The following is a 57,671-nucleotide window of genomic DNA, read 5'->3' as shown; positions in this document are numbered from 1 at the left end:
AAGCTGACCGAAGTGCTTTGCAAAGAAATTGAAACACGCTTTGCCCAGTTGCGCGGCCAGCGGGCCGGCAGCCTGGTCGACGAACTTGAAGCGGGCGTGCAACTGGCCCAGACGGACCTGGCGGCCACGACCGTCAAGCTCAAACAACTCGAAGCGAGCGTCGGCAGCGATCTATCCGAGTTGCGCCACTTGCACCAGGGTGGCGGCGGCAGCGAAAGCGACCTGCGACGCCGCTCGCTCGAACTGGAAAACGAATTGCGCCAGGCCGTCATCATCGAAGCCAATCGCAAGGTGTTGCTGGCCGCGCTCGAAGAAGCCCAAACGGGCCGCGGCGGCTTGCAGACCATTCCCAACGGCCTGCTCGAAACGCAGCCAACGCTCAAGAAGCTGATCGAAGGTCTGATCGACGCCCAGGTGCGCACATCGCAGTTGCTGGGCACCATGTCGACCGAGCATCCGCTGGTTCGCGCCGCCAAAATCTCGGAACAAGAGATCAGCGACCATCTTCACGCGGAGTTGGCGACGGCCATTCGCGGCTTGCGCATCGACATCCAGTTGGCCCACGACCGGGTCGATTCGCTAAATGAGCAGCGTGACGAATCGCGTGAGCGGTTGGTGCGACTGGCCGGACTACGAGCCGAGTACACCAACCTGATCGCCGAAAGCGAACAGCGCAGCAAATACCTGAGCGAGATGGAACGGAAGCTGGTCGAAGCCAAAGCGGTCCAGGCCAGCACCGTGAAGACCAGCTTGATCAGCCGGGTCGACGGCCCCGAAACCGGTCCCAAGCCGGTCGGGCCCGGGCGAACCACGCTGTTGGCGGCGAGCCTGGCCGGCGGACTTGCCGTCGGCGTCGGCGTGCTGCTGCTCACCGCGCCCGCCGGGTTCGGCGCGCGACCTGCCAACCAAACCGTGATCGAATCAGCGTCGACCGAAACCAACGCCCCGGCCAAGCGGCTGTCGCTGAAACAAGCGCTGGCCCGCGTGACCCATCCCGCCGCCTAGACTTCGCACGACGGATTCACCATGACGACCACTCTGCCTATTGGCCAGGCGATCGATCAAGCGTCGGCCAGCGTTCACACCATCGCCACGCCGGTGCGTGTCTTGCACGTGATCAACGGCCAGCATTTCGCCGGCGCCGAGCGTGTGCAGGATTTGCTGGCCATGCGGCTGGGCGAGTTCGGCTTTGAGGTCGAGTTCGCTTGCTTGAAGCCTGATCAGTTCCCGCGCATGCGCCGCAGCCAGCAGAATGCGCTCCATTTGCTGCCCATGCGGGGCAAGTTCGACCTGCGTCCGGTACGCGACCTGGCCCGGCTGGCGCGCGAGCGGAACGCCGCGATCATCCACACCCACACGGCCCGTTCGGCCTTGCTGGGGGCGCTGGCCGCTCGGTGGGCCGGCGTTCCGCTGGTTCATCATGTCCATAGCCCCGCCGCCGCCGACACCACGCAGCGTTTGCGCAACTGGGCAAATGCCAAGGTCGAGACGTTCAGCGTCCGCCAAGCCAGCGAAGTGATCGCCGTTTCGGCGGCACTGGCCAATTATGTGGCCCAGCGCAAGCTGACTCGGGGAGCGGCACACGTGGTCTGCAATGGCGTGCCGTGCGTCGGCGACTTGACCGAGCGCGCGATACCTGGCCCGACTTGGACGGTGGGCGTGATGGCGTTGTTCCGTCCGCGCAAAGGCTTGGAAATGCTGCTCGACGCCGTCGCGGCCCGCGTGGCGACGGGGGACGACCTGCGAATTCACGCCGTCGGCGCTTTTGAAACCCCCGACTACGAAGCCGAAATCATGCGCCGCGTGGCGCGGCTGGGACTGGCGTCGCGGATCGAATGGCGCGGCTTCCGGCAAGACATCGCCGCCGAGTTGGCGATGATGGATCTGTTCGTGTTGCCCAGTTTGTTCGGTGAAGGGCTGCCGATGGTCATCCTGGAAGCGATGGCCGCAGGTGTCCCCGTCGTGGCCACCCGAGTGGCCGGCGCGCCCGAGGCCATTCGCGACGGCGTCGATGGCTTGCTGGCCGAGCCGGGTGATGCTGTCTCGCTGGCCGATTCGATCGGGCAGTTCGTGAACGGCAATTTCGATTGGCGGCAAGTTCGACAAAGCGCCCACCGCCGGCAAGCCGAGCGGTTCTCCGATCGCAGCATGGCGGCCGGCGTGGCCGCGGTCTATCGCGAGGTACTGGGAACATGAGTGTCGACCAGGTCGATGAACTGGTGTCCAAGGAACCGTCGGCGTCCGTGAAGTCGATCGATTGGCCGGCGGCGGAAGTTGCCATCGACGAGGAGGTCAATCAATCACAGGCCCAGGCTTCGAGCCAGGCGTACGAGATTTTGGGCGTGCGGCTGTTGGACGTCACCTTCGACGGGGCCGTGGCGTTGCTCGAATCGCTGCTAATCGACGAGCCGGGCGAGCCCATGACGCTGTACTCGGTGAACAGCCAGGCTTTGAATCTGGCCGCGCGCGATCTCGATTTTCGCCGCGTACTGAACGAAGGGGACTACGTCTTTGCCGAAGGGGCCGCGGTTCGCTGGGCGGCACGACTACAGGGCAAACGACTGCGGGCCAACTTGAACGGCGAAGAGTTGATTCCCGCCTTGCTCCATGCGACCGCCGACCAAGGCTATCGCTACTACATGCTCGGCGGCAGCCCCGAATCGGTTCGCCGCACGGCGCAATTGGCTACCCAGATGTTCCCCGGCTGGGAGCTGGCCGGCTTTCATCATGGCTACCTGCACGCCGGCAACCGTGCCGCGGCCTTGCGCGACATCAATCGTCATCGCCCGCATTTGTTGCTCGTCGGCATGGGGAGCCCCGTCCAGGAGCGTTGGATTCACGATCACCGCGATTTGCTCGACACGCGAGTTTGCGCCGCGGTGGGAACGATGTTCGGCTATCGCGCCGGCGAAAAGCCATGTGGCGACACCTGGATTCGCCGCGCCGGCTATGGATCGCTGCCAGCCTTCGTGCAACAGCCCGAGAAGCTGCGGCGGCAGATCGCCTCGAACTCGGCGTTGTTAAGCCGAATTGCTTGGGCTCATTGCGTGGCCAAGTGTCGTCGGCGGTTCTCGCGCCGCGGCCACTCGCGCGGCTAGTCGTCACCAGCGCGCCATACGAGGGCAGGGGAGCGCTTCCCCGACGCGTCACCTCGCTTTCACCAGCGCTTCGGTAGACCTTCACACGATGTGGTCGGCATGCTATCGGCATCCCCTGCGCCTCGTTTTGGGCCAGCGCGGGACAACTGCCACAGGATGCCGGCACGATGGTTCGCTTGCGCCGATTAGGCCCGGGCTGGGTTCGCGACCTACCCGACACGCGCGATTTTCGCCCCGACAGCGACGCTCTGCGCTCGCTGTTTGGCGCGTTGCCTCGATCGCGTTCCGCGCGCACCGCTCGCCCGTCGAAAGTTGATTGGCGCGAATACCTGATCGAGCCGAACGAGTCGCTGGCGCTGCCCGCCTGTCTGTCACCGGCGCGGGCGTGTGTCGCCATGGCCCAATACTTCGAGCGCCGGGCCAGCGGGCAGTTGATCGATCTTTCCCCCTGGTTTCTGCAGGCGGTCACTCAACGGGTCACGGGGCGACCGCTCGATGAACCAGCAGGCTTGCGCGACACGCTGAAGAGTTTGTCGCGGTTTGGCGCGCCACCGGCCGAACTGTGGAAAACCGCGGAAAACAGCCCGTTTTCTGCAATAAATGACCCGGTTTTGTTCGGTTATGCGCGCGAGTGGCGCGAGCTGCGCTACGTGCGACTTGACGCCCCCGAAGCTACCGGCGCGTTGTCGCTGCGCGTGGTCAAAGCGTTTCTCGCCGCGGGTTTCGTGGCCGTATTTGGCGGCGTGCTCCCCGAGTTATTGGCCGCCAACGGCGAGATCGGCTTTCCGACGCGACACGAAGCGGCCACGTCGGCTCAAGCGCTGTTGGTGGTGGGCTACGACGATCAACATCGTTGGCGTTCACACCGCGGAGCGCTGCGCGTGCGCGCGTTCTTTGACTCGGACTGGGGTGAAGCGGGCTGCGGCTGGCTGCCTTATCGCTATGTCGAAGAGCGCCTGGCCGGCGACTTCTGGACGTTGGCGCGCCCTGACTGGTTCGCGAGCGGCGAGTTTCAATCGTTGCCGCGTGAATGACGAGCTTTACCGGTTATTCGCATTCACCAGCGCGCCACCTGGCCGCCACCAGGGCTTGTGTATCGCGCCCCCGAGGCGTTCGCGAAAGTGGCGAATGTCGTCGCGACCAGATGGTGGCACACCATCGGATCGCGCGCGACGAGCCCACCCGACTACCCCGTGGAGAGACCATCATGAGATTGCTTTTGCGGCGCCTGTGGCGCGAACAGTTTGGATTCCTGGCTGCGAGCGAGTTGGTGCTGGCCGGCTCGATGGTCGTCGTCGGCGGCGTCGTCGGCTGGACGGCCTTGCGCGACACGGTCGTCGAAGAGATGGCCGACATCAGCACCGCCATCGGTAACTTGGACCAAAGCTACGCCTATAGCGGCGTGGTCGGTCACAGCTCGTTCACCGCCGGCAGTTCGTTCATCGATCGCGCCGACTCGGTCGATCGTGGCCTGGTGGCGCACGCGCCGGGCAAGATTCTGGTCTGTGCCGATGTGTTCGGCAGCACGCCGATGGCGCAAGCTCCCGCGGTCGCGCCACCCACTCCGCCTGTTCTACCGCCACCAGCAGTCGTTCCACAGCCAGAAGTGGCTGCCGCGCCGCCAGTCGTTATTCCCGCGCCGGCTCCAGTCGCGACCGCGACGGTGACGGCAACGGCGGTTCAGACCTCGCAGCCTTGCGTCACGGTCACAACCAAGTCCGGCGTGATTACCGTGACGGTTTCCACGACGGCCACGATTGTGCCTCCCGCGGCACCATGCCCACCGCCGGCTCCTCCATGCCCGCCTCCGGCTGTCGCGCCGGTCTGCCCGCCGGTCGTTCCGAACTGTGCCGCGTTGCGGGGACTGATCGCAGCCAATTCGGGTTGTGTCCATGCCCCAGGCTTTGGGTACGGCTGTCTGCATTGCCTCGGCGGGGGGCTGCCCGAAGGATACAACGCTGGCCCGCGCGTGATGTTCACGCCTCCGCCAATTCACCCGGCACCAGCGGTCGTGGTGCGCGCCCAACAGGCCCAAGGGATCGATATGCGGTTCAACGTGGTCGGCAACGAGCAACTCAAGCAGTTGTCAACGATGCCGGGGGTGCGCGTGTTGCAGATTGCCGGCAGCGGCGTGACCGACGCCGGGTTGATCTACCTGAAAAAGCTCGGCGAGTTGGAAGAGCTGCACCTGGTCGGCAGCGAGATCACCGACGCCGGACTGGCCGAGTTGGCCGAGATTGGCACGCTGAAGCGGTTGTTCATCGTCAGCGGTGGCATCTCGGACAAGGGAGTCGACGCGCTCCTAAAAATGAAAAACTTGCAGATGTTGTCGCTTCCCTGGGCGCAAATCTCGGCCGAGGGTTGGGCCAGGCTCGAAAAGGGACTACCCCACCTGACCGTGATCCGTTGAACCAAAGACAGTCGGGCCGCGTGTCACGGGTGTCACCAACGAGGACAACAGCTTCATTCATCAATAGATTCAGCGGAAGAAAAACTTCTCTCTCCTTCGACCGCCGATTCGATGACGTGAAATGTCGCCCCTCGCACCCGTGGCCGGGCTCGACTTAGGGATCAGCAAGTCTTGCCTGGCAAAGAGTCACGGTGGAAAAACAAAGAAAGCCAGGTTCGAGGCATGCTCGAACCTGGCTTTTCATTTGGCTGTGGGTCTGCATCATGCGACCCAACAATCCGGTCGATCGACCAAGTAACGACTACGGCGAGGTACTGCCGTCGAAATTGGCCGCGCCGGGGATATGCACGCTGACGCACAGTTGCACACACTTCGACTGCTGGAAGTTGGTCGTGGTGACCGAACTATCGCAGAAGTCCGGCAAGTCGACGAACTGACCGCCAGCAGTAACGGCGCAGTGGCCGAAGGTACCGCTGATCGAGTAGCTCTGGTCCAAGTTGGCAATGGCCTGAGCCACGTCAGCCAATTCGGTGACCACCGCTTCGCGGACGGCGCCGAAACCAGCGATCACGCCGAGCACCGCAATGCTCGCGTACAAGACGGCCTCCGCCGACAACAAGAAACCTTCCTGTTCACTCCACAGACGCTGAACAACCTTCATTTTCTCTCTCCAAAAAATGAAGCACTAACGAGATTTCGCGCTGCCCACGCTGGACTGCGCTTCAAATTGTGTTGACGCATGCTGCGTCGGCTCGCGATCGTCCTCCGGTAAGCTTTGGGGGAAATACCAGCCAGCCGAGCGAGGGCAGCCAAGAAAGTCACCACACTCTCAAAGCCACTCATTCACTCAACACATCCGATACTATTTAGTCGATTTATTCGTGTCAAGCTATTTTATCTATTTAAATCATCTATTTTATTTATTCATCCAGATCGTTTTCTTTGGAACACCTCGACTGGAAACGAAAAAGGGCGGCCCACCCATAGGTTGGCCGCCCTTTTTCTTTGTCTTGTCGGCTCGATCGCAGGCCCGATTCTTCACCGGTTCTGCGGTCGAGCCGTTCGTTGATGGCTCGATAAAAAGCCTGTGTTTTACGGGCTATTTGCTCCGTCGGTGTTCGCGCCCAATGGGTGGACGAACCCTCCTACAACCACGCACTTGGATTGCTGGACATTGGTGCCAGTGGCGTTCGACCGGTCACAGAAGTCGGCTCGGTCGATGAACTCGCTCCCGGCCGAGGCGGTCGCGTGACCTGCCACTCCGCTGAACCCAAAGCTCTGATTCAGGTTGGCAATCGCCTGGGCGACGTCGGCCATTTCGGTCACGATAGCGTCGCGAATCGAGGTCACACCGACACAAACACCAATGACCAAAACAGTTAGGATGATGATCAATTCGGCCGAAATGATGGCGGCGTCGGTCTCAATACACAGGTTCGAAAGGCAGCGAGACATATTCTTGGGCTCTCCGGTGAAGAATCATCACAGTTCTTCACACTAATCAAATTACCCATTTTATCAAGTTCTTTACATCGGGTTTTCTCGATAGTGGTAAACATCAGCAGGGGCAGGAGTTAAAGCGGCAACCGCCTGATCCGGTTGCTGGCTAAAGGTGTCCCTATCGGGAGCCACCGAAAAGCAAACAGGGAGTTCGGACCTGGTGCCCGAACTCCCTGTGAGTTGGCTCGTTTTTTCGACGGGCAGCGCCGATCCAAGCGACGCTAGTTCGTTACGTTAAACGTGCGGAAGAAGTTCCGCAGTTCAAGGATGGCCGGGCCCCACAATATGATCATCGCTGCGGGGGCCAAACAAAGCACCATCGGAAACAACAGCTTGATACCGGCCTTGTTGGCGCGCTCGTCGGCGTTTTGGCGATGCATCAAGCGGACGCCGTCGGCGTATTCGCGCACCGCGGCCACCATGTTCGTGCCCAGCCGTTCGCTCTGCGAAACCAGCCCCGCCATCGAAACCACCTCGGGCGTGTCGATGCGCTTGGCAAAGTTCTCGAACGCGCGTCCCATCGTATTCATGTCAGCGTGACGGCGCACGATTTCAAGCTCGACCGCCATGTCGGGATGGGCGAACACCACTTCGCGCGAAACGTGCCCCAGCGCGTCGTTGAATGCTAGACCGCCCGTCATACACATGGTCAACATATCAAACGCGTCGGGCATGCTGCGCTGGATCATGTGCAACCGCCGCTTGGCCTGCATCCGCAAGACAATCCACGGCAAGACATAGACCAACGCGCTGATCGCCATCCCCCAGATCAAGATTGGCGCCGTCAAGTCGCGGCGCTCGGGACCGACCATTACGGCATAGATACCGGTCATGACAATGCAAAAGATCGCCAAGGCGTTACGCAGCGCCAGGAATTCGCTGCGAGCGGTTGGCTTGTAGTAGCCAGCGCGCTGCAAGTCGCGGGTCAGATCGTCAGTCGAGCCCATCAGCGACGGAAGTTGGGACGCCAAAGCCTCGGTCCATTCACCAAACAACGGGCCGCGAGTCGGAGCCTCGCTAGCTTCATTGGCGATTTGTTCCTGGATCCCGCCGCGCCAGCCGCGCACCAGCGATCGCAGAAAGAAGACCAGGCCCACGATTCCGAAGAACGCCGCCAGGGTCACAAGTTCGATTAACATGCTCGTCGGCTCCCCGCGTCAAGCGCGGTCGTATCAGCAAGAGTCAGTTTAGTAGTCGTTGCGCAGCAGCCCGGCCACCCAGACCAGCCCCACGAATTGCAGCACGCAGGCCAGCCCCAATAGCAACTGCCCGCCCGGCACCACAAAGAATTGCCCGACATACTCGGGCTCGAACATCATCATGTACGTGAACACGGTCGGGCCGGCTAGCGAAACGACCAGGGTGGCGATTCTGCTGGCGCCGGTGGCCGCCATGAACTGTCGCTGGTAGCTGATGCGGTCGCGAATGACGCCGGCTAGACGATCGAGCGTGATGGCCAGATTACCACCGCTGCGACGTTGCACGTTGAACGTGGCGGCCAGAATTCGCACCTCGGTCAACGGCGCGCGAGCGATCAAGGCCCGCATGGTCGCCGGCAGCGACAAGCCCATGTCGAGTTGTCGGGCACAGCGGCGAAACTCAATTCCCAGTGGGACCGGCATCGACACGCCCACCTGGCCGATCGCCTGATCCAGCGTCTCGCCGGCGCGCACGGCCCGCGACATCAGGTCCATCACCTCGGGCAACTGAGCGCGAATGGCCGCCAAGCGCCGGCCACGACGGAACGTGAAGAACGCCACCGGCGCGGCCAGTCCGACCAGCGATGCCATCACCGCTTCGAGGATGTCGTCGCGGGCGACGAATACCGTCCCCCCCACGGCCAGGCCGCAAAGGATAATTAACAGAAACGCCGGTTCGGCGGTAATGTCGAGCCCGGTCTGGTAGACCAAACGACGAAACCGCCAGTCGATCCGATCGGTGAACTGACCTTTGAACGCGTCAGCCACCGGCGGCGGCAACAGGCGAATGCTTTCTTCCACAGCGGCGCCGCTGTTGCCGGCCGCGTTCAGGTCGCGCACCATTAGCACCACCGTGGCGCCGACCAGCACCACCAGCAAGCTCGCGTACAGCAGCAGTGTCGTATCCATGATGTCTCATTCCCTCTGGGCTCAAGCTGTCGGCCATTGCTGGTCGCGGCAGCCGGAGGTTTCAGCTTAGTTTCCGGCCGACCGCGGCGTGCCAACGGCCAGGCGGCGTTTGACAAACAGTTCGGCGGGCAGATTGCCACCGGCCGCTTGAATCCGCGTCAGGCACTTGGGCTGGTAACCGGTGAAGAAGAACTCGCCGACCGCCACGCCATTGGCGTCGACGCCGGTCTGCTCAAATCCGCATACGTCTTCGATCTCGAACTGGCCGTTGCGAACCCCGAGGATTTCCGACACCTGCATGATCCGGCGCGGGCCACCCTTCAAGCGCGATGCATGCACCACCAGCGTGATACCCGAGGCGATGTACTGTCGCACGACGTCGATCGGCAGTTCAAAGCCCGTCATGGCCGACATCATCTCCAAGCGAGTCAGGGCGTCGCGCGTGGTGTTGGCGTGGATTGTGGTCAGCGAACCTTCGTGACCGGTGTTCATGGCTTGCAACATGTCCCACACTTCGGCGCCGCGGACTTCGCCCACGACAATGCGGTCGGGCCGCATACGCAAGCTGTTTCGCACCAGATCGCGTTGCGTGACCTGGCCCAGTCCCTCGGTGTTGGGCATGCGCGTTTCCATGCGTACCCGGTGCTTGTGTTGCAGAATCAGTTCGGCCGAGTCCTCGATGGTGATGATCCGCTCTTCGGCCGGGATGAACCGGCTCAGAACATTCAACAGCGTCGTCTTACCGGCGCCGGTGCCCCCCGAGATCAACATGCTCACCCGGGCGTCGACCGCGGCCCGCAAGAACTTGACCATGTCGGGCAAAATCGATTGCTTGGCCAGCAAGTCGTCGATTGTCAACGGGTGATGGCCGAAACGACGAATCGACAGGGTCGGGCCTTCCAGCGACAACGGCGGAATCACGGCGTTCACACGGCTGCCGTCGGCCAGACGGGCATCGACCATCGGGTTCGACTCGTCAATGCGCCGGCCCAGCTTGGCGACGATCCGCTGCATGATCCGCAACAGGTGCGCGTCGTCGGCAAACACAATGTCGGTCTGCTCCAGCCGGCCGTTCCGTTCGACGTACACCGCCCCGGGACCGTTGACCAGAATATCGGAGACGGTCTCGTCGGCCATCAGCCGCTCCAAGGGACCGAGGCCGAAGATTTCGTCCATCAGCTCGTTGACCAGGCGTTCGTGGTCGACGCCGCGCAGCTCCTTGCGCGAGTCGCAGGCCGCCTTGGCCATGCCATGCACTTCGTTGCGCAGCACCTTGACGTCGATCTTGCCCACGCGCGACAAGTCGAACGACTCGACCAACTGTTCATGAATTCGGGCTTTGACGCGCTGGAATTCATGCTCGGCGTTCAAGGCTTCGCTCGCCGGTGTCGCAGTCATGTTGATCATGATCGGTTCCTCGGGTTCGTTACTCGTCGCGTTCGTCTGCTTCGTCGGTCGGCCCCACGCGGTGGCGCCGGCCGCCAGGGTTATCGAGACAACATCAACTTGGCCAACCAGGGGTTGGCCGGGTATCCAGGAGCCGCCAACGCGCTGCTCGTGGCCAGCGGCGTCGGTTGCAAAGTCACCAACAAGCGGGGAGGCTGCGACACGGTGTCGAGTTCCACATCGACCACCGTGGCCGCCATGAAATCGACCAACGTCACTTGCGAGGCCACGGCGCCGGTGGCTGAGGTGGCCAACTGGGCCAACGGCCACGCCCGCGGCTGACCGCGCACGCTTAGCAACAAGCTAGTCAACTCCGCCGGCACAAAGTTGTAGACCGGGGCGGGGCAGCCTCCCGTCGGGATCAGCAGCGCGCCTTGCCAGGCACGCAGATCGCGAGCCGTCAGGCCTTGGCTGACTTGTCGACTCAATTCGGTGTCGTTGCCCTGCGCGTCGTCACTGAGCGCCAGTCGGCACAGCGTGGCTGGCGTCGCGTTCGGGTCGGCGCTCATGGCCGCCGCGTTCAAATAGGCCGAGACGGTGATCTCGGCCACGCCGTCGCCGCCGAGAAGGACCTGGGAATGTCGAACGTCGACGGTAAAGCGATCCGTCACCGACTGGTTGCTGGTGGCCATGTTCCAGGCCGAGCGATCCACGACCAGCGGCATCACTGGGCAGGTAGCCACCCCTTTGGGACGGAAGCCGTAGACGCGTCGATCGATCGTGGCCTGGGCATGGGCGCTGACGTCGGCGGTCATCACGCCGGCCATCTGGCCCAGCCGCACCCCCAACGGGTTGCCGCGGCCATGGTTGCGGTGAGCCACGATGCGAATCGTGTTCACATCGCCGGTCCCTTGCCAAGGCTGCATCGGCGCGCCGACTTGTGTCGGTTCGGCAATCAGGCCGGCAACCACATCGCCGGTCGGCAGATTCTTGGGGTTGTCCAGCAGCGCGATGCGTTGACCAGCGCCATGATGAAACGTGGCAATCGACAGCGCCGCTTGCCGCGCGTTGAGAATCGCTTGCGAACGATCGCTGCCCCCCAGCGGGTTGGCCAACTGTGCCGCGCCGGCCAAAGCGGCTGACTCGCACGCGGTCTGTAGTTCGCTATGCGTATGCCGCAGCCAGGCCACGTTCCACGCCACGGCCGCGAACATCAACACCACCACCAACACGACGATCATCGCAATCGTGACGTTGCCGCGGCGGCTGGCGGCCCGGACCTTGGCGTCGCAAGGGCGCGCTGGACCGGCGCTCGCTCGCCGAGGCAGGCGCGAACCGCTCGTCTTGATGATCGATTGGCGATACATGTTCGTCAGGGGCTGGGTTTGCAGGCGGGATGGCAGGCAGGTCGTTTGTGCAACGAGCCCAGGGGTAGGTGGCCCCAGGGCTCGTTAACAGGGTTCACTGAGCACTGAAGCGTGTGGCGGTTAGTTGCCGTAGCCAGGCGGGTAGGAAGGGGTGCCCGGGTAACCCACCGGATACTGCGTGGTTCCGTAGGGGAATCCGCCACCATAGCCGCCCCCCATGCCGTTCGTCGGCCGGAAGCGGGACCAATTCCAGTTGTTCATGTTGTTCGAGCTCGAATCGTTGTTGTTCGGCTTGGCGTCGTTGGCCTTGGGATCGGCAATGGTGGCCTTCGAGGCGTCGGCCGGCACGCCGCCAAACCGCTCTTCGACGAGCTGGCTGTCTTCAAAGATCAGCGTCTGGCGTCCGCCGCCACGATAGATCTCGGTTGTCAACGGCTCCGGCGGCGCCTTGATGCCGAGCATCTGCTCCAGCGTGGTCGGCTCGATGGCGTGGGCCGGCGGCTGGCTGGTCGAACTCATCATCAAGTACAAGTCACCGTGCCCCATCGCGGTTCGCAGCATGTGAGCCTGTTCGGGCGTCACGGCCAGCGTCACCGAACGGAAGGCGTTCGTATTTGGCATCTGGTTGGCCATTCGCACGTCAACCGCGCCGTTCGGATTGCGGCTGGTCGGCTCGTTGCGATTGATGGCAATGATCTCGGCCGCCTGCACCAAGGTGACCGTGGCTTCGGGGATCGGCAGCTTGCGCTTGGCCCGATCGCCGTCAACCGGCTTGACGCGGAACAGCACATCGACAATCGAACCCACGGCGGTCGACGCGCCGACCGAGCTTAGATCGTCGATCGGAATCGTGATTGCCCGCAGGCCCGGCTTGAGCTTCTTGGACAGATCGGGACCGGTTCCATCGGGATAGAAGTTCGTGGTCAGGAAGGGCTCGCCCGGCTTCAAGCCTTCACGAATCGTGCGGCCGACGATCTGCTCGGCACTGATCATCAACGTCTCGAGTGGCAGCTTGCGCTGCAACATCATTTCCTGGGTCATCGGCACCAGGGCGATGTCGCTGAGTGCGACCTTGCGTCCCTCGGGCAGCAGATTGTTCGCCAAGGGGACATTCACGGTTCGCGGCGGCTCTTTGGCCGGCGGCGCTTCGCGCACCAGCGCGGCGCGCAGGGCGTAGGCCCCCACAAGCCCGAACAGGACGGCAAAAATGCCGACGGTCATCGTACCGGTGTTGAATCGACCCATGATTAAAACCCTTGTTGCCGAGCGGTTTTCGCCCAGTCAGAACCTTGATCTAAACGGTTAGTTGTTCGCCGCGTACGCTCACTCTTTTCGCATCACCGCTTCGGCGGCGATCTCGGCCTGGCCAAAGCCCAGGCCAAACATGCTCAACAGATCGGGTGCCGCCGCTCGCATGGGCACCGCCACGCGAACCGCCACCAGATCGCCGCTAAACTGTCCGCCGCGAATCAGCACTTGGGCATTCTGCACCAGCGACTGCTTGCGCAACGCCAACTGGGCCGCCTCGGTGACCGCCGCGGGATTGTTTCCACAAAAGGTCGCCACTCGACAGGCCGAGCGCGCCGACTCCTGGACGTGTTGCCGGGCGATCCACAACATGCTGAACTCGACCAGCCCCAACAACAGCGCCAACACGATCGGCAACACCAGCAGCAACTCCATCGTCACCACCGCGCCCAAACGGCGCCGGCGACGATTGGCTCGCAGCTTCTCAACCTTCACGTCTTGGTTTTTCATCAATCCCATCTCGCTCATCCGCTATTTCGTCACGTGAGCAAAGATCACCAACTGCGCGGCCAGTACGGCCCAAGTGGCCAGCGCCACCGGCACGCCGTACGGCAACAGGCGGCGGCGAGTCTTCATCGCCACGCGCGCTTCATCACTTGTTTTGGCACTGCCGTCGATCGGCGTCAGGTAACGACGCCGCACAAAGCCCATCCCGCGCCCGATCATTTGCGACGCCAGGCTGAGCATGGCGAACACCATCACCAGGCAGGTGCTGATGACGAACACGTACATGGTTCCCTTCCAACCGAGCCACGCGCCGAGGGCGCCCATCAACTTGACGTCGCCAGCGCCACCACCGCCGATCAGCCACAGCCCGAGCAAAATCCCAAACCCAACCGCAAAGCCGCCCAGCGACCAGAGCAACGCCTGCCACGCGCCGCCAAGGCCGCCGTGATAGGCGCCCAATGCGGTGTGAAAGACCAGTCCGGTGGCAAAACACGGAACTGTCAGCCAGTTGGGCAATCGCTTGGTGCGAAAGTCCGTCACGGCCGCCACAGCGGTAAACGCAACGACAATCACAGTAAGGATTAATGTTTCGGTGTTCACAGTTACCTACCGTGTGGCTATCGTTCGACTTATTCTACGCAGACTATCCATATTAGCTCGCCGTTACGCAAAGTCGCTTTGGGTCAGCCCGAAATCGCTGGGGTGTCCTCGGCTGTCAGGGGCCGGTTCTGCCGGTGGTAACGGTTGAGCCGCTCAGGCCAGTCAGGCCCTGATTCCTCCGCAATGCCCGAAACGAGTCACGTTGGACAGACCTGCTTTTTCGACCCACAGTTCCCCAGTGGAAATTGCGCGCGGCTGGCGCTGGAATTCTGTGCGTCGCGCGCCCTGACCTATCTCTACGTCACGATCGACACGAGCACTCTGCCATGGCGACCGATCCTCAGGTATTGGACGATTCCTTGACCGCGCCGGCCGAGCCGGTATTGCGCCCGGTGCTCAGCGTGAGCTGTGCGTTGCGACTGCGCCATCTGGTGGCGACGGCGGCGTTCTGTGCGCTGTTCCTGGGCGTTAACCATTTGCCGCTGCGCAATACCGACCTGTGGGGCCATGTCAGCATCGGCCGTTGGATCGTTGAACATGGCACGCTTCCCACTCAGGATCCCGTGCAGCCGCTGGCCGAAGGCATGCGCTATGTCGACTCTTGGTGGGTCTCGCAAGTGTTGCTGGCCAAGTTGGAACAGCTTGCCGGCCCCGAAGGCTTGTGCGCGCTGTTCGCCGTCACGGTGCTGCTGACTTATATCTTGCTGACGCGTTCGTTCTTCCTGCTGTCGGGCCGGCTGTCGGTCGCCATGTTTGGCGCGCTGCTGACCCTGACGGTCGGTTGGAGCCGACTAACAACGCTGCGTCCGGAAGTTTTCTCGTTGCTCTGCCTGGCGGTGTTGCTGTGGATGCTGGCGCGCCAGGCACATGATTGTGGCGGACAGCTCACCCTGCGCGGGCCCAGCCGACTGCTGTGGATTGCGACGCCGCTGCTGATGACTGTCTGGTCCGGGCTGCACGGCACGTTTGTTTGCGGCGTGTTGTTCGTCGGCCTGATCGCCGCCGGCAAGTTTATCGAGGTGGCTTGGCGGAACTGGTCGTTCAAGGCCGCTTTCGCCGACCGGCCGACGCAGCAATGGATCCTGTTCGCCGAAGTGGTGGCGGCCGCGTCGCTGGTCAATCCTTATGGCATGAACCTGTGGCTGGAAGTCGCCGCGTTCGACAAAAATCCGGTCGTCCAGGCGATTAGCGAGTGGCAGCCGCTGTCGTGGCGCGGCACCGGCGGATACGAGTTTGCCGTTGGCGCCGTGGTGCTGGTGTTCGTCCTGCGGTTGAGCAAGCGGTCATTTCACGTTTATGACGGGTTGCTGTTGGCGCTGTTCACCTGGCAAGCCCTCTCGCATCATCGCTTTCTGGGCTGGCTCGCGCCGGCCCTGGCTTGGATCCTCACGCCCCATCTGACCGATCTAGCCGATCGCTGGTTCCCGCGCAAGCTCGAACCCGAGGTCAGCCCCGCCGAGTTCGACGCGGGCAAGCTGCCGGCCGGCCGGTCGTGGCGCTATTTGATGGTGGCCGTGATGTTGGTCTGGGTGACGTTTGTCTTCTCGGGCCTGAGCCGGCCGCTGATGGGGGGCACGCCGCGCGGCAAGGACTCGCTCTACAGCGACATGACTCCGTGGCGCGTCACCGAGTACCTGCGCCAACACCCGCCCAAAGGTCAGATTTACAACCCGCAGTGGTGGGGCGACTGGCTCGTCTGGGACGGGCCTGCCAATCTGCGCGTGTTTGCCACGACCAATCTGCACGTTCTTCCTCGCCAGGTCTGGGCCGACCACCAGCGCGTGAGCATGGTCGAGGCCGGCTGGGAAGGGGTGTTCGATCGTTACAACATCGAAACCGCAGTGATCGACAAAAAGGTCCAACCAGTGATGATCCGCATCATGCGCCGCAGTCCCGAGTGGACTCCGCGCTACGAAGACGATCAGGCCATTGTCTTTACCCGCAACCCGCGCAATCCTCCCGAGCCGACCGCGCCTGTGCCGAGCCAGCAAGCCGGCCTGGGCCAATAGTCGCGCCGCCGATCAACGACCATTAACCGAGTAACCGCTGATGACTCCCATGAATCCAAACCTGAATCAAACCGGCCGCTGGGCGGGCTTTGTCGCGTTGCAAGTTCTGGTGCTGGGCGCCGGCGTGACCTGGGCCTCGTATAGCGCTCTGAAGCTGAGCGCCTGGCACGCGCTTCCCAAGCTGCTGTCCGAGCCGCGGCTGGTCGCGCCGCCGCATGATTATTCGGTGGTGGTGACCGACGAGCAGTTGGAACGCGTGCTTCGCAAGCTCGGCCCGCACAACCTGGGGCCCAAGACCAAGCTCAATCACATCGACCACGCATTGCGATTCTGGGGCATCCCCGCGAAGTTTACGGACAAGTCGCTGTTCTCGGGCGAAGAACTGCGCGACGTGTTGACCGACACGCGAAAGTTCAAGGCCCTGTACGGCGACCAGGTTCCGGCCCTGCTGATTGATTTCGAGCGCGGCGTCCGCGTCCGTACCCAGGAAGGGCACCAAACGTCGAGCCACGTCGATCACACCCTGACCGGTCTGGCCGAGGTCGGCACGCCGCTCGACTTCCCCCTGGTCACGCCACTGCGCCAAACGACCTATCGCGCCATGCTCGAACAGACGCTGCGCGACTTCAGCCTGAATCAACTCGAATACGAATGGTCGGCCTTGGCATTCACGCTGTTCTTCGCGCCGGGCGCGCATTACGTGACCAGCGAAGGGCAGGAGATCACCTTCGACATGCTGGCTCGTCGGATCATGCGGCAAGAAATGCCGCAGGGCGTCTGCTTCGCGAACCATCGCTTGTACACGCTGACCTGCATGCTGCGAATTCATGATGAGCAGACGCCGCTGTTCAGCGAGCAGGTCCGCGGCGAAGTTCACGATTACCTGTTCCGCATCACGCAACTGCTTGTTGCCTCGCAAAGCACGGAAGGGTACTGGGACGGCAACTGGCCGACCGTGCGCAAGAAGACCACCGATGCCGGCCGCACCAGCGGCGACACGGTGGCCGATCGGATCCTGGCCACGGGCCACGCCCTGGAATGGTGGGCGATGGCCCCCGAGTCGCTGCACCCGCCGCGTGGCGTGTTAGCCGCGGCCGGGCAATGGATGGTCAAGACGATTGACGAGTTGACGCCGGAAAAGACCGAAGAGTACTTCACGTACCTGTCGCACGCCGGGCGTTCGCTGTCGATCTGGCGCGGCAAATGGCCGTGGCAAGTCGTCAACGCCAATCTCGACGCGGCCAAGAGCGCGCCGGCGAAGTAACGCGATCACTGCGGCATGTTTTTCCGTCGACTTACGTCAGCGGCTCTCGTCACTTATTTGATTGGCGTGCCCGTTCGAGTGCGGCGACAATCTGCTCGACGTCATACACGCAGCCTTGCCACGGCCCGCCGCTAGCGGCTTGCAGAGCCGCCCACAGGCGAGTTTCCGGTGGCAAGTCGGCATCGGGCTGCAAGTCGGGTCGCGGCGTACGCCGGGCCAACTCGCGAGTTCCTTCTTCGGTGCCAAAGGTCTTTGTGCCGTCACCGACCAGATCGACGCTGCCCACCAGCGTGCGCCGGTCGACCACGATTTGAATCTGGTCCCCGTCGCGCAGGCGGCCAATCGGTCCACCGGCCAAAGCCTCGGGACTGACGTGACCGATGCACGCACCGGTGCTCACGCCGGAAAATCGGGCGTCGGTCAACACGGCGACGTCGCGCCCCCACGAGAGGTACTTCAGGGCCGACGTGATCTGGTACGTCTCTTCCATGCCCGAACCGAGTGGCCCACGACAACAGAGTACCACCACGTCCCCCGGTCGCACGGGCCGATCACTTTGACCCTTGATCGCCGCCACGGCGTCGCGCTCGCGAATGAACACCCGGGCCGGACCGGTTTTGCGGTACACACCGTCGGCATCAACGACGGCCGGGTCGATGGCCGTGCTCTTGATGACCGAGCCTTCCGGCGCCAAGTTCCCGCGCGGGAAGCAAACCGTACTGGTCAACCCGCGCTCGGCGGCGCGGGCAGGGGACATGATCACGTTGTCGGGGTCGATCCCATCAACCGCTTTCAGGCGAGCGCGCAGCTCGGCCCTTCGCGACGACTTCTCCCACCATTCGAGCACCCGGCCCAGCGACTCGCCGCTGGCCGTCAGGCAGTCGAGCTGCAACAGCCCTAGCTCGCGCAGCTGGAGCATCACCTCGGGCACGCCGCCGGCCATGAAGACCTGGACCGTGGGATGCCCGACCGGCCCATTGGGCAGCGCATCGACCAGTCGCGGCACGCGACGGTTAACATCCGTCCAATCGTCGACCATCGGACGGCGCACGCCGGCCATGTAGGCCACCGCCGGAATGTGCAGCAACAGATTCGTCGAGCCGCCGAACGCGGCGTGGACGACCATGGCATTGTGGACCGAGGCTTCGGTCACCAGATCGCTCGACTTGATGCCACGGCGCGTTTGCATCCACAGGGCCCGAGCGCTCCGCTCGGCCATGTCGAGCCAAATCGGCTGTCCACTCGGGGCTAGCGCCGCGTGCGGCACCGTCAATCCCAATGCTTCGGCTACTACCTGGCTGGTGGCCGCGGTTCCCAGAAACTGACACCCGCCGCCAGGGCTGGCGCAGGCGTGGCACGAATACTCCTGAGCATCTTCGAGCGTGACTTCCCCTTGGGCGTAGCGCGCGCCGAGTGACTGAACCTTGCCGGCGTCTTCCCCCGTCGATGGCGGCAACGTCACACCACCGGGAACGAGCACCACCGGCAGGTCGTGCGCGCGGGCCAGGGCCATCATCATGGCTGGCAGCCCCTTGTCGCAAGTCGCCACGCCCAGCACGCCGCGCCGCGTCGGCAGCGAGCGAATCAGCCGGCCAAAGACCGTGGCGGCATCGTTGCGATAGGGCAGACTATCGAACATGCCGGTCGTGCCCTGGCTGCGACCGTCGCAAGGGTCGGACACGGCGGCGGCAAACGGCACACCACCTGCTCGCTTCAAGACACCCGCCGCGGCCTTGACCAGCAGACCAACTTCCCAATGCCCGGTGTGATAACCAAGCGCGATCGGCGTGCCATCATCGGCGCGCAGCCCGCCGTGCGTCGATAGAATCAAGAACTGCGGGCCGAGCATTTCCTGAGGCGGCCACCCCATGCCGGCGTTCTGGGTCAGGCCGAATAGATCGCCACTCGGCCAGTTGAGCAGCATGTCGGCGCTGATCGGAATGCGCCCCGCCGGACCAGCCGCGTGGGTCACCACTTCATGCAGCGCCGGCGTCGACGTGTCGACGATTTCCTGCCAGTTGAACTCGACACCCTGCGCGCGGCTCATAGTCGGTTAGCCCTGCGCCGCGGGGGCCGGCGCGGCTTGCTGCGTGCCGCCGACCAGGCCGACCACAAAGCCCATCAGGTCGTCGCGCTGCCGGCTGATTTCGGCCAGCGTGGCGTAGTTCTGCCCTTGCTCGGCCAACTCGAACAGGTTCGGACCAAATTGCCCGCCGCGCGAGCCGGCCGGCAACAACCGGGCCGCCTCGCGCAGAGCCTCTTCTTGACGACCCAGGCGAGCGAGCAAGCTGATATAGACTTCGGCCGGCGCGTTGCCGTACTGATCGACCGGGCGATCGTCGGCGCGCTGCTTGAACCAGGCGACCGCCGTATCGACATCTCGCCCCAACAGTGCGCCAAAGTACATGGCCGCCGTCGGGTACAAGTCGACGAACGGTTCTTCGCCGGGAAACTGGAACGTCGGGCTCAGGTGACGCCCATAGCTGCATAGATCGAGCGCGAGCTCAAGCGTCTGGCGATCGTCAACCATCATGGCAAATCGCACGATCGCGGCCAGGTGAGTCGTGTCGACGTGGTAGTTTTCGTTGACGAACAACCAGTCCCGATCTTTCACCAGTTCGGCAATGCTGGCCGGCTTGGGGCGCGTGCCTTGCTGGCGTTCGATGTCGGCTACGAGCGACGCGGTCAATTCTTCGTGCAAGTGCTTGACCAGCAGTCGCGCGACTTCGGCACGATCGGTTCGCGAGCGTTCGGCCAGTTGCCCTTCGAACATCGTGATCGCGTTACACAGCCCATAGTGCTTGAGGACTTGCTCGAAGCCAAGCCGCGGGGCGATCCCCTCGTAGATGGCCAACTCGATGATTTCCTCGTATTGATCCTCGTCGGACATTCCTTCGAGCGCGGCGCGGATGCCGGACTTGTCGCCGACTGGCCGCAAGTAGAGCCAGGCGTCGCGAACGCGCCCTTCGGCCAACAGCAAACCGCCGATCTCGCGGCAGGCCGTCAGATAGGCGTTTTCCATCTTCGACCGCAGCGGCTCTTCCAGATCGTCCAGACTACGCGAGGCCACCAGCGGCAACCCCTCGCGGCGGCGGGCCTCGAGCAAGCGCAAATCGAACAATTCGTGATACCGCCCCTCGGTGCGGAGCCGAGCGGCCAGCATGGCGAGCAGCCGATCGGCGCCCCCCTGGTCGAGCGTGGACTGCAATTCGTCGTACAGTTGGTCGTTCATGCGCAAGATTCGCGTGCTGCTGGGAAGGGGGGGCGTTACGTCGGCGGGATGCTGGTCGTGCCAGACACTTCATCATGCCCCCTCGGGCGTTCGCCAGCAAGGCACACCCCCGGCATTTCGGCGGGGCAGGGGCGGGCGTCGCCAATGCTGGGCGGCTCCTCTTTTGGCCGCGCGCAACCTGCGGTAGCATAACGCGGTCAAAAACTACGGCACATTACGCGGCCAGGGCTGCCGCCGGGCAACGATGGAATCGCTTGGGTCATGAGTCAGGAAGCTACAGCACGATTGCGGATCGCCTCGTTCGAAAGCCGCCGCTCGGCCGAGATGGAACGGCTGATCGAACGTCACGGAGGCTTGCCGCTGGTCAGTCCGTCGATGCGCGAAGTGCCGCTCGACGACAACCCCGACGCGGTCGAGTTCGCCCACCGGCTGATGGCCGGCCAGGTCGACGTGGTCGTCCTGCTCACCGGGGTCGGCCTGCGTCACCTGGTCGCGCAGGTCGAACGCCGCGTCGATCGGCAACGCTTTCTTGAAGCATTGTCCGATGTGACCACCGTGGTCCGCGGACCGAAACCTCTGTCGGTGATGCGCGAGTTTGGCATCGAGCCAACCGTCCGCGTGCCCGAACCGAATACCTGGCGCGAGTTGCTCAAGACCATCGACCGGGACGTGCCGGTGGCCGAGTTGAACGTCGTGGTCCAGGAATACGGACTGCCGAACGTCAGCTTGATTGCGGGGCTCGAAGCGCGCGGCGCCCGGGTTCGCTCGATCAAGGTCTATCACTGGGAGCTGCCGGTCGACACGGCCCCGCTCGAAGCGAACCTGCGGGCACTCGTAGCCGGGCAAGTCGACGTGGCCATGTTCACGTCAGCCCATCAGGTGGCCAACGTGCTGCGGATGGCCGAGCAATTGGGACTGGCCGAGCCGGTGCATGAAGCATTGCAGCGCGTGGTCGTGGCCTCGATCGGGCCGACCACCAGCGATATGTTGCGCGAGTGCGAGCTGCCCGTCGATCTGGAACCCGAACACGGCAAGATGGGACAACTGGTCATTGCCGTCGCCGAGCGCGGGCCGGCGCTGGTGGCGGCCAAGCGCGGGCCGACTCGTGTCACGGTCGCGAGCAAGCCGAGTGGCAAGACCGAGCATGGCGGCAAGCCGGCCTGGCACGACAGCCCATTCATGAAAGCCTGCCGATTGGAGCCGGTCGATCGCCAGCCGGTCTGGCTGATGCGCCAAGCCGGTCGGTACATGGCCGAGTATCGCGCGGTTCGCGAGCAGGTGAGCTTTCTGGAACTGTGCAAGAACCCGCACCTGTGCGCCGACGTGATGTTGACGGCGGTTGAGTTGCTGGACGTCGATGCGGCGATCATCTTTTCCGACTTGCTGCCGATGCTCGAGCCGATGGGGATCGACCTCGAATTCGCCCACGGCGAAGGACCGGTGATTCACAACCCCATTCGGTCGGCCGACGACATCGAGCGGTTCCACGAACTCGAAGACCTGGATCAACTCGAATTCGTGTTCGAGACGGTGCGACTCACGCGCGCCGGCTTGCGAGCCGACATTCCGGTGATCGGCTTTGCCGGCGCGCCGTTCACCCTGGCCAGCTATGTGATCGAAGGGAGCGGCAGCCGGAGCTACACCGCGACCAAGACACTCATGTATCGCGAGCCGGCGGCGTGGCACGAGCTGATGGGACGTCTGGCCCGCAGCATTGGTCGCTACTTGAACGCGCAACTTGAAGCCGGCGCGCAATGCGTGCAAATCTTCGATAGCTGGGTCGGCTGCTTGGACCCGGACGATTACCGGAACTTCGTGCTGCCGCATACGAAGACGGTGCTCGACTCGCTGCCGAAAAATGCGCCGTCGATCCACTTCGGCACCGGTAACCCGTCGCTGTTGCCCGTGATGCGCGAAGCCGGCGGTACGGTGATCGGCATCGATTGGCGCGTGCGGCTGGACGAGGCCTGGAAGACGGTGGGCTACGATCGCGCGGTGCAAGGGAACCTCGAACCGGCGGCGCTGCTGGCCGAGATCCCTGAGATTCGTCGCCGCGCCCGCGAGGTGCTGCGCCAGGCGGCCGGGCGACCGGGGCATATTTTCAACTTGGGGCACGGCGTGCTGCAGCAGACGTCGTTCGATCACGCCCGGGCGCTGATCGACGCGGTGCATGAGTTTGGCCCGCAGCGCGGCGGGTGATGCCCGCGAGGCGCCGACCCTTACGCTCTAGCGCAGCTTGAAATGCAGCGCCGCGCGCAGCAGCAACACGCACGTCGGCGCGTGGGTGATGCGCCCGGTCAGCGCCGCTTCGACCGCTTCGGCCAGTGGCAGGCGGATCGTGTGAATCACCTCGGTCGGGTCGGGCGTTTTGGCGACCGCGTGCAAGTCTTCGGCCAAGAACAGCGCGGTCGGCGACGTGACGACGGTCGTGAATGGATCGACCACGCCCCAGACGGTTAAACGTCGCGCGTCGAGGCCCAGTTCTTCGCGCAGCTCGCGCGCAGCGCATTGCTCGGGGGATTCGCCCGCTTCGATACCGCCGCTGACGGCCTCCCAGCCGACGCGCCCCACGGCGTAGTGAAACTCTTCGGTGAGGTGGACGTGCCGCTGGTCGTCGAGCGCCAACACCGAAACGCCGGCCTTGAGCGCCACGACGCAATGGGTGCCGGGTTGCCGATCGGGGCGAATGACGTGATCGCAGCGGACATCGATCCACGGATCGCGATACACTTCGCGCGAGTCGACAATCCGCCACGGGCCGTGCTGCTTCATGATGACGACTCGCCCACTAGGTTCATAAGAACAAACATTACGAGGCCCCCTAACAATCGCCGGCCTGCTGTCAGCCAGCGGGCCTTAATCACGCGCCGCGCTGGCCGTCGCCAGCAGGTCTGACTGTAACCAACCGCTGTCAATAAGTTGTAGCTGAATGAGACACTGGCGAACTCGCGCCACCCTGTCGACATTTGTAGAAACGCCGAAGAATCAGCCCGTTTCCGTGGCTAGATGATACTTCGATGCGATGGCCTCCCGACATCCTTCCGCGTCAATCTGTCAGACCTGCGGCGCTCGTGAACTAAGCATTTCTTCATAGATTGTTCGTCCAGTCAAATCGGCGCACCCTGTCAGCCGATAATGGTGGTACGCGATTGGCGGCTGGTCTGAAAAAACCGTTAACTTGTGGCGCGTCGCGAAATCGGGTGACTATAATCCGCGCGTCAGAGCAAAAAAGTGCTGCGTGGTTTGACGTGCCGGTAGACTTAACAGCCAGTCATGTCCAGCAGGTAGTCATGTTCAAGCGCGTGGGCCGTTGAGACGTGCGCAATAGCAATCAACATTAAATCCGATTCGAGTACCCCGGAGTACGTATTGTCGAGACAGGGATACACGGCGAAACTTGGAGTGTTCGATTTGATCGCCAGCTTGATGTAGGCGCTGGCCGATCTTGAAAATAAAAACTCGTTCTTGCCCTCGCAGGTTCCTGCCCCACCTGCGGGGGTTATGCCTCGCAGGTTCCTGCCCCACCTGCGAGGTTTTTTTATGCGCCGATGTCTGGCCGCGCACGGGCGATGTCGAGTGCGCTCTTGATCGAGTGCGAACCGATCGAGCAATTCTCACGAGTTCGCTTGGTTGCAGCCCCAAGCCGGCGGCTCTGCCGCCAAGAGCGGTGGCCGAGCCACCGGCTTGGTAAATGCGCTAACGCTAAGTTGAATCAATTAGCGTTCTAGCTCGGAAAGGGCGTGAGTTGGCCGGGCACCAACAGCCCGGCAGCAAACTCGACGCGAGACGAGCCAAGCGGCAGCGTTCGCTCCCCAAGCCCCAGTGGTTCGACTGATACTTGCCCTGAACCGCCCGCGTCGCCCAGGGCATAGAAGCTTGCCAGGTTCGTCAACAACTCGCCCAGCAGGGCCGGTCGATCGGCCGGCCCCATGCGTTCGGCGAAGCGATGATCGGCGACGGCGATGACCATGAGTTCCTCCTTCCGACCCGGTAAGCTTTTTCGATCTGGCAAATTCTGCCACTCAATGGGTTCTTCCTGGCATTCTATCCACTACTATACGTTTGTCAACTAATTTGGTTCGCCGGAGTTTTCAGGGGACTTTAACGACTGGCGAAGCTGAACCTGCTAGCACAGTCGCGAGCAAAGCGCCGACCGTGCGGCCGCCGATGCTGATTAGGCGCTCGATAGCCGTTCGGCTCAGGCGGTCTGCGGCACGGATGCAGAGCCAGGTTGTTTTCCGGTAAGAGCCGTCGATCAGAGCGCACAAGGATGCGAGCCCATGAAGGTTGCTCCGCACACGGAAGAAGTGCGAAATGTCGTTCGGCGGGCGCTCAGCGAACTGTGCGAACAGGCGTTGGCCGCTAGCGCTATTTCCGAGACCATTCTGGTCCGCGACGGCAAATATCGCGGCCGGTCGTTCAAGGCCGCCGGCCTGATGGCCATGTGGTTTGCCGAGTTAGGCTTCGTCCAGGTGTACGACGCCGAAGGGAATATGGTCCGGACGATCAACCTGTTTGAAGAACAGGTCGCCACCAAGCGGGCTGCCTGAACAGGTTTTGCACCGCGGTTTCGCTTGTTTGCTAGCCGGCCCGGAACACCCGAAACCGCTGGCTTTTCCCAGCCGCCGACCACTTTCCCGCTCTGGGCAAAGTCTCTGCATTGCACGGCCTGGGTGTTTCCGCGTCTGCGGTGTTTGGCGCCGCCAGCAGGCAATTTGCTTGATTGCAATTTGCGCGTGGCAGTAGAATAAACAGACTTGCTTCGCCGCTCATTTTTCCTTGTCCCTCGAATGCCGGCCTGTCTTGCGGTTCGGCCTGGGGAGTCTTGCTACCATGCGATGGTGGTCTCGATCAGTCGAGCAGTTGCGCGCCGCCCTGCGGCGGATGTTCTCGGTGGTCAAGCGCCCCTCGCGCCAGGCCCGTCAACAAGCCGAGTTTGAAACCGCGCGGCGCGAGTTCCATCGACAGCGCGAACGCCTGGAAGCCAAGTTCTTCGAGCTGTCGAGCAACAGCGGCAAGCCCCGCGGACTGCGCTGGACCGAAATCGATTTTGAAGACGACGTGACCTACGCTCGGCAACGCTCGACGGGTCAACTGTGCGCGTTCGTGTCGGTGACCATCGGCTTCGAAGCGATCGAAGGTGGCACGATGGAAGGAGTCGAAGCGGTCGGCAACTTGCGGGCGGCCACGGCTGTGTTCGGGCTGGTCAACGGGCGTTGGCACACCGAAGGACGCTCGCTGTTTAACCTGACCCCCAGCGAAGCGATTGCCCACTATCACGACAACCTGGAAATGGTCCAGCACGAAGCCGCGCGGTCGTAGTGAGCGTTATTCGGCACACACATTAAAGACAAGCCCAAGGGATGATTCATCCCTTGGGCTTTTTTATTCACTACAGAGAGACACAGAGGAATGACGAATGCCACCGCTTACGATTGGAACAACTTCAACAACACGGTTGGCAGGATGCCTCCGTTGCGGTAGTAGTCAAGTTCAACCTGTGAATCAATTCGACAGATGACTTCAAAATCTTTGCCAACTTCGCCAGCGCCTGGAACGACATGTTTTTGCGCGTAGACGCGAATTCTTTGTTTCGGTTTAAGCGAGTCGTCAAAAAAGATGTTGTAAACCTCTTCGCCATTGAGACCAATGGTATACGCGCTCTCTCCGGGCAAGAACTCCAGCGGCAACACGCCCATGCCGACCAGGTTGCTGCGGTGGATCCGCTCGAACGATTGCGCGATCACCGCCTTCACACCCAAGAGCTGCGTTCCCTTGGCGGCCCAGTCGCGGCTGCTGCCGGTGCCGTACTCGGCGCCGGCCAGCACTACCAGCGGCGTCCCCTCTTGCTGGTACTTCATCGCGGCGTCGTAAATCGACATCTGCTGGCCGTCGGGCAGGTGGCGAGTGACGCCCCCTTCGGTCCCTGGCGCGACCTGGTTGCGAATGCGAATGTTGGCGAACGTGCCGCGGGTCATCACTCGATCATCGCCGCGGCGCGCGCCGTAGCTGTTGAAATCGACCGGCGTCACGCCCCGCGATTGCAGATACGTGCCCGCCGGACTTTTGGCCGAAATCGAGCCCGCCGGGCTGATGTGGTCGGTCGTGATCGAATCGCCAAACAGCGCCAAGCAACGCGCGCCGGCGATCGGCTTGATCTTCCGCTCGCCGGGGCTGACGTCCGTGATGAACGGCGGCTCGTGAATATAGGTGCTCGCCTCGTCCCACTGGTACAAGTCGCCACCGGTGACGGGCAGCTTGTTCCAGCGCTCGTTCGACTCGAAGACGTTGTTGTAGCGATTTTGGAACATCTCGGGACGGACCATCTCCTCAACCGCCTTGGCCACTTCCTCAGGCGTGGGCCAAATCTCTTTCAAGTAGACTGGCTTGCCGGCCTTGTCGGTGCCGAGCGGTTCGTTGGCCAAGTCGATGTCCGTCGTGCCGGCCAGCGCATAGGCCACGACCAGCGGCGGGCTGGCCAGATAGTTGGCTTTGACCAGCGGGTTGACGCGCCCTTCAAAGTTGCGATTGCCGCTGAGCACCGCCGAAACGACCAGGTCGCCATCGGTCACCGCCTTGGCCACCGGGTCGGGCAGGGGGCCGCTGTTGCCAATGCACGTGGTGCAGCCATAGCCGACCGTCTGGAACCCCAGCGCGTCGAGCGCCTTGGTCAGCCCAGCGGCGTCGAGGTAATCGCTCACCACGCGCGAGCCTGGCGCGAGACTCGTCTTCACATACGGCTTGACCTTCAGGCCACGGTCGGCGGCCTTCTTGGCCAGTAAGCCCGCGCCGAGCATGACGCTGGGGTTGCTGGTGTTGGTGCAACTGGTGATGGCGGCGATGACGACCGCGCCGTGACCGATCTGAGCCGAGTGACCGTTGTTGGCCACGGTGCCGGTGCGGCGCAGTGCCGTATCGTCGAGCGCGAACCCGCGCTGAGCCACGGGGGCTCGCAAGGCGTCGTTGAACGACTGCTTCATGCTCTTGAGCGGTACGCGATCCTGCGGGCGCTTTGGCCCGGCCAGGCTCGGCTCAACCGTTCCCAGGTCGAGCTTGAGCACCTTGGTGAACGAGGGAGTTGGCGCGTCGTCAGTGCGGAACAGTTGCTGCTCCTTGCAGTACCGCTCGACCAGTTGCACCTCGGCGGCGGTGCGCCCCGTGCGACGCATGTAGGCCAGCGTCTCGGCGTCGACCGGAAAGAAGCCCATCGTGGCCCCGTATTCGGGGGCCATATTGCTGATGGTCGCCCGATCGGCCAGTCCCATGCCGCTGACGCCGGGGCCGAAGAATTCGACGAACTTATTGACCACGCCTTCCTTGCGCAGGCTCTGCGTCACGGTCAGCACCAGATCGGTCGCCGTCGCCGTTTGGGGCAGCTTGCCAGTCAGCTCGAAGCCGACGACTTCGGGCATGAGCATGAACAGCGGCTGGCCGAGCATGACGGCTTCGGCTTCGATGCCGCCGACGCCCCAGCCCAGCACACCCAGGCCGTTGATCATGGTGGTGTGGCTGTCGGTGCCGACAAGCGAGTCAGGCAGCGCCACCGGGCCGGCCGCGTCCTGGCGGACGAAGACACCCTTGGCCAGATATTCGAGGTTCACCTGATGCACAATGCCAACGCTCGGCGGCACCACGCGGAAGTTCTGAAACGCCTTCTGGCCCCAGCGCAGGAACTCGTAGCGCTCCATATTCCGGCTGTATTCCAAGTCGACGTTTTGTTGCAAGGCCTGATCGGTGCCGAACGAGTCGACTTGCACCGAGTGGTCAATGACCAGGTCGACTGGGATCAACGGGTTAATCCTCTTGGGATCGCCCCCCAGACGCTTCATCGCGGCGCGCATCGCCGCCAGATCGACCACGCACGGCACGCCGGTAAAGTCCTGTAGCACCACGCGCGCCGGCTTCAGTGGCACTTCGACGTCGGGCAGCGGCCCCGACTTCCAGCCGGCCAAGGCCCCCACGTCATCCTCAGTCACTTCATAGCCGTCGCAGGTCCGCAACACGGCTTCGAGCATGATGCGAATCGAGTAGGGCAGCGACTGCACCTTACACAGGCCGGCCTGCTCCAACTTGGACAGGCGATAGATGCCGACCGGGCCCGAGCCCGCGTCAAAGGTGCCGCGCGCGCCGAACGGATCATACGGTTTCTTGGCGTCAGTCATGTTCACAATCCTTCAGATTCTCAGGCCTTCAGTGGTTTCAGTATTAAATGGCAGAAGCCCGACGCTGCGGCACGTGCCGAACGGCAGCCGACGCACCGGGTGCGAGTGAGTTAAAAAGCCGATTGTATCGCATCGGAAATAACCGGAACAGCCGCCATAACCGGCACTTTCCGCCGGGCTGATTTGACCCGGGTAAGACGTAACGTATTTTTTGCATGGTGGTTGCCGGAACTGTCGACGCGACAAGCGTGGCACGGACGGCCGTCCACGCAGCAATCGGTGGGGCCAATCATTTCGGGTCCGGTTTCGTCGAAGGCAGGGTGCTCATGTCGCAGTCGTATTCCTCTCCCGGCATGCCGTTTCGCAGCGGCGATTCGGACCTGACGCGCAGCCTGCTGCGCAGCCCGGGTAGCACGCTGCCGGGGATGAGCGAAAAGGTTTTGCCGCCGGCCCAGGCCGCCGCCAAGGACGCCTCGCTCGACGAGTTGCTGGACCGAGTACGAAGCCAGATTCACCGCGGGCCCAATGACAAGGACGGTGGTCCGGCCGGCGCCGACGGCTCGGGCGTCGAGTTTATTCCAATCGAGCCCCAGACATTTCGTGAATCCCAACTGCAAGAGGGCTTCGTCGAAGGGCTGGTGATGAAGTTCCTGCTGTCCTGTGGGGCGGCCTCGGGACGCGAGGCTTCGGATCAGGCCAAGTTGCCGTTCTTGCTGATCGACGAACTGTTGCGACAGATGAAGACCGACCAGTTGGTGGTTCATCGCGGCAGCGCGCCGGCCGGCGACTACGTTTACCAACTCACTGACTTGGGACGCGAGCGGGCACGCCGGCTGTCGGAACATTGTACCTATTTCGGCGCGGCGCCGGTGTCGTTGCGCGATTACATTGCCAGCGTCACGGCCCAGTCGCTGGTGCGGCAAAAACCGACCCAGGAAGACCTGAAGCGAGCCTTTCACGACTTACAACTGAGCGAAGCGATCTACCGCCGCATCGGTCCGGCCGTGAACTCGGGGCGCGGCATGTTCCTATTCGGCGCGCCGGGCAACGGCAAAAGCAGCATCGCCGAGCGCGTGACCCGGGCGTTTGGCGATTTTATCTGGATTCCCCGTTCGGTGATCGTCGACGGCGAGATCATGCGCCTGTTTGACCCCAGCAACCACGAGGCGGCGCCCAACACCACGCCCACGGGACTGGTCGACAACCAGCACATCGATCGGCGCTGGATTCGCATTCGCCGCCCCACGATCATCGCTGGCGGCGAGCTGACCATGCAGATGCTGGAAGTGACGTTCAACACCTCGACCGGCATCAGCGAAGCGCCGCTGCAGATGAAGAGCAATTGCGGCACCCTGGTGATCGACGACTTTGGCCGGCAACGAATGCCGGTCGACGAGTTGCTGAACCGCTGGATCGTGCCGCTGGAAAAGCGATACGACTATCTGAACATGCCGAACGGCAAGAAGATTCAGGTGCCGTTCGATCAGTTGATCATCTTCTCGACCAACCTGCAGCCGCGCGATCTGGTGGACGACGCGTTCTTGCGCCGCATTCCTTACAAGATCGATGTGTGCGATCCGACCGAAGAGGAATTCCGCCTGCTGTTCCAGGACATGGCGCCGAAGCTGGGCTTCGAGTTCGACGCCGCGGCGCTCGACTACCTGATCGACGCGCACTATCGGCCGATCAAGCGACCTTATCGCTGTTGCCAGCCGCGCGACTTGCTGATGCAAGTCCGCAACTTCTGCCAGTACATGCGGATCCCCCTGGAGATGAAGGGGGAGTATTTCGACCGCGCCGTCGAGAGCTACTTCGCGGTGATGTAATCAGCGGATTCGCCACCGAGGCACTGAGACGCGGAGGATTGCACGGAGGTAAAGCAAGGGGGGCAGAGGAGACGAAGGAGTGGAGAATTGAGAGAGTAGTAAGGGGACCGAATCGTCCTTCCCCCGTTTAGCCGCAGGGCCACAGGCCCGCGCGCCACGCCCCATATCCATCACTCCGAATCGCTCCGTGTCTTCCTCCGTGCCCTCTGTGTCTCCGTGGTTAATCCTCTCCGTGGTCGATACCCACGGCCACGGCAAGACTCACTCGATCCGGCGTTCGATGCCGAAGCCGAATCTCATCTGAGCATCCTCCGGCTGGTTCGGATTCAGTTCCTTGAACAACATGCTCGGCTGGATGTCGTGGTTGTTCTGGTACTTATCGCTGACGTATTCGGCGTAGTCCCCTTCGATCTGGTGATAGAAGATCTGACAGATCGCCACGCCGGCGTAGACGCGCACCTTTTGCACGGCGAACATCTCGAGCGTCCAGAAGCCGCAGAAGCCCACGTCGCCAAAGCCCGCCGTCACGTGGACAAACAGCCCCAACCGGCCGATCGACGAGCGTCCCTCGATCATCGGCACATAGCCGTGCGTCTCGGTCCGTTCGACAGTCCGCGCCAGGTACAGCCGATTGGGATCGAGTTCCAGCCCCTCGGGCGGAATGCTGAGCCGCCGCACGCGGTTGGCCCGCCGCATGTCGAGCGTCAGCTCCTCGTACACCAACAGCTCGTTGTGCAGTGTCAGGTTATAGCTGTTCGGATTGAGCCGGCTCTCTACGAACGGCTCGATCTTGATATTCGTCCCTAGCTGCCGGCGAATTTCATGGCCAGAAAGAATCATGGACCGCTTTCCGTTACTCGTTTTTCCGTAACACAGCTAGAAACGTAACGCTCGTCTGCCTGACAATACTCACGACGCCTTGGCCCGCGCGCGGCGCGGCGCCTTAGCCGGCTTTGCCGCCTTCTTACCCGGCGTCTTGACCCCAATGCGCGGACAAATCTCGGCGAACGGACAATGATCACAGTCGGGCTTGCGAGCCTGGCAAATCTGCCGGCCGTGATGGATCAACTGATGGCTCAGGGCAATCCACGCCTCGCGCGGCACAATGGCCATCAGATCTTGTTCGATTTTCTCGGCCGTGTTCGCGCGCGACAGGCCCAGTCGATGGCTCAGCCGCGTGACGTGCGTGTCGACGACCACGCCGACCGCCTTGTGGAACGCCACGCCCAGCACCACATTGCCCGTCTTGCGACCCACGCCGGGCAGCTTGACCAGCTCTTCCAGCGTGTCGGGCACCTGGCCACCGTGCTGGGCGACTAATTGCTGGCAGCAGGCGACGATGTTCTTGGCCTTGTTGCGATAAAAGCCCGTGCTGTGGATCAGCGTTTCCAACTCGGGCAGCTTGGCCTGGGCGAAATCGGCCGCAGTCGGGTAGCGCCGAAACAGCGCCGGCGTGACCATATTGACCCGCGCGTCGGTGCATTGGGCCGAGAGGATCGTGCTGATCAACAACTGCAGCGGGTTATCGTGTTCGAGCGCGCACTCGACCGCCGGATAGTAGCGGTCCAACAGCTTGACCACTTGCCGCGCGTGCCGCTTGGCTTCAGCCAGCCGATCGGTCGAAGTACGGACCATGAGCGAGAAACCAGTGGGGCGGAGAGTCGAGCGGGAAGACCGAGACCACGGCGCTAACGGAATACGACGCTGACGGGCGTGAGCGACCGGCCCGATTGTCGCGGCGCGCGCGGCGGTGTGTCAAGCGTTGGTCACACTGGCAGATGTTGCCAATGCCGTGGTTTCGTCGCCAAAACGTCGGAAACAGTTGCAACCGTTCGCCTCGGCGCGCACGATAAGAATTGCTCCTTTCGCCACAACCGCCCCCTGTCACTCACGCCAGGAATAATATCCATGCCCGCCGGTACCGATCGTCGCCAGTTTCTCCAGGAAGCCGCCGCCGCGATGTCGGCTGCCGTGATCTCGGGCTACACCGCCACGGCGCGGGGGTATATGGCGAACGAGACGCTGAACGTCGCGGCCATTGGCACCGGCGGCCGTTGTCGTCAGTTGATGAAGGCTGCGGCCAAGATTCAGGGCGTTCGGCTGGCGGCGGTGTGCGACATTTGGGACACGAACCTGGAACTGGGCAAGAACCTGGCCGACGAGAAGGCGGTCGCGGTGAAGGACTTCCGCCGGGTGTTGGACCGCCAGGATATTGACGCGGTGATTATCGGCGCGCCCGATCATCAGCACGTGCCCCTGACCATTGCCGCCTGCCAAGCTGGCAAGGACGTCTACGTCGAAAAGCCACTGACGCATGAACCGTCCGAAGGTCAAGCGGTCATCGACGCCCAGAACCATCACAAGCGCATCGTCCAGGTCGGCACGCAGCAGCGGAGCATGCCGCAGTATCAAAAAGGTCTCGAGTTGGTCAAGGCCGGAGCGCTCGGCGACATTCACAAAGTCCACATGACGTGGAACCGGAACCAGCCGCGCCACAAGATCACCAAGCTGAACATCGATCCCAAGACGGTCGACTGGGAAGCCTTTTTGGCCCCGGTGCCGACGACGCGGCACATTCCCTTTGATGAATACAAGTTCCGCAACTGGCGATGGTTCTGGACGTTTGGCGGCGGCATCTTCACCGATCTGATGGTCCACCAGATCGACATCGCCAACTGGCTGCTCGACCTTGGCGCGCCGGCCACGGCGGCGTCAATCGGCGACCAGTTCACCACCGCCGGCGTCTGGGAAACTCCCGACACCGTGCAGACGCTGATGAGCTACCCCGACCGCAAGGTGCAGGCTTACTTCGAAGGAACCTTTTGCAATCAGCACAACAAAGCCATGATCGAGATCATGGGCTCGGAAGGAACCCTGTACATGGACCGGGGCCGGATGGAGTTCCATCCCGAGCCCAAGAGCCAGCAGAAGGCGAGCGAATTGGTCATTGCCCCCGAGCCGCGCGGCAGCGATTTTTTCAGCCAGCCCGATGGCGAACTGTTGCATGTCGGCAACTGGGTCGAGTGCGTGCGCTCGCGCCAGACGCCGCGCTGCCCGGCCGAAGTGGGCGTGACGGCCGCCAATGCCGCCCATCTGGCCAACCGCTCGCTGCGCAGCGGCCAGATTGCACGCTGGCAGGGCTGATGGCCAGCCCCAGGGGTTACGACACGACGCAACAAGGACGAACTTTTCTCTGACCACGGACGAAGCAGAATATGGCAAAGCAACCTGGGCCAAATGCATCGCTGGCGGCCATGCGGCGATTGTCGCCGCGACGCAAGACCAGCGCGGCCGCCGACCTCGACGCGCTGGTGGCCGAGCAGATGGCCCACTTTGGCGTCGAAGGCACCAGCGACTTTGGACGCTCGGTCGCGGCACTGGCCACGCGCTTGTATGAATGTCAGCACGATGTCGACGCCCTCTGGCAATCGGCCTTGGCGGGCATGCAAGGCTTGCCGCGCAGCGATCTGATCGCGCTGTTCAACGCCAAGAAGTTCCTAGCCTATCAACTGGCCAAGCTGCTTGACAACTTGCAGAACCCCACGCGGCGCAGCTACCAGAACCTAGGCTACGCCCAATCGACGTTGTCGGCCAAGGGGCCGTACGCCGTTTTCGATAACGTGACGGCCATCTTCGCGGCCAATCCGGTGATCGCGCGGACGGCGACCTATATCTACGCCTGCGCCGAATGGATCGAGGACGCGTTCCAGGGAAAAGAGTTGCTGCTGGAAATCTATTCGCGGCTCTTGAACCCCACCTCGATCTCGCTGGCCAATCATATTGTCGACGTTGAAGCCGGCCCATACGCGGGCGAGTACCTGGCGTGGAACTTCAACAGTGGCATGGCGGCGATCGACGCGGTGTTGGCGCACCTACTGGGACGTGACGATGTATTGGTAACCAGCAGGCACTTGTACGGCGGCGCTCATCAACTGATTCACGACTGGTACGCCAAGCCGGGCAATTTGGCCATTGGCGTCGAAACCTTCGACGGCTTTGACGCCGCCAGCTTCGAGGCCGCCTGCGAGCGCGCGGCACGGCGGTTCGCCGACCGACTGGCCGCAGGGCGCAAGATGTACGTCTATCTCGAGTCGCCGTGCAATCCGCACGGCTACTTGCTGGACGTGCCGGGGATTAGCCGCGCGGCCCACGCGCGGGGCATGCGCGTGATGCTCGACGCCACGGTCGGCACCCCTTGGCTGGTGCGGCCCTTGGTGCGTGACAACGCCGACGAGCGCCCCGACTTTGTCGTCCACAGCTATACCAAGGACCTCTCCGGCGGCGGTTCGGTGATCGCCGGCGTGGTCATTGGCCGCAACGCCGATATGTTCATTCCCAAGGGGGAATCGGCCGGTGGCACGTCGTGGGACCAGACTATGTTCTGGAACGTCTACTATGTGAAGGGGGCGTTCCTGAATGCCGACGCGGCATTCGAAGTGCTGCAAGGAATGCGGACGCTCGATGTGCGAATGTTGGCCAAGTGCATCAACACGCAAATCCTCGCGCGATTCATGGCCTCGCACCCCGACATCAACGTCCACTGCGGGGCATTGCCCGACAGCGACAACGCCGCGCTGACCCGCGAGCTGGCCTACCTGGGGCTCGCGCCACCGCTATTCACGATTGACATGCCCGGCGTGCCGCGCGACGCCTTCGAGCGGTTCTTCGACAGTCTGGCGCCGACGTTCGACCATATGATCAGCCTGGGCCAGACAAACACCATCGTCAGTTGCCCGGCCCTGACCACGCACAGCGAGCTGCACGAAGACCAGTTGGCCGAAGCGGGCATCGCGCCGACGACGATTCGTCTGGCGGTGGGACTGGAAGACCCGAGCGACCTGATCGCCCACTTTGTCGCGGCGGCGCGATTGACGATCGACCCGCACTTGCCCGGGTATTCGTCGCGGTTCATGGCGCCGGCCGACGCCGACGCGCTGGTACGCGAGGTTCACCTGGACGTACATCGCCGCTATGTCGAATCGCGCCCCCAGCTCAGCACGCTGCTGGCGGCGCCCAAACAAACGGGGAAAGGCAAACCGTGAAAGCGCTGGTCAAACGAGAACGCGCCCAAGGATTGTGGATGGAAGATGTTCCCATGCCGACCATCGGCGCGAGCGACGTCCTGATCCGCGTGCAAAAGTCGGCCATCTGTGGCACCGACGTCCACATTTACAACTGGGACGAGTGGGCGCAAAAGACGATTCCGGTCCCGATGGTCGTCGGACACGAATTCATGGGCGTGGTCGAGCGGGTCGGCGCCGACGTCGTCGATTACGCGCCGGGGGACCGCGTGACCGCCGAAGGGCACATCACCTGCGGTCACTGTCGCAATTGCCGCGCCGGGCGTCGCCACTTATGTCGCAAGACAAAAGGCATCGGCGTCAACCGTCCCGGCAGCTTTGCCGAGTTCATCTCGGTCCCATCGAGCAACGTGTTCAAGCTGCCCACCGACATTCCGGATGAGCTGGCGGCGATCTTCGATCCCTACGGCAATGCGGTTCACACGGCCTTGTCGTTCGATCTGATCGGCGAAGACGTATTGATCACCGGCGCGGGGCCGATCGGCATTATGGCCGCCGCCGTGGCGCGGCACGTGGGGGCGCGTTTCGTCGTGATTACCGACGTCAACGATTACCGCTTGCGGCTGGCCGAGAAGATTGGCGTCACGCGCGCCGTGAACGCCCGGCAAACCACCTTGGCCGAAGTGATGACGGAGCTGGGAATGACCGAAGGCTTCGATGTCGGCCTGGAAATGTCGGGCAACTCGCTGGCGTTTCAATCGATGCTCGAGACGATGAACCACGGCGGGCGAATTGCCATGCTGGGCATCTTTGCCGAGCAAGTCGCCATCGACTGGAGCCAGGTGATCTTCAAGGGCTTGCACCTCAAGGGCATCTACGGCCGCGAGATGTTTGAAACCTGGTACAAGATGAGCACCATGCTACAAAGCGGCCTCGAAATTGCCCCCGTGATCACGCACCGCCTGCCCATCGACCGGTTCGAAGAAGGCTTCGCCGTGATGCGCTCCGGCCAATCGGGCAAAGTGGTTTTGAATTGGTAGTTGGTCAGTAGTCAGTTGTCCGTTGTCAGTCGCACTCGGGTTCGAAGCGTGTGAAGATGGACCATCACCAGTTGCTTATTTACAACTGACAACTGACACCCACTAGTCCCTAGCCTCTAATCTCTAGCCCCTCTTATATGCCCCTCTCCCAACGCCTCAACTCGACGCTTGCTTCGCTCCGCGCGGCCGGCACGTACAAGCACCTGAAATACCTGGCCTCGCCGATGGGCCCTTCGGTCAAGATCGAAGGAGTCGGCGAGGTGCTCGTCTTTTGCTCGAACGACTACCTGGGGCTCGCCTCGCATCCCGAGGTGATCGAAGCCGGCCAAGAAGGGCTGCGGCGCTACGGGGCCGGCACGGCCAGCGTCCGGTTCATCTGCGGCACGATGGAATGCCATCGGCAGCTCGAAGATCGCATCGCCCGCTTCCTGGGGACCGAGGCGGCGTTGACCTTTGTCAGTTGTTGGAACGCCAATGCCGGCGTCATTCCCACCGTGGTCGAAGCTGGCGACACGATTCTTTCCGACGAGCTGAACCACGCCAGCATCATCGACGCTGGCCGTCTCGCCCCCAAGCAAACCACGCGACTTGTCTACAAGCACGCCGACCTGGCTGATCTGGCCGCTAAACTGGCCAGCGTGGCCGCCGCGCCGGTCAAGCTGGTGGTGACTGACGGCGTCTTCAGCATGGAGGGGGACGTTGCGCCGTTGGACGAGCTGGTCGCGTTGTGCCGGCGGCACGGTGCCACGCTGGTCGTTGACGATTCGCACGCGGTCGGCGTGCTGGGGGCGTACGGCCGCGGGACGCACGAGCATTTCATGCTGCCCGGCGCGGCCCCCGAGGGAGTCGACATCTTCACCGGCACGTTGGGCAAGGCGCTCGGCGGCGCGGCCGGAGGCTATGTGGCGGGTCCGCGCGAGTTGATCGAATACCTGATACAGCGGAGCCGGCCGCAACTGTTCTCGAACGCGCTACCGCCGAGCGTCGCGTCGAGCGCGCTCAAGGCGATCGAGATATTGGAGCGCGAACCCACCCGGCTGGCGCGCCTGCGCGCGAACGTGGCCCGCATGCGCGGCGGCCTGCGCAGCCTGGGCTACGACGTGCTCGAATCACCGACGGCCATCTTGCCGATCATCATCGGCGAAACAGCCGAGGCGATCCGCTTGTCCGAACAATTGCTCAAGCGGGGCGTGTTCGTGATTGGCTTCGGCTTTCCGGTCGTGCCCGAGAGGAAAGCCCGGCTGCGCGTGCAAATGTCCGCCGCGCACACCGAAGCCCAGATCGACCGGGCACTCGAAGCCTTCGCCAGCCTGAAGCGGCCCTAAACACGGCGCAAAACCTTTTTCCTCGGGGGAGAACGGTTAAGATCACGTCGCTCACTCCCCGCTTTCAAACTGATTGCCCACATGCCTGAACCGACATTTCTTTTCATTACCTGCCAGGTTGGCGCCGAGGCGACTGTCAAGCAGGAACTCGCCCGCCGCTGGCCCGAGTTCCGCTTCGCCTATTCGCGTCCCGGCTTTCTCACCTTCAAGTTGCCGGCGGGGCATGGTCTGGCCGACGACTTTGACCTCGATTCGGTCTTTGCCCGAGCCTATGGCTTTTCGCTCGGCCGGGTGAGCGACGCCGACGAAGCGGCCCGCATTGCCGCGGTGTGGCGTTTGGCCGGCGATGCCGCTTATGGCGCGCTGCACGTCTGGCCGCGCGATCAATACGCCGTCGGCGATCACGATTTCGAGCCAGGGCTGACCGAAGATTCGCGCGCGGCCGAGGCGGCCTTGCGCGCCGCGGCTTCCCAGCCTCTGCCGCCGGCCGTGTGGCCCACGCCTTCGTCGCAGCGAGTGCTGGATGTGATCCTGGTCGACCGGCACGAAGCCTTCGTCGGTTATCACGTCACGCGCAGCGGCACCTCGCGCTGGCCCGGTGGGTTGGGCGACTTGAAGCTGCCAGCCGACGCCGTCAGCCGGGCGTGGCTCAAGATGGAAGAAGGACTGCGCTGGTCCCAATTGCCGGTTCGCGCCGGCGACGTCGTGGCCGAGCTGGGCTGCTCGCCGGGCGGCGCGTGCCAGGCGCTCCTGGCGCGCGGCCTGCAGGTGATCGGCGTCGACCCGGCCAAGCCGCACGAGCGCGTCTTGAACGACAAGCATTTCACCCACTGGCAAATGCGCGGCGCCGACGTCCGCAAGCGCGACTTCGCCGGTGTCCGCTGGCTGACGGCCGATATGAACGTCACGCCGCAAGTCACGCTCGACACGGTCGAGTCGATCGTCACGTACCAGAACGTGAACATCCGCGGCTTGCTGCTGACGCTGAAGCTGGCCCAGTGGGAAATGGCCGCCGATCTGCCGGCTCAGTTGGAACGCATTCGCCGCTGGGGCTTTACCGAGGTGCGAGCCCGGCAGTTGCAACACAACCGTCACGAAGTCTGCGTCGCGGCGTTGCGCTAGTTGTCGTGAAATCTCCGCTGATTCAATCTTTTACCAGCACGCCGGAGTAGAGCGCTTCGCGGCCGGTGGCGGTTTCGAGCAGCAAGGCCCCGTCGTCGGCGATGCCCAGGCAAGTTCCGGTGACGGTCGACTCGCCGGCCCGCACGGTGAGAATCTCGCCAACTTGCAGGCAGCGGCCGTTGCTCGCGCGGCCCAGCGCCTCGGGCTGGGCGCCAAGTTGCCGCCAGTTGGCCTCGAGCGCCGCGAGCAACTCGGCCAGCAGTTCGGTTCGATCGACCGGCGCGCCGGTCAGATCGGCCAGCGTGGCCACCAACGTCTGCAACTCAGCCGGGGCGTCGTCGAAGCGGTTGTTGACGTTCAACCCGATGCCGACGATCTGCCGGCCGTCGGCCAGCCCTTCGACGAGAATGCCCGCCAGCTTGCGCGGGCCGACGTAGACATCGTTCGGCCAGTGCAACCCGACGGGCAACTGTTCGGCCCGCCGCGCGACGATGTCGATGATGGCGTTGGCCGCGGCCAGGGGCATCATCGCGCTATAGCGTCGCGCAATGCCATAGGTCGCTGGATCAAGCAGATAGCTCAGCGCCAGGCTGCCAGCGCCGGTCCACCAGCGATTGCTGCCGCGGCCGCGACCGGCGGTCTGCTGTTCGGCCAGCACCAACAGCGGAGCGCCTGTGCCAGCGGCCGCGAGTTCGCGAGCCAGATCATTGGTGCTGCCGACGCTGGCGCGATGTTCGATCGGCAGCGCAGGATACTGCACACGCAAGCGGGCAACGTCCAAGGGCGCGAAGCGCGGATCAGGCGGGCTGGCGTTCACGGTGCAAGTAGATAAAGCTTTTGCCAAGCCGGCCGTTGTAGTTGCCGGCCGAAATCCGCAACAGGCCCGGCGTGTCGACGCTGGCGGCAATGGCGGCCTGGGTCGCGGCGGCGATCGCGGCCAGGTCGCGGCCGTTGATGATGATCTCCATGATCGACTGCACACCGTCGGGCAAGCGACTTTCGCCGCCCAACTGCTCGCGCAGCGTGGGGCAGAACTGCTCGAAGGTGCTGGCGATCGAAAACTTGTACCGGCTTCCCGCCTTGCTGCCGCTCGAGGCCACGCCGCCGGGAAAGGGCATGATCACGCCGGGCGATGCCTGAACGGCCGGCAGCGCCCGCTCGGCCGCTTCGAGGGCCGCGTCGAGCGAGTCGCCCATAAACCAGAGGTTGCCCCCCATCAAACCGTCGCGGTAGCCAAAGCGGCGATCGATGACGAACTCGCCCGACAGGATCGGAATCACCCAGACGCGGCGACCGAACCGCTCGTCGCGGAACTGAAAGCCGTCGCCGAAGAACGAGATTTTGCGTCCCAGCTTGTAATAGGCCTCGGTGTCCAGCAAGTTGAAGCAGGCCGTCGTCGGACAGGTGAGCACATTCTGGCTCAGTCGCACCAACAGGCTTCGTTCCAGCGCCGTCACGCGATCGCCGCGAAACCGGGGGACGTGAAATTGCAGGATCGCCCCCGGGCGGCCGTCGGGCGTGGCGAATGATTCGTCGCCGCCGGGGCCGACATAGCGATCGAGCCCCGCCTCGCAATCGCACAGAATCGTGCTCGAGGCGTTGCCGGTGGCGGCTTGCACCGCCTGGTCCAGCCAGCGCCGGTCGCGAGCCGTGACGAGTACCTCGGCATGGATGCTGCGAAACGCTTCGGCGTAAGTATCGTCGACCTCGGCTGCCATGCTGCGATACCTGAAGTGTGCAAATGTCGAACGGTGAATCCGATCGGTCGAGCAATCCTTGGCCGTTACACGACACAAGCCGAAAAATGGTGCTCACCGAACACCCTACGTCGAAGCAACCGCGTTGCGCTAACCTTGCCGGCCGCGGCCGGGGTACACCGCCGTCTCGGTCACGATCAGGTCCATGAACACGTCATGATCCTGGACCGGAATCTCGGGGAACATCTGGCACTCGAACGCCAGCGCCACCAGCGGCGTGTCGGCCCGGGCGTGTTCCAGCAGCTTGTCGTAGTAACCCTTGCCGTGCCCCATCCGCGCGCCGGTTCGGTCGAAGGCCACGCCGGGCACCATCACCAGGTCCAGCTCTTCGACCGGGACTTGCTTCTCGGGCAGCAGTCGCAAGTCCTCACGCGGCTCGAGAATCTTGTACATGCCGATCGACAGCTCATCCATGTTTTGCAGATGGAACAGCTCGAGTTCCCCGTCGGCGTTGCACCAGGGAACGACGATCTTCTTGCCCAACGTCAACGAGTGGGGCAGGAAGTGCCGCGTCCGCACCTCGGCACGCACGTCGACATAGAACATCACAGTCTTCGCCGCGGCAAAGGCCGGCAGCGCGGCGAACTTCTCGCAGATCACCTGGCTGAGTTCGTCTTTGTTCTCCTGAGCGCGGCGGGCCTCGTGGGCCTGTTCGCGGATCGCCGTCTTGCGCTCCTGCCAATCGGTCATCGGTTGGGTACTCATGCTCGAAAGTCCTCCTTGGGGGTGCTGCGAATATCGTAGCGAATTGCCGGGCGTTGACCAGCCGGTCGCCGTACTCGCAGATTCCGTCATGCGCAAGTGAAGACAAACACCCCTCCCTGTCAGGGAGGGGCAGGGGGGAGGGTAAAGACGTTGCCGGCCAAGGGAATTCAACTGCGCGGGCGTGCCAAACCAAGGGTGGCCCAGGTGCTCGCACCTGGGCGGCCGCAGGCCGCAAGAAACTCGATGAGCGCCGCTTAGCGAACGTGGCAACTTCTTTCACGGTGAATGCGTGACTCAACAAGTTTCTTGTCGCTGCGCGACACCGATGGTCGGGCCATCGGTGCCACCCGGGAAATTGACACTCGGGGGCTAGACCTTCTCACCCCAATTCATTTCCCGCCGGGAATCACCCGCAGGGTGTAAATCGCCTCGGCCGGAAACAGCGGCTCGTCGGTCGCCCCGACGGCGCCGACGCGCAATTCATAGACGTGCCCGGCCCGCAGGTGATCGACCCGCAGATGGACCCGCCGCCGATCGTCCGAAACCTTGACGGCACTGACACGTTCGGTTCGCTCGTCGATGTTCTCGCCTCCATAGGCCGGCGTCGACACGCGCCGGTACGACGAGACGGCATAAACTTCGCGCCGGCCGGCCCGAGCGGCGTCGATCTCGCCGGTGAACTCCAATTCAAAGCCGTCGGCCACGGCCCGGGCGTGGCGAATGCCGAGCGGTATCTTGTCGAGCTGCGGACGCAGGCGGACGATCGAGCCGGTGTTCTGCCCGCCTCCCCAGCCGCTGTCGCGCAGATTGCCCACGTACAGATCCCCGGCCGGCGAAACCGCCGCCACGATCGGCCCCTCGAATGTCGGTTCGTTCTGGGGCGGGACGACGCTGAACGGATAGGCGGCCCCTTGGTAGGTGTCGCCGACGCGGTCGAGCGTCATGCGGATCAGCCGCAGCGTGGTGAACTCGGTGCCAATCAGATGTCCCTCGAACGGCCCGAAGGCGTCGCCTCCCAGCTTCTCGCGCGCGGCCGGCGGAGTGTCGAGGAAGCACAGCCCGTTGACGCTGCGTGTCCAGGGATGAGGCAGGGCGACGGCCGCCATTTCTTCCGGCGCGGTGAAGCCGGCGCGTTTCTCCAACTCGTTGATGAACCCATAGCGCATACCGGGGCGCAGATGGTTCACCTCGTTGAACGGGTTGTAGTTCCCCTGGTTGTCGCTGGCAAAGACATCGCCGGCCTGATTGACCGCCAGCCCCATCGGGAACCGCAACCCGCCGCAGACGGGTTCAACATCGAACAATCGCGGATTATTCTTCCACGGGTTTCGCGGTTTCAGTCGTAGCAATTGTCCGCGCCACTTGGCTGCTGCTTCGCTCCGGTCGTCTTGTTGGCAGGGCAGGGCCACCAGGTAGTTGCCTTGATTGTCGCTCGGCAAGCCGACGGCCCAGTCGTGGTAGTCGTCGGTATGGCCCCAACCATCGGCGACGACTTTGCACGTTTCACCCAGTCGCTTGCCACCAATCAGATCAAAGCGAACGAGCCCTAGCTTGGTGATAATGTCGAGCGCCGGGCCGGCTCTCAACGACTCATGCAGCGCCAGGCCGTACGGGGCTGCGAGTCCGTCGGTCAGAACAGTAACCTGATCTTCCAAGCCGTCGTCGTCCGAATCGTTGGCCTGGCAGACCTGACCTTTCAATGAAGTAAACAGCAGCGAGCGATCGCCGCGCCAAGCGAAGCCCGTCGGCATGTATTCCATCGGTAATGGCAATTGCACTGCATCGAACCCAGGCGTCACTTTCAGCTTTACTGTAGGGCGTGGCGGCGCTTGGGGGGGCTCGTTGGGGAATGCGTCCGCGACGAGAGCGACGTGATACGCCAGATGGAGCGTCGCAAACGGTGACAGCTCAGCAGCCATCGTGAGTCGCCCGCCGCCTCGATCGACCCGCTTGAGCCACTGCCGGAGGCCTTTCGCTTCGATGCGCATTCGAGACGACTTCGTGTCCGCTTGTTGTGTGACGTTCGCTGGGAATGGTTCAAGTATGTCGCGAGTATTGTCCGCATATTGGACGGATATGTTTCCCAGTGGATGAAACCAAACTCTTCCTTTCCATCCTTCAAACTGAACCTGGATGGCGCGATTAAAGCCTCGGCCGCCAGGAGGATGGCCGATCGGCTGAAATCCTTGCTCGACGACCAGCGATGGCATCTTGCCGTTTTGTTCTGGGAAATAAAGCCGATACTTCATCACGAAGCCATTGTCTTCGATTCGGTACTCATCAAGCGTGGCTTGCCACTGGCCGCGCGCAATCGGACCTACACGCTTGCCGTCGGGCAGCTCAAGTTCAATCTCCGGCAACAGCGGTTCCTCACCGCGCCATTTCGATAGCAGCGACTCGCCACCCGGTTCCCAGAACCAGCTTTTGCCGCGGGTGCGTTGGAAGGCCGTGTCCCCCAGCCACCAGTCGGCCAGGCTGCCACTCTCGCAATCGAACAGCACGTTGTGACGATTGGCCAAGCCGATCACCACCGGCTTGAAGTACGTGCGGCCCGGCGTCTCGAACACGTCGGTAATCACGCTGGGCTGCGCATCGGCCCCCGGCACGTTGCGCGAGCGAACCACGCGCACCGGCCCGGGCGGCGGCGGGTTGAAGCCCGGCGTATTCAACGTGTTCCAGACGGCCGCTAGTTGCGCGTCGACATTGTCACCCAGCAGCCCGTGTACTGGTTTCTGGATGGCCGGCATTTCCATCCGCGGGACAATCCGCGCCGGGTTCCGCACCCAGCGGTCGTACCAGGCCTCGCGAATCCGCCCGCCGAGCATCGTCAGATCGGTCCCGTGGGCGTTCAGCGCCACGTTCTGCGGCTCGGCGTTGCCGATCTTGTGACAACTGGTACAGCCGAATCCATCGGCCGTCACCAACCGCCGAGCGGCCAGCACGTCGGCCGGTTCGAGGGGCTTGTCGGGCTTCACGGCGAGCTGCGGAATCCGATCGTGCGCGATCAGGTGCTCGGCCAGCGCGGCCAGCTCGGCGTCGTTGATGGGGAACTTGGGCATGCGGATCGCCAGCCACGGTCGCAGCGGCGGGCGTCGCAACAGAATCGCGTCGGCCAGGGCCGTGTCGTGCAACTTGTCGCCGACGCCCGAGAGGGCCGGTGGTTGAAACGTGGGGAGCAGCGTGGCCAACTCCGGGTCGTCGCGCGTCAGGGCCTCGAAATGGGCGGCAATGCCCGGCGCGTTGCCGCGCGCGTGGCAAGCCAGACAGTTCCGCTCGGCCAGCACGGTCGCGCCCGTGAGCTTGTGCGGCGACTCGTCCGCCGGGCGCGGAGCGCTGAGATAGCTTTTCACCAGCGCAGCCTGCTTTGGGTTCAAGGCATAGCGAGGCTGCGCCAGTTGCAGCTTGGCGGCCGCCGAGCAGCCTTCGCTCCAACGCGATTGTGTCGTCAGGGGAATGCGCGCCGGCGCGGCTGCGGCTAGCGCCTTGGGCAACTCGTGGCACGACGCGCATCGGTTGGACGCAATCAATTCCTTGCCCCGCGCGAGTTGCGCCGTGCGGTCGTTCGGCTCCTTTGCTCGTTCAGCCTTCGCTGGCTTCTCGCCAAGCAGCAGTTCCAGGTACAGCCGCAGGTCTTCCCGTTCCAGATCGCTCAGCGCGAAGACCGGCATCCGATGGGCCGGGTTCACCTGCCCCGGCTCGCGCAGCCAGCGGGCGAAAAAGTCGGCGGGGCGTTTGCGAGCCACTGAGCTGAGATCGCCGCCCCCCATCAACGACAGCACGCCGCGCTCGCCGACGCGGTGACACGCCAGACAGCCGACCGTGTTGAACAGCCGCATCCCTTCCTTGGGGTCGGGTTTGGTCCGCGGCTTCTTCTTCACCTTTTTGTCGGGGACGGCGGGAACGTATTTCGCCGGCGCGGCCGATTCGGCCGAGGCGTCGTACAACACGGCGGCAATGGCGCTCGCGTCGTCGGCCGAAAGGTTCAAGTGAGGCATCCGCCGTGGCACGCCAGCCACCGTTGCCACGTCGCCAGTAGCGGTCGGCGCTCCCTTGTCGCCGGCGTTGGCCGGTTCCGGCGCGGCCGTCAGCCAGCGCTGCAACCAGTCGGCGTCCAAGTTGCCGCGCACGTGCGTCAGGCTCGGCGCGCTCAATGGTGCCGGGTCGTTCGCCGCCGAGTGGCAGGCGTCGCATCGCAAGGCCCGCACCAACTGCCGACCTTGCTCGAACGAGACGTCGGGCGATTGCTTGGGGTCGTGAAAGAAGTAGCGGTCGGTGATCGGTTCGAGTTGAAACTGCGGCCCACTCCAGAACAGACCGACTTGCGCGTGGTTCTTGCCGGCCGCGCGATAGGTGACCTTCAGCGGATGGAACCCATAAGGGATGTCGACCGGTTGGGCGTCGAGCCAGGCCGGCTCGGCCGACTCGGCGGCGAGGAGTTCTTTCCCTTGCAGCGTGACGGTCACGCGTCCGGCCGCGAAGACTCGCAGTTGGTATCGGCCCGGCAGACAGAAGAGCCGGCCTTCCCAGGTGGCGTCGAACGGACCGACTTTCAGGCGTTCGTCGGGCGTGGCGCCGGACCAGTTGAATTGCACATCGGCGTCGACGCGGCGGACTTCCGTGCCGGCGCTGTCGCGATAGCGCGCCGACAGACCAGCGCGATACTCGGGCTCCTCATCGTCTTCTTCATTCGCGTCTTCATCCGTCGCGCCGGCGTCGGTTGGCAATGGCGTTGGCGTGGGCGCTTTGGCCGGCGCGGCCACGGCCAGCGGCTCGGTCGACAAGAGCATCAGCAGATCGGCCAAGTCTTGCTTGCCCAGGTCCTTTTCCAGCCCCTCGGGCATCATCGACTTGCTGGTGCTCTGGAACTCGTCCAGGTCGGCGCGCAACAGATCGACGCGCTTCCCCTCGGGTCCCAACAGGACGATGCTCGACGCGGTTTCGTTCTCGACGATGCCTACATGGGCCACGCCGGCCGTGGTGATGGCGGTGTAGCCGATGTACTTGGTCTCGACCGCGCGATTGGGATCGAGAATTGCAATCAGCAACGACTGCCGCGACCGATCGCGCATGCCCAGCAAATCGGGCCCCACCTGCACGCCGACGTCCCCCCACTTGTGACAGGTCGAACAGCGGCGGCGGAAGGCTTCGAGCCCGCGGGCTTTGTCGCCGGGCAGGGTGGCGACATCGGCGAACGAATCGACGACCTGCTGGCGATTGCTGTCGGGGGCGAGGAGTTTTTCGGCCCGAGAGCGAATGCCGTCGTCTTTGCTTTTCAGCAGCCGCTGCCGGCGGGCGGCGTCGATCTCGGTCGGCGGCAGCGTGCCGGCCTCGATCCGATCGAGCAGGCGCTGGGTCCAGATGGTCCGATTGAGCAGGCTGTCGATGATGGTCCCGCGGACGGACGGCGATAGGGAGGAGAGCCGATTCAAGAACTCCTCGGCCAACTTTTCGTCGCTTTGTCGAGCCAGCGAGCGCGCGGCGGCTTGCTGAATCGCCGCCGGCTGGCGCGAGCCGAGCAGTTCCAGCAGAATAATGCGAGCGGTGGCAAGGTCATCAGGTCGTCGACCCAATAGTTGAATCGCCTCGGCACGGAGCGAGACGTCGGCACCGTCGTTTTGCACCAACTTGCGAATCTCGTTCGCGAGAAACGCTTTGATGCCTCCGTCGAAAAGTCGATACTCAAATGAATGGGTATCACCAAAGAACTTTTCCCAATCCCGTCCGCGCGCATCGATACCATCTAACAGGCCGCGAAGTAACGAGACTCGCCAAAACTTTGGCCACTTGGTCACGGGTTCGCCAGGCGGCACGATATTGTAAGTCGCATATTTCGCGGCATTAAAAATGTCTTCCCGGTTGTCTGACTTACCAATTGCCAGCCCCAGCCGATACGTGATTTCTGGAGGTGCAGATTTTTTGGAGTCGAGAATGACGTCTTCCGTGATTGCAGCGAGTATTGCAGTCGCATTCTGTCCATGAATCGCGCAGGCGACGGCCGAAGCGATTAACGGATCATCTGCATACTGAACGGCGAGCGGGGCGATGCGACCTTTGGTAATCTGATCGCTATTAGCCACGCTGCCAAGGCTTAGCGTTTGCTGCAATGCGACTTGCGTATCCTTCGGTTGAAGTTCGCTAAGTTGCTGCACGATTCGTGGTGATCGGTCGTAAAAGGGCTCACTCAGCCGAATCACTAATCGAAGTATGCCTGCGTGCTTCGCTTTGAGGGCTTTGGCAATTAAATCCGAATCGATTGCGCCAAGGCCATCAAGCGTAGCTAGGCAAGCGCTGGCCGTGAGCGCGCTACCGTCGATAAGATTGTCTTCAAGCAATTTGCGAATGCCCTTGACCGCCATTAAATCGCGATTGGTGACCAATTGTTTCTGAGCCATATCGCGAAGCGTGCCGTTCGACGACGCCAAGATCGCCACCAGTTCCGCGGTCGCCAACTTGTTCACTCGTGGCACCGTGCGCGGCTTCACTCCGCGGCGATAGACGCGATAGATTCGCCCGCGGTCGTGGCCGGCCCGGAGATCAAGCCGCTTTTGCCAATGCTCGGGAATCCATTGCGGGTGTTCGATGACCAATCGGTACATGTCGACGATGTAGAGCGCACCGTCCGGGCCGGTGCGGGCCATCACCGGGCGGAACCAGGGATCGCGCGAGGCCAAGAACTCGCGCTGCTGTTCCTCGGGCGCGCGGCGGCCCACGAACGTGGCCCCGCTGGGCGTGATCACTTCGCGATGGACCAGGTTGTGAACCGGCTCGCAGATGAACGCATTGCCGCGAAAGCTGGAATGCTCGGCCGATGGCTGCCCGTTGGTCGGGTCGTCGAGCCGATCGTCGCGGTAAAAGCACGAGCCGCACGCGCTGGTGAACCGGTTGGCCCGGTCGTAATCGTTGAAACGTTCGAGCGTCTTGCTGATCGGAAAGATCGGCGCGGGGCCGGGAATCTCGGGCACTTCGTGCGTGGTCAGGGTGACAGCCGCCTGAGGATTGCGGCGCAGGTATTCGTCGGGAATCACAAAGTGGGTCAGCGGCCGGCTGTTGCTGGTGCCGAACCAGTTGCCCCAATCGTCGGTGTCGCGGCCGAACTGGCTGCGGCCGGTTTGTGTTTCGATCTCGCCGGTCCAGGGGCGAATGCGGAAGTCGCGGCCGCTGATGTCGACTTTCTGGCCGGTGAGTTTCGACTCGATCACGCCGTTGCTGTCGCCGTTGGCGCAATGGATCCAATTGTCGAGTCCCCAGCGCAGGCCGTTGACCCGATGCTGTTGATTCCCTTCGCCGAAGCCGACGTAGAGCGCCTCGCGATGGTCAGCCCGGCCGTCGCCGTCCCGGTCCTCGGCATAGAAGATTTCCGGCGCGGCCGTGACCAGCACGCCGCGGCGATAGGCCATCACGCCGGTCGGGAAGTTAAGTCCGTCGAGGAACAACGTCGACGATTCGTAGGTGCCGTTCCCGTCTTTGTCTTCCAAGTAGCGCAAGCGGCCGCCGGGCTTTCCCTTGCCGTCGATGCCCAAGGGATAGTCGGCCATCTCGACGACCCACAGTTTGCCGTCCGGTCCCCAGTCAATGGCCACCGGGTCCATGACCAGCGGCTCGGCCGCGACCAGCTCGAGCTGCATGTCGCGGTGGACTTCAAACGTGGCCAGGGCCTTATCGGCCGGCGTCGGCGGCACCGAGAAACCGTCGTCACCACGGACCGTGGTGAGCGCGGCCGCGATCAACAACGCGGCAAGCGTGAAAGGGCGGGCTAGTGGCATGGCGGGAGCAGGTAGGGGAGTGGGAGCGTTGTGGGGTGGGGGTGTCGTCGTCGCGTTTGAGTAAGAGTAAAACGAACACCCCTCCCTTTCAGGGAGGGGCAGGGGGAGGGTAAAGACGTTCACGGTCTAAGAGGCGTCCGCCAGTGGAAGCGAATTTGGCCTGCGACGTTTTCACCCTCACCCGGCTCGCTGCGCTCGCCACCCTCTCCCATCGAGGGAGAGGGGTAAATAGGGTGGCTCGGCGCCAGGCGCTCCGCATTTTACTTGGTCGCGGCGCGGGGAGCAAAAACTGCTGCGCCAAGCAGACAGAGTGTGAGGAAAGCGGCCACAAACTACCAGCGGTAGCCGGTGTGCAGCTCTTCGTTGACGACACAGCCGGTGGGCCAGCGGGCGGCGTGCAGGTCGACCAGGCATTGCGCCGCCAGACCTCCCATCGCGTCGAGCGCGTCTTGATCGATGCCCCCCATGTGCGGCGCGACGACCACGTTGGGAAGTTTGAGCAGCGGGCTGTCGGCTGGCAACGGTTCGACCTTGAAGACATCGAGCCCGGCCATCGCGATCGGGCCGTTCTTCAAAGCCGCCAGCAGCGCGACCTCGTCGACCAGTCCACCGCGCGAGGTGTTGATGAGCACCGAGCCGGGCTTCATCTTGGCCAGCGACTTGGCGTTGATGATGTCGGTGGTCTCGGCCGTGCAAGGAATGTGCAGACTGACGATATCCGACTGGGCCAGCAACTCGTCGAACGTGCAAAGCTTGACGCCGTTCTCGGCGCAGAACTTCTGGTCGGCGAACGGGTCGTAACCGACGACGTTCAGCCCCAGGCCCCGAGCGCGCACGGTCAGCGCCTTGCCGATTCGCCCCAGGCCGACGATGCCCAGGGTGTTGCCGGCCAGTCGGCGCAGCGCCGTTCGCTTCCACGTTCCTTCGCGCATCAACCTGTCCAATTCGACCACGTTGCGGAAGCAGGCAAAGATCATCGCCAACGCCTGCTCGGCCACCGAGTGTTCGTTGGTGCCGGGCGTGATGACCACGGGCACGCCGTGGCGCGTGGCGGCGGGCACATCGACCGCGTCGTAACCGACGCCGGCGCGGGCCACGCAGCGGAGCTTGGTGTTGGCGAAGACCTCTTCGCTGTAAATCTCGCCGCCAGCAATCACGCCGTCGATCCCTTGCAGTTGTTCGATCAATTGCCCGCGCGACAGGCTGAGCGGATCGACCGGCAGCCAACGGATGTCAAAGCCGGCCTGTTCGAGAACCTGGCGATAGGGACCGGGCGCGTGGCGAAAGTGAGCGGGCATGACCAGAATGCGGGGCATACTGAGCTTCGGCGCCGAGTGGTGACGGGCGCCGTCCTATGCGAGGGTGATGCGAAGCGAGGCGCGGCTGGCAAGCGACTCGAAGTGTTTTTACCGCAGCCAGACAGCGCGAACAAGGCGTCGGTCAACCGGTTGTAACCCGAGGCCAGCCAAGCGGTACGGGGCAGCGGGTTCTCTTTCCGCCGGCGGCGGCTTAGAATCGGCGTCAGCAAGGACGTGCCCGCAGCCAACTGGGCCAGAGCACTTCTCGATTCCATGTAGCGTGCGTATCTACCAAGCCGGTGGCTTTGCCACCGAGGTCGGCGGCAGAGCCGCCGGCTTGGGTGAGCCGACGATACATACTCCCGAGAATTGCCCCAGCAACTAACTGGGCCAGCAGTCAACCGAGAGGAACTCCGTACGTGAGCAACAAGATTCATATTGTCGGCATTGGCGACGACGGGCTGGCCGGTTTGACCGGAGCCGCGCGACAACTGGTGGCCGAGTCCGATCTGTTGGTGGGGCCGGAAAGCCTGCTGGCTCTCGTATCGGACGGGCGTGCCCAGCGGTTTGTCGTCGGCAGCGATCTGGAGCGCGTGGCCGAGCGCTTGTCAGCGCCGCGCGAGTCGCGCGTGGTCGTGCTGGTGTCGGGAGATCCGCTGTTCTATGGCCTGGCCCGGTATCTGTGCGATCGGCTCGGCAAGGATCGCTTCGAGGTGGTGCCCCACGTCAGCAGCATGCAGCTCGCCTTTGCCCGCGTGAAGGAAAGTTGGGAGGACGCCTACCTGGCCAACTTGGCCACCCAGCCGTTGGACCTGGTGGTCGACAAGGTGCGCGTGGCGACCAAGGCGGGCATGTTCACCACCGAGCGTCACTCGCCGGGCGCGGTGGCCGAGGAACTGCTACGCCGGAAAATCGACTACTTCTCGGCGTATGTCTGTGAGAACTTGGGCTCGCCCGACGAGCGCGTGACGCACGCCGAGTTGGCGGAGCTGATCGAGCAAGAGTTCGCGCCGTTGAACGTGATGATCCTGGTCCGCCGCCCCAATGCGCCCGACCGGCCGCGCGATTCGATTGGCAAGCGGTTGTTCGGCAACCCGGACGATGCGTTCCTGCAGTCCAAGCCCAAGAAGGGACTGCTCACGCCGGCCGAGGTGCGGAGTATGGCGCTGTCGGAAATGGACTTGGGGCCGACGAGCACCGTGTGGGACATCGGCGCCGGCAGCGGCTCGGTGGCGATCGAAGCGGCGCAGATCGCCTCGGGGGGCACGACCTATGCCATTGAGATGGACCCCGAGGACCATGCCCTGATTCAAACCAACGCCGAGCGATTTCAGGTCGGGAACTTGGTGGCGATTCTGGGGCGCGCGCCCGAGGCTTGGGCGAACCTGCCCGACCCGGACGCGATTTTCGTCGGCGGCAGCGGGCGCGAAATCAGCCCGTTGGTCGATTCGGCTTATCAGCGCTTGAAGGCGGGGGGGCGATTGGTGGCCAGCGTTGGTTCGCTGGAAAGCCTGGCCGCGGTTCACAGCACGTTGCAAGCGCGCCAGCCGCGCGTGAATGTCTGGATGATCAACCTGGCCCGCGGCACGAATCAACTGGAGCGCGTGCGGTTCGAGGCGCTGAATCCCACGTTCCTGGTGTCGGTGGTGAAGGGGGAGAAGGGCTAGAGGAAGTTGCTAGTTGCTGGTTCCTAGTTGCTAGAGCAATGCGGCGGTACTTTTAGCGGGTGCATTCATTGGGCGATTCTCTTGAGCTGTCGTTGAAGAATGCGTTGAGAGGCTATGACTGACACCAAGTCTTTGGATGTGATTGCGGTTGGCGCGCATCCGGATGATGTCGAGATCGCTTGCGGCGGCACGTTGGCGCGGCTGGTCAAGCAGGGCTACCGCGTCGGCATCATCGACCTGACCGATGGCGAGCCGACGCCGTTGTCGCCGGGGCCGCATGTGCGACTGGCCGAGGCCGAGAGCGCCCGGGTTGCGCTGGGCGTGCATGTGCGCGTGCAGTTGAATCTGAATAACCGGCGGCTGTTCGACACTTTTGAAGCCCGCGTCGCGCTGGGCAAAGAGATTCGCCGTTACCGCCCGAAGCTGGTGCTGGGCTTTGGCGAAAAGACACCGCTCGCCTCGCCCGACCATTGGCAAGCGATGCAGATCACCGACGCGGCCGTGTTCTACTCGCGGCTGTCAAAGTGGGACGAGCACTTTGAAGGGCTCGAAGTTCACGCGGTGCCGATGCAGTTGTATTACACGCTGCAGTTGCAATCGCTGGAACTGCCGCACGGGGCCGGGCATTTCGTGGCTGACATTGGCGAAGAGCTGGACCAGAAGCTGGCCGCGATTCGCTGCTATGAAACGCAGTTTCCGCCCAACAAGGCTCACGTCTTCGACCGAGTCCGCGCGGCGGCGATGCACTTTGGAATGGCCGCCGGTTATCGCGCCGGCGAGCTGTTCACCACGCCGCGGACGCTGGGCTCGAAGAACATCATGCGGACGCTGTTCGAGTGAGGGCCGTGGTCGCCGCTTGGCAACGCGCACAACAAGAGCCGGGGGCTGACGCCCCGGCTCTTGTTTACGCTGGCTTGTCCGCCACGGCTATTTGAACTGGTAGTTCGGGTTCTCGATCGAGAAGTCGGCGTCGGTGAAGCCGTTGTTCAGCTTCAGGTTCAAATAGGTGTACTCTTCGCACAACGGCGGTTGTTCGCCGGGGGCCTTGGGCCATTCATAGGCTTCGTGCCGAACCGGCAGATTCAGTTCGTTGTCGATGTACACGCGGGCGATGTGATAGAGGAACTCCTTGCGCGGCGTGGGGTGCGTCACCTGCAGGCAGGTGCAATCGCGGTTGTTGATCTTGGCGCCGGCGATCGTCTTGACTTCGCACTCGGCGAACTTCATGTCCTGTTCGCCGACTTCGAGCAGTCGCGTGGTCAGCTTCAGAATGCCCAAGTCGGTGATCGGGTAGCGCTGGCCGGCCATGGCGAACGAGCCAGTGGGCAGCAGCGAGACCGTGCCGATCAGCTTGTGACGCATGCCGTTGGCGTGGGCCCACAGCTTGCCGTCGTTCTGGCCGGCGATGTACAAGCATTCTTGCCCCTTCAACTTGGCCGGGCCAAGGAAGTAGAGGTAGACGCTGAAGGGCCGGTTGCGGACCTTGACGAACATGTATTCATGATCGTTGAGCGTGCCGTCAATTCGCTCGCGCTTGACCAACGTGGCGGTGTAGTCCTGAATCTTGTTGATTTCGATCGCCTGTTGGCTGGCCCAACGCATGGCGTTGGCCAGCGGGTGCTCGCCCGGCAGCGGTTGCAACCTGGCGGCCAGATCTCCCTGGGCGGCTTCACCCGTGGCCGGAGTGGCCAACGTACCCGGCGCGGCGGCCAAGCCCGTGGTCGCCGGGGCGGGAGCCGCCGACACGCCCGGCACTACGCCATTGGTTGACGCGGTGCGAACCGGCTCTTGGTGCTCGACCGGCTGCACCTGACGCCCCTGGTTGTTGGGGTCAAAGGCGCCAATCGGCTGGACGGCATAGTTGGGCTGGGCGACGGGCACCCCGGCGCGAGGCGCCGCGGCGGCCGGAATGCCCCGCCGCGCGTCGGTGCGCGGCTGGGCCGTGGCCGGTCCCCATTGGGTCGGCTGAGTGTTCGTCGGTTGCTGGGGGGGCAAGTATTGCTGTGCGACGGCCGCGGTCGCTCCGGCCAACACCAGGCTCAACGTGCCCACGCAAGCGGTGCGGCGATTCGCCATCCAACCCAATAACGTCATTACAAAGCTCCTCGGGGATCAAGCAGCGCGAGCGTCGAGCAGGTTCAAGACACAGGCGCGGAACTTGACAGTTTTTCTTCGCAACAGTGGTTTAGGCAGCGTGTTGTATTGCAACGTCCATGCCGAATACAAACGAGCGGAGTGGCGAGCGCCAGATTTGATTCGTGCAACTTCCCTGTTGCGGTCTTGCCCGGCTTGGTATCGCACCGAAAACGTGGGGCTGATTTCGGCGGAAGTGGCGTCCGCGACGACGGTTCGCGCGGCGGACGATCACTGGGGGTTAGCGGGCATCAACATTGACAAGTTGCGCAAAGAAACTGCTCTCGGCCGTCCGTGGCATTGGTAAGTATCGCCACAATGGAATCACCAATTTACAATGTGCCACATGCAATGCCGCCCATCCGTGCGCTGTTCAGGCGCTGGCGACAGCACAGGCATAACTGCCCGCGTAGTTTAACCCAAAACCATCCCACCGCCCGAGAGCAGTTTATGCCTGAGCTGAGTTTTCTGCTGAAAATGATTGTCTCTCCCCCCTTTGGGGAAAACACTTACCTCGTTCACCGCCGCGAGCGTGATGATTGTCTGGTGATCGATCCGGGCTTCGACGTGGACAGCATTGTCGATTACCTGGAGCAGCGGCGACTGAGGCCGGCCGCCATCTTGAACACGCATGGGCACGTCGATCACTTTGCTGGCAATGCCGGCGTGAAGCAGCTTTGGCCCGAGTGCCCCGTGGTGATCGGTCGCGGCGACGCGCCCAAGCTGACGGACGCCGGGTTGAATCTGTCGAGCAGCTTCGGCTTTTCGTTCGTTAGCGCCGCGGCCGACGTGCTGGTTGATGGTGGTCAAGTCGTCGAGTGGGCAGGCTTTACGCTCGAAGTGCGAGAGATCCCGGGGCATTCCTCGGGGCATGTGGTGTTCATCTTGCGGACGGAAGAACCGCCGGTGGTATTTGCTGGCGATACGCTGTTTGCGGGCGGCGTGGGACGCTCGGACTTTCCCGGCGGCGATGGCGAGTTGCTAGCAGCCGGCATTCGCCAGCATCTGTTCACGCTGCCCGACGACACGATCGTGTATCCCGGTCACGGGCCAGCGACCACGGTTGGCGTCGAGCGGCGGACGAACCCCTGGGTCGGCGATGGGGCGTAGCATGCGGTGCTAGCGTGACGCACTGCTTTGCGGCGCTGGCAGTCTGATCGATGCCCAGTGCGCCATCACGCTCGTTTGGCGTTGCCCTACGGCAACGACGCCAAGTCCACGATGAATGGAAAGTCTTGCCGCAATGCCCGAATGAGCCGGTGATCGGCCGTCACTAATTCGGTTTGTTCTCGTTCGGCGAGCGCAACATAGAGACAGTCGTAGACGCCGATCCTGGCGTGAGAGGCAATCTCCAAAGCCCGAGCGGCAAGCGGAAGCGAGGGGTGCAGATCAGGCAGGATCAGATCATCGAAGAGTACGGAAGCCTCTCCAACGATCAGCAATCGTTTGCGTTCCGCCTTTGCCAGCGCGTGAGCAGCCTCTACGGCGAACACGTCAGGAGCGATCAACTCATGGATGCCCTGCCGGAATCCATCGCACAATGCAATCGCGTGCGGAGAATCGACCTCTGGCAAGACCGTTTTGAGGCCCACGGACGAATCGATGACGTATCTCATTCGTCGCGTGTTTCGCGGACGAGTTCGACAGCAACGTTCAGCAAGCCGTGCTCTTTGTAGAGCCGCTCGCGGATTCTCTCGGCGCGGTCATGAATCCGCTTGGCCGCTTCAGCAGCGACCGGACGCTTCTCGGCGCGAGCTCGGTCGGCTTCCTCATGATCGGCTTGTCGTTCCGTGGTCGTGCTCATACCTGAATTATCGGTCATCGGCCACGCTAATCAACACGAGAACCGGAAGAAGCTAAGCGACTTCCGTTACATCCTTGGCAAATAGCGGAACGATTCATTCCGTGCTACAACGTCTTCTCGTGCGGGTCGTCGACTGGCATCAACTCGGTCGGGTGCAGAGGGCTGGCGACCTGGCACGGCAACTCGCAGACGAACCGGCTCCCTTGGTCCTCGGCACTCTCGACGTAAATCCGCCCGCCGTGTTCGCGCATGATCTTCTGACTGACGGGCAGGCCCAGTCCCGTCCCGCGCGAGCCCTTCGACGACGTGAACAACGTGAAGATGTTGTCGACGTCCTCGGCCGGGATGCCCACGCCGTTGTCTTCGATGATCACCCGAGCGATGTGCGCACTGGCGTCGTACTGGGTGCTGACCTTCACGTGCCCGGCATGGTCGGGCTTTTCGCACGTGGCCGGGTCACAGGCGTCGATGGCGTTGCTGACGATGTTCAGCACCGCGCGATGAACCCCCTCGGGATCGAACGTGAACTGCGGCACATCGGCCGCCGGCGTGAAGGTACACTCGACCGAGCGTTCGCCCGCCCGGTTCTGCGCCAACTCGACCACTTCGCCAACCGTGCGGTTCAAATCGCCAACGATCAGCTCCGGCTCTCGCTCCTTGCTGAACGTCAACATGTCCATTACCAGGCTCGAGATCCGCTCCTGGTTTTTCTCGACGAACTCCCAGCCCCGTCGTAGCATTTCTTGATTGTTGTTGGACAGCCCTTCCTTGATCAGGTAGCTGCCGCCGCGGATGCCTTGCAAAATGTTCTTGATGTGATGCGACAGAGTGGCGATCGTCTGCCCCATAGCGGCCAGTCGTTCGGCCTGGAGCATGGCCGAGTAGTAGTGCGTATCCTCGACGGCCAAGGCCGCCTGGTGAGCGATGGCCACCATCAGTTTCAGGTGCTCGTCCGAGAATCGCGAGCCACCCTGGCTCATCAGTTGCTGCACCGACGACGACGTGTCGATGTAGATCGCGCCGACGGTTTCGTAGCGCCCTTGCATGGGGACGCAAATCGCTTCGCGCACGCCGAACCGCACCACGCTTTGCGCCGCCTTCCAGCGGGCGTCGTCCTGGGCGTCACTGGTCAGCACCCCTTCGCGCGTCTGCATGACGTGGTCGAGAATCGTCCGGCTGATTGCCATCCGCTCGTCGATTTTGACACCCGGCCGGTTGTGACGCACGCGCGGCGCAAGCTGCCGGGTCTCGGGATCGACCAGCATGATCACGCCCCGGTCGGCTTCCACCCATTCAAAGATCAACTGCATGATCCGGTC

The 57,671-nt window shown here is 63.1% G+C and carries 44 protein-coding genes (2 of these 44 running past the window's edge); 19 read left to right on the top strand and 25 right to left on the bottom strand.

All coding sequences use genetic code 11. The features are described from left to right. From JSS27_16270 to JSS27_16250, 5 genes are all read left to right on the top strand, one after another. A protein-coding gene (locus JSS27_16270) for a hypothetical protein (protein MBS0210500.1) crosses the window boundary here: on the top strand, window positions 1–1,005 show its 3' portion. Its footprint begins 459 nt before the window's first position; the window shows 1,005 of its 1,464 coding nt (coding positions 460–1,464); the start codon falls outside the window, past its left edge; its stop codon occupies window positions 1,003–1,005. A 21-nt stretch (window positions 1,006–1,026) separates the two neighbouring features. Then, window positions 1,027–2,196, top strand: coding sequence for a glycosyltransferase (locus JSS27_16265; GenBank protein ID MBS0210499.1), 1,170 nt, complete (start codon window positions 1,027–1,029; stop codon window positions 2,194–2,196). After that, entirely contained in the window at window positions 2,193–3,098 is a 906-nt protein-coding gene (locus tag JSS27_16260) for a WecB/TagA/CpsF family glycosyltransferase (protein MBS0210498.1), read from the top strand. The genes JSS27_16265 and JSS27_16260 overlap by 4 nt, the downstream gene beginning before the upstream one ends. A gap of 167 nt (window positions 3,099–3,265) precedes the next feature. Continuing rightward, window positions 3,266–4,132: a hypothetical protein gene (locus tag JSS27_16255; protein ID MBS0210497.1), complete on the top strand. Its 867-nt coding sequence runs from the start codon at window positions 3,266–3,268 to the stop codon at window positions 4,130–4,132. A 173-nt stretch (window positions 4,133–4,305) separates the two neighbouring features. Continuing rightward, the gene (locus JSS27_16250) at window positions 4,306–5,508 is read left to right on the top strand and encodes a hypothetical protein (protein ID MBS0210496.1); all 1,203 of its coding nucleotides are present in this window, start codon (window positions 4,306–4,308) and stop codon (window positions 5,506–5,508) included. 301 nt (window positions 5,509–5,809) lie between these two features. On the opposite strand, the gene JSS27_16245 is transcribed toward JSS27_16250, so the two are convergent. From JSS27_16245 to JSS27_16205, 9 genes are all read right to left on the bottom strand, one after another. Beyond that, the gene (locus tag JSS27_16245) at window positions 5,810–6,169 is read right to left on the bottom strand and encodes a hypothetical protein (GenBank protein MBS0210495.1); all 360 of its coding nucleotides are present in this window, start codon (window positions 6,167–6,169) and stop codon (window positions 5,810–5,812) included. Between the two features lie 431 nt (window positions 6,170–6,600). Then, the gene (locus tag JSS27_16240) at window positions 6,601–6,963 is read right to left on the bottom strand and encodes a hypothetical protein (GenBank protein ID MBS0210494.1); all 363 of its coding nucleotides are present in this window, start codon (window positions 6,961–6,963) and stop codon (window positions 6,601–6,603) included. 266 nt (window positions 6,964–7,229) lie between these two features. After that, window positions 7,230–8,147 (bottom strand): type II secretion system F family protein, encoded by a 918-nt coding sequence (locus tag JSS27_16235; protein MBS0210493.1) that lies wholly within the window; start codon window positions 8,145–8,147, stop codon window positions 7,230–7,232. Between the two features lie 48 nt (window positions 8,148–8,195). Next, window positions 8,196–9,116, bottom strand: coding sequence for a type II secretion system F family protein (locus JSS27_16230; protein ID MBS0210492.1), 921 nt, complete (start codon window positions 9,114–9,116; stop codon window positions 8,196–8,198). Between the two features lie 66 nt (window positions 9,117–9,182). Continuing rightward, entirely contained in the window at window positions 9,183–10,514 is a 1,332-nt protein-coding gene (locus tag JSS27_16225) for a CpaF family protein (protein ID MBS0210491.1), read from the bottom strand. A gap of 89 nt (window positions 10,515–10,603) precedes the next feature. Next, complete coding sequence (locus JSS27_16220) at window positions 10,604–11,869, bottom strand: hypothetical protein (GenBank protein ID MBS0210490.1); 1,266 nt, start codon at window positions 11,867–11,869, stop codon at window positions 10,604–10,606. Between the two features lie 120 nt (window positions 11,870–11,989). Then, complete coding sequence (gene cpaB / locus JSS27_16215; protein ID MBS0210489.1) at window positions 11,990–13,114, bottom strand: Flp pilus assembly protein CpaB; 1,125 nt, start codon at window positions 13,112–13,114, stop codon at window positions 11,990–11,992. A gap of 78 nt (window positions 13,115–13,192) precedes the next feature. Further along, the gene (locus JSS27_16210) at window positions 13,193–13,627 is read right to left on the bottom strand and encodes a pilus assembly protein (GenBank protein ID MBS0210488.1); all 435 of its coding nucleotides are present in this window, start codon (window positions 13,625–13,627) and stop codon (window positions 13,193–13,195) included. A 21-nt stretch (window positions 13,628–13,648) separates the two neighbouring features. Then, window positions 13,649–14,197: a prepilin peptidase gene (locus JSS27_16205; GenBank protein MBS0210487.1), complete on the bottom strand. Its 549-nt coding sequence runs from the start codon at window positions 14,195–14,197 to the stop codon at window positions 13,649–13,651. Window positions 14,198–14,550: 353 nt separating this feature from the next. On the opposite strand from JSS27_16205, the gene JSS27_16200 reads away from it, so the two are divergent. Together JSS27_16200 and JSS27_16195 are read left to right on the top strand one after the other, a co-directional pair. Continuing rightward, on the top strand, window positions 14,551–16,233 hold the full coding sequence (locus JSS27_16200; GenBank protein ID MBS0210486.1) for a hypothetical protein: 1,683 nt from the start codon (window positions 14,551–14,553) through the stop codon (window positions 16,231–16,233). A 40-nt stretch (window positions 16,234–16,273) separates the two neighbouring features. Next, entirely contained in the window at window positions 16,274–17,497 is a 1,224-nt protein-coding gene (locus tag JSS27_16195) for a hypothetical protein (GenBank protein MBS0210485.1), read from the top strand. Between the two features lie 49 nt (window positions 17,498–17,546). Here the strand turns inward: JSS27_16195 and JSS27_16190 are convergent, their stop codons facing one another. Beyond that, window positions 17,547–19,544 (bottom strand): YjhG/YagF family D-xylonate dehydratase, encoded by a 1,998-nt coding sequence (locus JSS27_16190; protein MBS0210484.1) that lies wholly within the window; start codon window positions 19,542–19,544, stop codon window positions 17,547–17,549. Window positions 19,545–19,550: 6 nt separating this feature from the next. After that, window positions 19,551–20,729, bottom strand: a complete 1,179-nt coding sequence (locus tag JSS27_16185; protein MBS0210483.1) for a hypothetical protein — start codon at window positions 20,727–20,729, stop codon at window positions 19,551–19,553. 261 nt (window positions 20,730–20,990) lie between these two features. On the opposite strand from JSS27_16185, the gene hemE reads away from it, so the two are divergent. After that, a complete protein-coding gene (gene hemE / locus JSS27_16180; GenBank protein MBS0210482.1) occupies window positions 20,991–22,928 on the top strand; it encodes a uroporphyrinogen decarboxylase in 1,938 nt (645 codons plus the stop codon). Between the two features lie 27 nt (window positions 22,929–22,955). Here hemE and JSS27_16175 read toward each other — a convergent pair whose 3' ends face one another. Together JSS27_16175 and JSS27_16170 are read right to left on the bottom strand one after the other, a co-directional pair. Then, window positions 22,956–23,501: an NUDIX hydrolase gene (locus JSS27_16175; GenBank protein ID MBS0210481.1), complete on the bottom strand. Its 546-nt coding sequence runs from the start codon at window positions 23,499–23,501 to the stop codon at window positions 22,956–22,958. A gap of 952 nt (window positions 23,502–24,453) precedes the next feature. After that, a complete protein-coding gene (locus JSS27_16170) occupies window positions 24,454–24,699 on the bottom strand; it encodes a hypothetical protein (GenBank protein MBS0210480.1) in 246 nt (81 codons plus the stop codon). Window positions 24,700–25,009: 310 nt separating this feature from the next. On the opposite strand from JSS27_16170, the gene JSS27_16165 reads away from it, so the two are divergent. Next, on the top strand, window positions 25,010–25,279 hold the full coding sequence (locus tag JSS27_16165) for a hypothetical protein (protein ID MBS0210479.1): 270 nt from the start codon (window positions 25,010–25,012) through the stop codon (window positions 25,277–25,279). Between the two features lie 283 nt (window positions 25,280–25,562). Continuing rightward, a complete protein-coding gene (locus JSS27_16160; protein MBS0210478.1) occupies window positions 25,563–26,051 on the top strand; it encodes a hypothetical protein in 489 nt (162 codons plus the stop codon). A gap of 107 nt (window positions 26,052–26,158) precedes the next feature. Here JSS27_16160 and acnA read toward each other — a convergent pair whose 3' ends face one another. Beyond that, window positions 26,159–28,891, bottom strand: coding sequence for an aconitate hydratase AcnA (gene acnA, locus JSS27_16155; GenBank protein ID MBS0210477.1), 2,733 nt, complete (start codon window positions 28,889–28,891; stop codon window positions 26,159–26,161). A gap of 326 nt (window positions 28,892–29,217) precedes the next feature. On the opposite strand from acnA, the gene JSS27_16150 reads away from it, so the two are divergent. Further along, a complete protein-coding gene (locus JSS27_16150; protein MBS0210476.1) occupies window positions 29,218–30,717 on the top strand; it encodes an AAA family ATPase in 1,500 nt (499 codons plus the stop codon). A gap of 261 nt (window positions 30,718–30,978) precedes the next feature. Here the strand turns inward: JSS27_16150 and JSS27_16145 are convergent, their stop codons facing one another. Together JSS27_16145 and nth are read right to left on the bottom strand one after the other, a co-directional pair. Then, window positions 30,979–31,557 carry a dCTP deaminase gene (locus JSS27_16145; protein MBS0210475.1) on the bottom strand — a complete coding sequence of 193 codons (579 nt, stop codon included), beginning with the start codon at window positions 31,555–31,557 and terminating at the stop codon, window positions 30,979–30,981. Window positions 31,558–31,626: 69 nt separating this feature from the next. Next, window positions 31,627–32,352 (bottom strand): endonuclease III, encoded by a 726-nt coding sequence (gene nth, locus JSS27_16140; GenBank protein MBS0210474.1) that lies wholly within the window; start codon window positions 32,350–32,352, stop codon window positions 31,627–31,629. Between the two features lie 273 nt (window positions 32,353–32,625). Between nth and JSS27_16135 the strand changes: the two genes are divergently transcribed. From JSS27_16135 to JSS27_16115, 5 genes are all read left to right on the top strand, one after another. Then, window positions 32,626–33,861 carry a Gfo/Idh/MocA family oxidoreductase gene (locus tag JSS27_16135; protein MBS0210473.1) on the top strand — a complete coding sequence of 412 codons (1,236 nt, stop codon included), beginning with the start codon at window positions 32,626–32,628 and terminating at the stop codon, window positions 33,859–33,861. Between the two features lie 110 nt (window positions 33,862–33,971). Further along, window positions 33,972–35,759 carry a PLP-dependent transferase gene (locus JSS27_16130; GenBank protein ID MBS0210472.1) on the top strand — a complete coding sequence of 596 codons (1,788 nt, stop codon included), beginning with the start codon at window positions 33,972–33,974 and terminating at the stop codon, window positions 35,757–35,759. After that, window positions 35,756–36,778: an L-threonine 3-dehydrogenase gene (gene tdh, locus JSS27_16125; GenBank protein MBS0210471.1), complete on the top strand. Its 1,023-nt coding sequence runs from the start codon at window positions 35,756–35,758 to the stop codon at window positions 36,776–36,778. The genes JSS27_16130 and tdh overlap by 4 nt, the downstream gene beginning before the upstream one ends. Window positions 36,779–36,915: 137 nt before the next feature. Next, the gene (locus tag JSS27_16120) at window positions 36,916–38,103 is read left to right on the top strand and encodes a glycine C-acetyltransferase (protein ID MBS0210470.1); all 1,188 of its coding nucleotides are present in this window, start codon (window positions 36,916–36,918) and stop codon (window positions 38,101–38,103) included. A gap of 81 nt (window positions 38,104–38,184) precedes the next feature. Next, entirely contained in the window at window positions 38,185–39,225 is a 1,041-nt protein-coding gene (locus JSS27_16115) for a hypothetical protein (protein ID MBS0210469.1), read from the top strand. A 22-nt stretch (window positions 39,226–39,247) separates the two neighbouring features. Here the strand turns inward: JSS27_16115 and JSS27_16110 are convergent, their stop codons facing one another. The 5 genes from JSS27_16110 to JSS27_16090 all read right to left on the bottom strand — a co-directional run bounded on the left by JSS27_16110 (window position 39,248) and on the right by JSS27_16090 (window position 50,766). Then, window positions 39,248–40,042: a biotin--[acetyl-CoA-carboxylase] ligase gene (locus tag JSS27_16110; protein MBS0210468.1), complete on the bottom strand. Its 795-nt coding sequence runs from the start codon at window positions 40,040–40,042 to the stop codon at window positions 39,248–39,250. Beyond that, window positions 40,023–40,943, bottom strand: a complete 921-nt coding sequence (gene fhcD, locus JSS27_16105) for a formylmethanofuran--tetrahydromethanopterin N-formyltransferase (GenBank protein MBS0210467.1) — start codon at window positions 40,941–40,943, stop codon at window positions 40,023–40,025. Before fhcD ends, JSS27_16110 begins: the two co-directional genes overlap by 20 nt. Window positions 40,944–41,072: 129 nt before the next feature. Next, entirely contained in the window at window positions 41,073–41,672 is a 600-nt protein-coding gene (locus JSS27_16100) for a 5-formyltetrahydrofolate cyclo-ligase (protein MBS0210466.1), read from the bottom strand. Window positions 41,673–42,076: 404 nt separating this feature from the next. Beyond that, window positions 42,077–49,450, bottom strand: a complete 7,374-nt coding sequence (locus JSS27_16095) for a hypothetical protein (protein ID MBS0210465.1) — start codon at window positions 49,448–49,450, stop codon at window positions 42,077–42,079. A 332-nt stretch (window positions 49,451–49,782) separates the two neighbouring features. After that, window positions 49,783–50,766 (bottom strand): phosphoglycerate dehydrogenase, encoded by a 984-nt coding sequence (locus tag JSS27_16090; protein ID MBS0210464.1) that lies wholly within the window; start codon window positions 50,764–50,766, stop codon window positions 49,783–49,785. Window positions 50,767–51,167: 401 nt separating this feature from the next. Here JSS27_16090 and cbiE point away from each other — a divergent pair, with 401 nt between their 5' ends. Both cbiE and JSS27_16080 read left to right on the top strand, forming a co-directional pair. Further along, a complete protein-coding gene (gene cbiE / locus JSS27_16085) occupies window positions 51,168–52,415 on the top strand; it encodes a precorrin-6y C5,15-methyltransferase (decarboxylating) subunit CbiE (protein MBS0210463.1) in 1,248 nt (415 codons plus the stop codon). A 114-nt stretch (window positions 52,416–52,529) separates the two neighbouring features. Next, window positions 52,530–53,255, top strand: coding sequence for a PIG-L family deacetylase (locus JSS27_16080; protein MBS0210462.1), 726 nt, complete (start codon window positions 52,530–52,532; stop codon window positions 53,253–53,255). A gap of 87 nt (window positions 53,256–53,342) precedes the next feature. Here JSS27_16080 and JSS27_16075 read toward each other — a convergent pair whose 3' ends face one another. Next, window positions 53,343–54,509 carry a DUF1571 domain-containing protein gene (locus JSS27_16075; GenBank protein ID MBS0210461.1) on the bottom strand — a complete coding sequence of 389 codons (1,167 nt, stop codon included), beginning with the start codon at window positions 54,507–54,509 and terminating at the stop codon, window positions 53,343–53,345. Window positions 54,510–54,998: 489 nt separating this feature from the next. Here JSS27_16075 and JSS27_16070 point away from each other — a divergent pair, with 489 nt between their 5' ends. Further along, the gene (locus JSS27_16070; GenBank protein MBS0210460.1) at window positions 54,999–55,658 is read left to right on the top strand and encodes an MBL fold metallo-hydrolase; all 660 of its coding nucleotides are present in this window, start codon (window positions 54,999–55,001) and stop codon (window positions 55,656–55,658) included. Between the two features lie 86 nt (window positions 55,659–55,744). Here JSS27_16070 and JSS27_16065 read toward each other — a convergent pair whose 3' ends face one another. The 3 genes from JSS27_16065 to JSS27_16055 all read right to left on the bottom strand — a co-directional run. Then, a complete protein-coding gene (locus JSS27_16065) occupies window positions 55,745–56,164 on the bottom strand; it encodes a type II toxin-antitoxin system VapC family toxin (protein ID MBS0210459.1) in 420 nt (139 codons plus the stop codon). Further along, on the bottom strand, window positions 56,161–56,352 hold the full coding sequence (locus tag JSS27_16060) for a hypothetical protein (protein MBS0210458.1): 192 nt from the start codon (window positions 56,350–56,352) through the stop codon (window positions 56,161–56,163). The genes JSS27_16065 and JSS27_16060 overlap by 4 nt, the downstream gene beginning before the upstream one ends. Window positions 56,353–56,456: 104 nt before the next feature. Further along, on the bottom strand, window positions 56,457–57,671 hold the 3' portion of the coding sequence (locus tag JSS27_16055) for an FHA domain-containing protein (GenBank protein MBS0210457.1). The gene runs 519 nt beyond the window's last position; 1,215 of the gene's 1,734 nt are visible here — the last part of the coding sequence; the start codon falls outside the window, past its right edge — the gene reads right to left on this strand; it ends in the stop codon at window positions 56,457–56,459.

Source organism: Planctomycetota bacterium (assembly GCA_018242585.1).
GTDB lineage: Bacteria > Planctomycetota > Planctomycetia > Pirellulales > PNKZ01 > JAFEBQ01.
The sequence above is the reverse complement of the archived record's forward strand: the minus strand, read 5'-3'. Positions and strand labels throughout refer to the sequence as shown.

Coding starts and splice junctions, on each gene's coding strand:
- JSS27_16265 (MBS0210499.1), top strand. CDS start 1,027: ATGACGACCACTCTGCCTATTGGCCAGGCGATCGATCAAGCGTCGGCC.
- JSS27_16260 (MBS0210498.1), top strand. CDS start 2,193: ATGAGTGTCGACCAGGTCGATGAACTGGTGTCCAAGGAACCGTCGGCG.
- JSS27_16255 (MBS0210497.1), top strand. CDS start 3,266: ATGGTTCGCTTGCGCCGATTAGGCCCGGGCTGGGTTCGCGACCTACCC.
- JSS27_16250 (MBS0210496.1), top strand. CDS start 4,306: ATGAGATTGCTTTTGCGGCGCCTGTGGCGCGAACAGTTTGGATTCCTG.
- JSS27_16245 (MBS0210495.1), bottom strand. CDS start 6,169: ATGAAGGTTGTTCAGCGTCTGTGGAGTGAACAGGAAGGTTTCTTGTTG.
- JSS27_16240 (MBS0210494.1), bottom strand. CDS start 6,963: ATGTCTCGCTGCCTTTCGAACCTGTGTATTGAGACCGACGCCGCCATC.
- JSS27_16235 (MBS0210493.1), bottom strand. CDS start 8,147: ATGTTAATCGAACTTGTGACCCTGGCGGCGTTCTTCGGAATCGTGGGC.
- JSS27_16230 (MBS0210492.1), bottom strand. CDS start 9,116: ATGGATACGACACTGCTGCTGTACGCGAGCTTGCTGGTGGTGCTGGTC.
- JSS27_16225 (MBS0210491.1), bottom strand. CDS start 10,514: ATGACTGCGACACCGGCGAGCGAAGCCTTGAACGCCGAGCATGAATTC.
- JSS27_16220 (MBS0210490.1), bottom strand. CDS start 11,869: ATGTATCGCCAATCGATCATCAAGACGAGCGGTTCGCGCCTGCCTCGG.
- cpaB (MBS0210489.1), bottom strand. CDS start 13,114: ATGGGTCGATTCAACACCGGTACGATGACCGTCGGCATTTTTGCCGTC.
- JSS27_16210 (MBS0210488.1), bottom strand. CDS start 13,627: ATGAAAAACCAAGACGTGAAGGTTGAGAAGCTGCGAGCCAATCGTCGC.
- JSS27_16200 (MBS0210486.1), top strand. CDS start 14,551: ATGGCGACCGATCCTCAGGTATTGGACGATTCCTTGACCGCGCCGGCC.
- JSS27_16195 (MBS0210485.1), top strand. CDS start 16,274: ATGACTCCCATGAATCCAAACCTGAATCAAACCGGCCGCTGGGCGGGC.
- JSS27_16190 (MBS0210484.1), bottom strand. CDS start 19,544: ATGAGCCGCGCGCAGGGTGTCGAGTTCAACTGGCAGGAAATCGTCGAC.
- JSS27_16185 (MBS0210483.1), bottom strand. CDS start 20,729: ATGAACGACCAACTGTACGACGAATTGCAGTCCACGCTCGACCAGGGG.
- hemE (MBS0210482.1), top strand. CDS start 20,991: ATGAGTCAGGAAGCTACAGCACGATTGCGGATCGCCTCGTTCGAAAGC.
- JSS27_16175 (MBS0210481.1), bottom strand. CDS start 23,501: ATGAAGCAGCACGGCCCGTGGCGGATTGTCGACTCGCGCGAAGTGTAT.
- JSS27_16170 (MBS0210480.1), bottom strand. CDS start 24,699: ATGGTCATCGCCGTCGCCGATCATCGCTTCGCCGAACGCATGGGGCCG.
- JSS27_16165 (MBS0210479.1), top strand. CDS start 25,010: ATGAAGGTTGCTCCGCACACGGAAGAAGTGCGAAATGTCGTTCGGCGG.
- JSS27_16160 (MBS0210478.1), top strand. CDS start 25,563: ATGCGATGGTGGTCTCGATCAGTCGAGCAGTTGCGCGCCGCCCTGCGG.
- acnA (MBS0210477.1), bottom strand. CDS start 28,891: ATGACTGACGCCAAGAAACCGTATGATCCGTTCGGCGCGCGCGGCACC.
- JSS27_16150 (MBS0210476.1), top strand. CDS start 29,218: ATGTCGCAGTCGTATTCCTCTCCCGGCATGCCGTTTCGCAGCGGCGAT.
- JSS27_16145 (MBS0210475.1), bottom strand. CDS start 31,557: ATGATTCTTTCTGGCCATGAAATTCGCCGGCAGCTAGGGACGAATATC.
- nth (MBS0210474.1), bottom strand. CDS start 32,352: ATGGTCCGTACTTCGACCGATCGGCTGGCTGAAGCCAAGCGGCACGCG.
- JSS27_16135 (MBS0210473.1), top strand. CDS start 32,626: ATGCCCGCCGGTACCGATCGTCGCCAGTTTCTCCAGGAAGCCGCCGCC.
- JSS27_16130 (MBS0210472.1), top strand. CDS start 33,972: ATGCGGCGATTGTCGCCGCGACGCAAGACCAGCGCGGCCGCCGACCTC.
- JSS27_16120 (MBS0210470.1), top strand. CDS start 36,916: ATGCCCCTCTCCCAACGCCTCAACTCGACGCTTGCTTCGCTCCGCGCG.
- JSS27_16115 (MBS0210469.1), top strand. CDS start 38,185: ATGCCTGAACCGACATTTCTTTTCATTACCTGCCAGGTTGGCGCCGAG.
- fhcD (MBS0210467.1), bottom strand. CDS start 40,943: ATGGCAGCCGAGGTCGACGATACTTACGCCGAAGCGTTTCGCAGCATC.
- JSS27_16100 (MBS0210466.1), bottom strand. CDS start 41,672: ATGACCGATTGGCAGGAGCGCAAGACGGCGATCCGCGAACAGGCCCAC.
- JSS27_16095 (MBS0210465.1), bottom strand. CDS start 49,450: ATGCCACTAGCCCGCCCTTTCACGCTTGCCGCGTTGTTGATCGCGGCC.
- JSS27_16090 (MBS0210464.1), bottom strand. CDS start 50,766: ATGCCCCGCATTCTGGTCATGCCCGCTCACTTTCGCCACGCGCCCGGT.
- JSS27_16080 (MBS0210462.1), top strand. CDS start 52,530: ATGACTGACACCAAGTCTTTGGATGTGATTGCGGTTGGCGCGCATCCG.
- JSS27_16075 (MBS0210461.1), bottom strand. CDS start 54,509: ATGACGTTATTGGGTTGGATGGCGAATCGCCGCACCGCTTGCGTGGGC.
- JSS27_16070 (MBS0210460.1), top strand. CDS start 54,999: ATGCCTGAGCTGAGTTTTCTGCTGAAAATGATTGTCTCTCCCCCCTTT.
- JSS27_16065 (MBS0210459.1), bottom strand. CDS start 56,164: ATGAGATACGTCATCGATTCGTCCGTGGGCCTCAAAACGGTCTTGCCA.
- JSS27_16060 (MBS0210458.1), bottom strand. CDS start 56,352: ATGAGCACGACCACGGAACGACAAGCCGATCATGAGGAAGCCGACCGA.